This window comes from Marinobacter sp., assembly GCF_035268745.1.
Classification (GTDB): domain Bacteria; phylum Pseudomonadota; class Gammaproteobacteria; order Pseudomonadales; family Oleiphilaceae; genus Marinobacter.
Genome location: NZ_DATFKH010000003.1, coordinates 1 through 52,836, shown reverse-complemented (window position 1 = coordinate 52,836; position 52,836 = coordinate 1). Strand labels below are relative to the sequence as shown.

Here is a 52,836-nt window from a genome sequence, read left to right as displayed (position 1 = left end):
TTTCAACATGTAGGTCAGGCGACCGCAACGCCTCAGAACGCATAATAAATAACGAAAGGTGATAGTCATGGCACTGAAACAGAACTTTTCCGCATTTGCGGTAGCAGCCGCCGTCAGTTTCGGCGCGGCTTCCACCGCAGTCGATGCCCAGGAACAGACATTCGTTACCATCGGCACAGGTGGCGTCACCGGTGTCTATTACCCGGCAGGCGGTGCTATCTGCCGACTGGTCAATATGGATCGCAAAGAGCATGGAATCCGGTGCTCAACAGAAAGCACCGGTGGCTCGGTGTACAATCTCAATGCCATTCGCCAGGGTGAACTTGATCTGGCCGTGGCCCAGTCCGACTGGCAGTACCATGCCTACAACGGCACCAGCCAGTTTGCAGAAGATGGCCCCAACAAGAAGCTGCGGGCGGTGTTCTCCCTGCACCCGGAGCCGTTTACCGTGGTCGCCAGCAAGGGGTCCGGAATCGAGACATTTGAAGACCTTGCGGGCAAGCGGGTGTCGGTAGGCAACCCGGGTTCCGGACAGCGCGCAACCGCCAAAGTGCTGATGGAAGAAATGGGCTGGACCATGGACAAATTTGCACTGCCGGCAGAACTGAAAGCGTCCGAGCAGTCCCAGGCTCTGTGCGACGGCAATATTGACGCCTTCTTTTACACGGTCGGGCATCCATCCGGCGCGATCAAGGAAGCGACAACCTCCTGTGACAGTGTGCTGGTAGAAGTCGATAACAAGGCGACCCGGAAACTGATCAATGACAATCCCTATTACCGCAAAGCAGTCGTTCCCGGCGGCATGTACCGCGGCAGCGATGATGATGTGACAACCTTCGGTGTTGCGGCTACCTTCGTGAGCTCTACGGATGTATCGGAGGAGGTTGTCTATCAGGTAGTGAAAGCGGTGTTTGAAAACTTTGACAGCTTCAAGCGCCTGCATCCGGCCTTTGCCAACCTGCAAAAGGAAGAGATGGTCAGCGACGCACTGAGTGCACCCCTGCACCCGGGCGCTGCCAGATACTATAAGGAAGCTGGCCTGATCGACTGATTCAGTCTCTGACCTGACAGCAGGGCGGGGTGCGGCGTCGGCCCTGCCTTACCCGGTCCGTCATTTTCCGGGATCTGGCCATGACCGGTAGTGAAGGTGATGAAGAGACTGCCATGGACCGAAACAAAGTAAGCGAAGTTCTTCAGACTGAAACCGGGGGCAGGGCAGTGACCGGCCCGGCGGCCGTGGTGCTGTTTGTGGTTCCGTTACTCTGGTCCCTGTTCCAGCTCTGGATAGCCTCGCCGCTGCCCTACATTCTTGAAATCGGGTTGTTCAATTCGACAGAAACCCGTTCAATCCATCTGGCGTTTGCGGTTTTTCTGGCATTTTCGGCGTATCCCATGTTCCGTGGCAAGGATGCAGAACATGTGCCGGTCCATGACTGGGTTCTGGCGCTGGTGGCGGCCTTCACGGCCTCATATCTGTTCTTCTTCTACGACGAGCTGGCGAAAAGACCGGGCGCACCCATCACTCAGGATATCGTGGTTGCGGTCTGCGGCATGGTGTTGCTGCTTGAGGCGACGCGCCGGGCGCTGGGTCTGCCCCTGGCGATTGTGGCGGGCGTGTTCATTACCTATGCGATGGCCGGCCCCTATATGCCGGATATGATTTCCCACGGCGGCGCCAGCATCAACAAGCTGGCCTCGCACATGTGGCTGGGGACTGAAGGTGTCTTCGGTGTAGCCCTTGGCGTGTCGACCAGTTTCGTCTTTCTGTTTGTGCTCTTTGGCGCCCTGCTGGAGCGCGCCGGCGCCGGCAACTACTTTATCCAGGTGGCCTACGCCATGCTTGGCCACATGCGTGGTGGCCCGGCCAAGGCGGCTGTTGTTTCCAGTGGTCTGAGCGGAGTCATTTCCGGGTCGTCCATTGCCAACGTTGTCACCACCGGTACCTTTACCATCCCGCTCATGAAACGGGTGGGCTTTCCCGGGACCAAGGCCGGAGCAGTCGAGGTCGCGGCTTCCACCAACGGCCAGCTGACGCCGCCGGTGATGGGCGCCGCGGCCTTTCTGATGGTGGAATACGTGGGTATTTCCTACCTGGAGGTGATCAAGCACGCCATTCTGCCAGCCATGATTTCCTATGTGGCGTTGATCTATATCGTGCACCTTGAGGCCTGCAAACTGAAGATGAAGGGTATTCAGCGACTGAATCGCCCTACGCTGGCCCAGCGTATGCTTAACTGGGTGGTGATTCTGCTGGGTCTTTGTGTCCTGACCCTTGCGGTTTACTACGGAATCGGCTGGACCAGGGACGTCTTTGGCAGCGCGGCCATGTGGATTCTCGGGCCCTTGCTTGTGCTGGCCTATGTGCTGCTGGTTTATTACGCCACCCGTTTTTCCGACCTTGTGGAAGATGATCCGGAATCCGCAATGGACAAGCTGCCGGAACCGGGCCCCACGGTTAAAACCGGACTCTACTTCCTGCTGCCGGTTGTGGTGCTGATCTGGTGCCTGACCGTGGAGCGGTTTTCCCCCCAGCTCTCCGCCTTCTGGGCGACTGTGTTCATGATCGTTATTGTGCTGACCCAGAGACCGCTTAAAGCGGCTTTCCGTGGCAATGGCGAATTCTCCCGACGGATACCCGAGGGCTTTCATGATCTGGTCCATGCCCTGGTGACCGGCGCCCGGAACATGGTTGGTATCGGTGTGGCAACGGCGACAGCCGGCATTGTGGTGGGCACGGTAACGCTGACCGGTCTCGGTCTGGTGATGACCCAGTTCGTGGAGTTCATCTCCGGCGGTAACCTGCTGCTGATGCTGATCTTTACCGCGTTGATAAGCCTGATCCTGGGCATGGGCCTGCCAACCACCGCAAACTATATTGTGGTCTCGACCCTGATGGCACCGGTGATCGTCACCCTGGGTGCGCAGAACGGGCTGCTGGTGCCATTGATTGCGGTCCACCTGTTCGTGTTCTATTTCGGCATTCTGGCGGATGATACGCCGCCGGTGGGGCTGGCGGCTTATGCCGCCGCCGCCATATCGGGAGCCGATCCGATAAGAACGGGGGTTCAGGGCTTCACCTACGACATCCGCACGGCCATCCTGCCGTTCATGTTTATCTTCAATACCCAGCTGTTGCTGATCGGCCTGAGCGGGTGGTTTGATCTGCTCGTCACCATTGCCAGCGCGGTGACGGCCATGCTGGTGTTTTCTGCCGCCACCCAGGGATACTGGTTTACCAGGAGTTATAAATGGGAAACCGCGCTGCTGCTGCTGATCACATTCACCCTGTTCCGTCCGGGATACTGGTGGGACCGGGTCTATCCCGAAACGGAATTACGCCCCGGCACCGCAATCGAGGAACATGTGAAAGGGGTGCCGGCGGATGGCAATATTGTGATCAAGGCCTCCGGCATGTCGCTGTCCGGCGACGACGTGTCCACCTATCTGCAACTGCCGCTACCCGCAGCCGACTCCCCCCGGCAGCGCCTGGCCCGGGCGGGTCTGGAGCTGTCGGAAAGCGACGGCCGAATGGTGGTGGACTTTGTCGGCTTTGGCAGCCCGGCAGAGGACGCCGGCGTCAGTTTCGGCTGGACCATTGACGCCGTTCAGGTGGAACTGGAACGCCCGCCCAAGGAACTGATGTTCATTCCGGCGCTTATGCTTCTGGGGTTGGTGGCTTTGAGCCAGCTCAGGCGGAGAACGCCGGAAGAAGCCAGCGTAACCTGACACCTTCGGCCTGAGACTAAGCTGAAAGTAAGTAGGCGGACACGTCCATTCAGGACACGCCGTGGATACATCCATGTAGGCTCGGATGCAGCATCCCTGCTGCATACGGTCCTGAATGGACGTGTCCGCCTACTTTCCTGCTCATTGGTATCTGTAAAACCACGCCCGGCATTAACCCGCCGGGCTTTTTTCTGGTAAACTCCCGCGCAACTCGGCCCGTGGTCTGTATCACGGAGAGCCGACGCCATGTGGTCTTTGGTACGGATCACCTCTGAGTTAACAGGAGACAATCATGCCAGTTGTTACTCTGCCTGACGGCAGTCATCGCAGTTTTTCCGAATCAGTCACCGTTCACGATGTTGCCGCCGATATTGGTGCCGGCCTTGCGAAAGCCGCACTGGCGGGTCGCGTGAACGGCACCCTGGTAGACACCAGCTATCCCATTGAAGAAGATGCCGAGCTCGCCATCGTCACCGAGCGGGACGAAGACGGTGTTGATGTTATCCGTCACTCCACCGCCCACCTGATGGCCATGGCGGTGCAGGAGCTGTTTCCCGGTGCCCAGGTGACGATTGGCCCGGTGATCGAAAACGGCTTCTATTACGACTTCAAATTCGACCGTCCGTTTACCAACGAAGACCTGAGCCGGATCGAAAAGCGCATGGAAGAGCTGGCAAAGCAGGACATCCCGGTGTCCCGCTCAGTGCTCTCCCGCGATGAGGCCGTCAGACTGTTCAACGACATGGGCGAAGAGTACAAAGTCCGCATTATCGAGGACATACCCGGTGATGAAGACCTGTCCTTTTATCAGCAGGGGGATTTTATCGACCTCTGTCGCGGTCCTCACGTGCCCAGTACCGGCAAGCTCAAAGCCTTCAAACTGACCAAGGTGGCAGGTGCCTACTGGCGCGGTGATACCAGTAACGAGCAGCTCCAGCGCATTTACGGCACGGCCTGGGGCAGTAAAAAAGACCTGAAGGCCTATCTGAACCGGCTGGAAGAAGCGGAAAAGCGTGACCACCGCAAGATCGGCAAGAAACTGAACCTGTTTCACATGCAGGAAGAAGCGCCGGGCATGGTGTTCTGGCATCCGGATGGCTGGTCCCTGTACCAGGAAATCGAGCAGTACCTGCGCCGGAAACAGCACGATTACGGCTACCGGGAAATCCGGACGCCGCAGGTGGTGTCCCGCACACTCTGGGAAAGGTCCGGGCACTGGGACAAGTTCAAGGACGACATGTTTACCACTGAATCCGAGAAACATGATTTCGCCATCAAGCCAATGAACTGTCCGTGTCATATCCAGGTGTTCAATCAGGGTCTCAAAAGTTACAAGGACCTGCCGTTACGGCTGGCCGAATTCGGCTCCTGTCACCGCAATGAAGCGTCCGGCGCATTGCACGGCCTGATGCGGGTGCGCGGATTTACCCAGGACGACGCCCATATCTTCTGTGAAGAGGATGCGATCCAGAGGGAAGTCTCCGATTTCATCGCCATGCTTCACGAAATCTACGCCGACTTCGGGTTTGACCAGATTCTGTACAAGCTTTCGACACGCCCGGAAAAGCGGGTGGGTTCCGACGAGGTCTGGGACAAATCCGAGGCTGCTCTGGAACAGGCGCTGAATCGTGAAGGTGTGGAATGGGAACTGCTACCGGGCGAAGGTGCCTTTTATGGACCGAAGATCGAGTTTTCCCTGAAGGACTGCATTGGCCGGGTGTGGCAGTGTGGTACCATACAAGTGGATTTTTCGATGCCGGGTCGTCTTGGTGCGCAATATGTCGCGGACAATTCCGAGCGCAAGACGCCGGTTATGCTTCACCGGGCGGTTCTGGGGTCATTTGAGCGATTTATCGGTATCCTGATTGAAGAATACGAGGGTGCGTTTCCGACCTGGCTGGCGCCAACCCAGATTGCGGTGATGAATATTACCGATAATCAGCGGGATTATTGCCAGAATCTGGCAAAAAAGTGGGATTCTCTCGGGTTCAGGGTTAATGCTGACTTGAGAAACGAGAAGATCGGCTTTAAAATCCGCGAGCATACTATTAACAAAGTACCCTTCCTTGTGGTTGTCGGCGACAAAGAAGTCGAATCAAATTCCGTTGCGGTGAGAACCCGCAAAGGTGAAGATATGGGTACTTTATCGCTGGACGCGTTCGAGCAGCTGATGGCTGGTGAAATTGATCGCAAAGGCAGGACCAAAACGGAGATCTGATTATTAAACAGCGAACGAATCGGGGGCGTGCACCAAAAGCGCCGATCAATGAGAATATTGACGCAACTGAAGTCCGTCTTATTGACGCAGAGGGCAACCAGGTCGGCGTAGTGTCGATTGAAGATGCAATCAGGCAGGCAGAAGAAGCGTCTCTTGACCTTGTTCAGGTCACGGATTCCGATCCGATCGTCTGTAAAATAATGGACTACGGCAAGAAAATCTTCGATGAGAAGAAGGCCAAAGCGGCTGCCAAGAAAAAGCAGAAGCAGACGCAGGTCAAAGAGCTCAAGTTCCGACCAGGAACTGAAGAAGGGGATTATCAGGTCAAACTACGCAACCTGGTACGTTTCCTTGAAAACGGGGACCGCGGCAAACTGACAATTCGCTTCCGTGGGCGTGAGATGGCACACCAGGAAATCGGTATGAAGCTCATGAACAAGATTGAAGCGGATATTGAAGATATTGCCCAGGTAGAACAGCGGCCGAAGATGGAAGGCCGGCAGATGACCATGGTAGTGGCTCCCCGCAAGAAGAAGTGAACCTGACATGAAACCGATCCCCCGCGGTCGCGGGGGATTTTTCGTTCAGGGCCACATTTATGTCACTAAAAACAGAATGCGGAGTTTTAAAAAATGTCGAAAATGAAAACCAAAAGCGGAGCCACCAAGCGGTTCAAGAAAACCGCCACCGGCTTCAAGCACAAACAGTCCTTCACCAGTCATATCTTGACCAAGAAGAGCCCCAAGCGTAAGCGTCAGCTCCGCGGCACCAAGCTGATTGCCAAGTCTGACGTGGCTTCCATCAAGCGTATGACAGCGTGCTGATTCAGCCGCTCACCATTCCTGTAAAGGTTAAAAGGTAGAAGGATTAAAGTATGGCTCGTGTAAAACGTGGCGTGGTAGCACGTCGTCGTCACAAAAAGATCATGAATCAGGCCAAGGGTTACTATGGTGCGCGCAGCCGCGTCTATCGTGTGGCCAAACAGGCGGTTATCAAGGCCGGTCAGTATGCGTATCGCGACCGTCGTAACCGCAAGCGCTCATTCCGCGCCCTGTGGATTGCCCGTATCAACGCCGGCGCCCGCGCCAACGGTCTTTCCTACAGCCGGCTGATTGCCGGCCTGAAGAAGGCAAACGTAGAAATCGATCGCAAGGTACTGGCCGATCTGGCCATGAACGAGCAGCAGGCGTTTTCCGCCGTTGTTGATACGGCGAAAGCATCCCTGTGATCGTTTAGCAGCCTCCGCTTGTTACTAAGCTGAAAGGAAGTAGGCGGACACGTCCATCCAGGACACGCCGTGAATACGTCCATCTAGGCTCGGATGCAGCATCCATGCCGCATACGTTCCTGAATGGACGTGTCCGCCTACTTTCCTGCTCATTAGTATGAAGGCGTTTTGTGATAGGGGAAGGGCGCGCTCTTCCCCTATTTTTGTTTGGAGTATTCCATTTCCGGATTGGAGCAGGGTCAATGGAAAACCTGGATCAACTCGTTCAGGACGGTCTGAAAGCGGTTGCAGAAGCCGAGGACCTGAAAACGCTGGACCACGTCCGCGTTGAATACCTTGGCAAAAAAGGCGTGATTACCCAGCAGGCCAAAACCCTGGGCAAGCTTTCCGCGGCGGAGCGCCCGGCCGCTGGCCAGCGAATCAATGAGGCCAAGGGTCAGGTAGAGCAGGGCATCAGTGCCCGCCGCAACGATCTGGAGCGTCTGGCCCTGGAACAGAAGCTGGCCCGTGAGTCCATTGATGTTACCTTGCCCGGTCGGGGTCAGGAACTGGGTGGATTACATCCGGTGACCCGGACCCTGCAGCGGATCGAACAGTTCTTCAGCCGGGCCGGTTATACGGTGGAGCAGGGACCGGAAATCGAAGACGATTACCATAACTTCGAGGCCCTTAATATTCCCGGTCATCACCCCGCCCGTGCCATGCACGATACCTTCTACTTCAACCCCGGTACTCTGCTGCGCACTCACACCTCCCCGGTCCAGATCCGTACCATGGAAGCCGGCAAACCGCCCTTTCGGATGATCTGTCCGGGGCGCGTTTATCGCTGTGATTCCGATATGACCCACACTCCCATGTTCCACCAGGTGGAAGGGCTGCTGGTCGAGAAGGACGTCAGTTTTGCCGATCTCAAAAGCACCGTGGAAGAATTTCTGCGGGTGTTTTTCGAACGCGATCTGGAAGTGCGCTTTCGCCCCTCCTACTTTCCCTTTACCGAGCCATCCGCCGAGGTGGACATCGAGTGGGGCCGCGAAGAGGATGGCAGCATCAAATGGCTGGAAGTCATGGGCTGCGGCATGGTTCACCCCAAAGTATTCGAGCACTGCAACATCGACCCGGAGGAATACCGGGGTTTTGCATTCGGCCTTGGCGTTGAGCGGCTGGCCATGCTTCGTTATGGCGTTAATGATCTGCGCATGTTCTTCGAGAACGACCTGCGTTTCCTGCGTCAGTTCCGATAGATCGGCAGCTTCGTCAAGCCCCTGAGTTGACCAAGAATCAAACCGTTAAAAGCTCCAGCACAAGGCAGATACCATGAAATTCAGTGAGCAGTGGCTCCGTGAGTGGGTCAATCCGGCCAACAGTTCCCAGGCATTGATGGACCAGATCACCATGGCGGGTCTGGAAGTGGACGGTGCCGAGCCTGTGGCCGGCAAGTTCAGTGGCGTTGTCGTGGGTGAGGTGGTCGCTGTTGAGCCCCACCCGGATGCTGACAAACTGAGCGTCTGCCAGGTCAGTGATGGCACCAGTCAGGCTCAGGTCGTCTGTGGCGCCGCCAATGTCCGCGAGGGTCTGAAAGCGCCGTTCGCGGTTGTCGGGGCGGTGCTGCCGGGTGATTTCAGAATCAAGAAGGCCAGGCTGAGGGGGCAGCCCTCTGAAGGCATGCTGTGCTCGGAATCCGAACTCGGTTTGTCCGACGATCATCAGGGTTTGATGGAATTGCCGGCCGATGCGCCCGTGGGCGAAGCACTCGACAGCTTTCTGGGCCTTAATGACGTCAGCATTGACGTGGATCTGACCCCCAACCGCAGCGACTGTCTTTCCATCAAGGGCATTGCCCGCGAAGTGGGCGTTCTCAACGGCCTGGTGGCAGAGGGCCCGGAGATCGAAGCAATTGAAGCGGTGCACTCCGAAGTGCCGGACATCGCGGTAAGGGCACCGGAAGGCTGCCCCCGCTACCTCGGGCGTGTTCTGAAAAATGTGAACCTGGACGCACCGACGCCGCTGTGGATGCAGGAAAAGCTGCGTCGTTGTGGCACTCGTTCCATTGATGCGGCCGTGGACGTCACCAACTACGTCATGCTGGAACTGGGCCAGCCCATGCACGCTTTTGATCGCGACGAGATCGAAGGCGGCATTATTGTGAGAATGGCGGAAACCAACGAGAAACTGGTGCTCCTCGACGGTCAGGAAGTAGAGCTGACTGCCGATACCCTGGTCATCGCCGATCATGCCAAACCCATTGCCATTGCCGGCGTCATGGGCGGCGAACACTCCGGGGTAAGCCCGAAAACCCGGGATCTGGTGCTGGAAGCGGCCTATTTCGACCCGATTACCCTTGCCGGCAAGGCCCGTCAGTACGGCCTGCATACCGATGCCTCACACCGCTTTGAGCGGGGCGTTGACTACACCCTGACGCGTGAGGCAATGGAGCGTGCCACGGCACTGCTGATGGACATTGTTGGCGGCCAGCCGGGTGAAGTAGTGGAAGTGGTCAGCCGGAAGGATCTGCCTGCCGACCGCAGTATCGATCTGCGCGAGCAGCGAGTGGCCGCGGTGCTGGGGGTTGAAATAGACCGAACCACCATCGAGGAGATTCTGACCCGCCTGGGACTGCGCATCGACAAACTGCGCAAAGATGGCTGGCTGGTTCATGTGCCCGGGTTCCGCCCGGATATCAGCATCGAAGAAGATCTGATTGAAGAAATCGGTCGCATTTACGGCTACAACAACCTGCCGGTGACCGAACCCACCGGCGCCCTCGGTTTGCGGCCGCAAAGCGAGGCGGTGCGCCCGGTCTCCGCCATCCAGAAGTATTTTGTTGACTGCGGCTATCAGGAAGCCATTACCTACAGCTTCGTCGACCCGAAGGTGCAGGCCCTGGTGAATCCGGATGAGTCGGGCATTGCCCTGGCAAATCCGATATCTTCAGATCTGTCGGTGATGCGAACCAGCCTGTGGAGCGGCCTGCTGAAAACCGTGGGCTACAACCAGAACCGTCAGCAGTCACGCATCCGCCTGTTCGAGACCGGCCTCAAATTCCGGAGCGACGGCGGCGCCATCGACCAGCAGCCGATGCTTGCCGGTGTGGTGGTGGGCAATCAGCTACCCGAAAACTGGGCGAACGGTCGCAGAACCGCCGACTTTTTTGATGTAAAAGGGGAGTTGGAAGGTCTGTTCCGGATGCTGGGTATCGACATACAGTTTACGCCCGGGCAGCACCCGGCGCTGCATCCGGGGCAGACCGCGGAACTGATCAGGGACGGCCAGCACGTGGGCTGGCTGGGAACACTTCATCCGCAAGTACAGAAAACGCTTGAACTTGTTGGCACCATTCTGATGTTTGAGCTATTCTTGAACTCGATAGTTTCCGGATATGTGCCTAATTTCAAAGCTATTTCGAAATTCCCGGAAGTTCGGCGGGATCTGGCAATCGTAATCGGAAGCGGGCTGGGGTTTGCAGACGTTGAGCGTGTCGCCAAAACGCACGCCGGAGATAACCTGACAGCATTGCGTGCGTTCGATGTCTATGAGGGTGAAAGCCTGGGCGAGGGTAACCGCAGCCTTGCCCTCAGTCTGTTCTGGCAGCATCCTGAACGCACACTTAATGAGGAAGAGGTGCACTCACTCTTCACCGGTGTGATTGACGCACTGCAGAAGGAGTTGGGGGCAAAACTGAGGAGCTGACCAATGACGGCCTTGACGAAAGCGGAAATGGCGGAACGTCTGTACGAGGAACTGGGTCTGAATAAACGTGAGGCCAAGGAGATGGTCGAAGCCTTTTTCGATGAGATCAGGGGCGCTCTGAGCCACAATGAGCAGGTCAAGCTCTCCGGTTTCGGCAACTTCGATCTGCGTGATAAAAAACAGCGGCCCGGCAGGAATCCGAAAACCGGCGAAGAAATTCCAATCAGTGCACGGCGGGTGGTTACGTTTCGTCCGGGTCAGAAACTGAAGCAAAAAGTTGAAGCGTATGCTGGAACCCAGTCATAACAATGAGTTGCCCGCCATACCGGGTAAACGCTACTTTACCATTGGCGAGGTCGCAGACCTTTGCGCGGTGAAAGCGCACGTACTGCGTTACTGGGAACAGGAGTTTCCGCAACTGTCGCCGGTCAAGCGTCGTGGCAATCGCCGCTATTACCAGCGGGCGGATGTACTTACCATTCGCCAGATCCGCAGCCTGCTTTACGATCAGGGCTACACCATTGGCGGGGCCAAGCAGAAGCTGAGCAGTCATGAGGTAAAAGACGATACCTCCCAATACAAGCAGATTATCCGGCAGATGATTACCGAGCTTGAGGAAGTCCTGAATGTGCTTAATACGCCGGTGAAGTGACTTGCCTGCAGTAACAGGCATAGTATTTACCGGCGATGCCGCGAGCGCATTCCCGGCGGAAGATTCTTATTGCGGGAGATCACCACCGCAGGCAATCTCGTGCAATTTATCCAGGTCATAATGTTGGATGTTACGCCGGTTTATGCTCAGGATTCCCAGATCATTAAAACGGGAAAATACACGGCTTACGGTTTCCTCAGCCAGCCCCATGTAGCTGCCGATATCAACCCGCTGCATCTGCAAAGTCAGCTCGCCTTTCCTGAAACCGGCACGTTCCATTCTGGTTGCCAGATTGAAGATAAAGGTAGCGATACGCTGATTGGCATTCATTGTGGCCATTGAGTAAATCAGCTCTGTGTCGCTCAATATGATGCGACTCATGAACTTGAGCATTTTTTGCGTAAGTGCCAGACTGGCCTCGGTGTTCTCCCATAACATTGATACCGGAACCAGACACACCGTTCCGGCAGTCAGCGCTTCGGTGGTATAGATGTGGCTTTCCTGGCCAAGACTTTCGAGGCCCAGGATGTCTCCCGGAATATAGAATCCGGTCACCTTTGAACCACCCCCTTCGGTCACCCAATAGGATTCGAAAAACCCGGTCTTGATGAGGTAGATGCCCTCGAAGGGTTGGCCCATTGTAAAGACGGACTCTCCAGGCTGAAAAGTCTGGGTTTGCTGGACTCGCTCGTCGTAATCGGTTAGTCGGCTGTCGTTCAGATCGCCGGCCAGGCACAGTGAACGCCGGCCGCACGAGAAACAATCCGATGCGTTGCGGGTGGGGAGAACGGCGAAGCCGCCTGACATGAGCGAATTCCTTTTGCGTGACATTTCAGGTGCTCCCTTGCGACGAACACAGACTGTTACATTTCTGTTCTACATTCGCAATCTTTCAAAGCTGTCTAACGCCTACATCCTTAAAATAACACGAGTAATTCACGAGAAGTCTTTCGCTTCCAGTTCCGCGCTGCCCTGCTCTAGTGTCCCGTCTGGTTAATTCGCTGATCTACTGAGCCCCTGAAAGCCTTGAGAGCAAGCGGTCGGTCAACGAATTAACCAGACAGGACAATAGGATATTTGTCGCGCTGTAGCGGGGCGTGTTATTTTTTCTGGGCCGGTTTGCGCGGTCCCCCTGTCGAGTCGACCGGTTGGCGATTGGCTCGGCGGGCTCGATGGCTCTCATGGAGGACATACCAATGGCGAGCAAAAATATATTTGTCATGGCAATGGATGACTTTCACCAGGTCATGCTCGAAAGACTGCGGGGCAGTGAGGAGTTGGCCTTTCATCCGCTGCTGGACATGGAAACGGCGGTGAACACCACCGACATCGATATGAAGGAGCTTCTGGCTCGTGCCCGGCGAACGCTGAAGGATTTTCCCGGGAGCGTGGACGCCGTCGTCGGTTACTGGGACTTTCCAACTTGCAGCCTGTTACCCATCCTGCGCCGGGAATGGGACTTGCCGGGCCCCTCCCTGGAAGCCGCCATGCGCTGCGAACACAAGTACTGGGCACGAGTCGAGGAGGCACAGGTAGCGCCACGGCAAACACCCCGTTTCGCCAGCGTCAATCCATTCGACGAGAACGTCCTGGACCAGCCGCCACTGCCTTACCCTTTCTGGATCAAGCCCGTGCGTGCGCATTCCTCGCAATTGGGTTTTCGTGTCGATAACCGGCAGGATTTTGAACACGCCATTGCGCAGACCCGTCACCGCATCCAGATGTTTGCCAAACCCTTCAACTATATTCTCTCAATGGCCGAGCTTCCTGAAGATATCGGTTCTGTTGATGGCTGGCACTGTATCGCCGAAGAAATCGTTTCCGCCGGTCGGCAATGCACCCTGGAAGGCTATGTGCTCAACGGGGAGACGGAAATCTACGGAGTAGTGGACTCACTGCGCGAGGGCGCGGTTGGCTCGTCTTTTTCCCGCTATCAATACCCTTCGGGTCTTCCGGCTTCGGTTCAGGACATCATGTTTCAGGACTGCCGGCGATTTGTCGAGCGGACAGGTTTTGACAACTCGCCATTCAATATTGAGTTTTTTTATAATGAAGAAGAAGGTTCCATATGGATGCTGGAGGTGAATCCCCGTTGCTCCAAATCCCATAGCCCGCTGTTTGAAATGGTAGAGGGCAGCTCCAATCTGCAGGTGATGGTGGATGTGGCACTGGGGCGCAAGCCAGTGTTCCCGCCGGAAGGCGGCAAGTATCGTTATGCCGCCAAAGTCATGCTGCGTGAACACCGGGACGGCGTGGTCGAACGGGTGCCCAATACAGATGAGATCCGCGCCATAGAAAACGACTATCCCGGTTGCCAGATACAGGTGGAGGCGGAACAGGGCCGCAGGCTCAGCGATATACTCCATCAGGACAGCTACAGCTTCGAGTATGCCGTGCTGTTTGTGGGCGGTGACAGCCAGCAAGAAATAGACAAAAAGACAGATCAGATCAAGGCTCGGCTGGATTTCAAGTTCACTCGTCAAGAAAAGGAGGATGGATGAGCACGCCCCATGTAGCCACCGACCTGCCTTGCAAAGTCCGTGAGATTGAGCATGTGCGCATCCCCATGCCCGACGGGGTGGAGCTTGCCGCCCGGGTCTGGATCCCCGAGGGTGCCGAGGATGCACCGGTCCCGGCGATACTGGAATACATTCCCTATCGGCGCCGCGACATGACCCGTCCGCGAGATGCCGTGATGCACCCCTATTTTGCTGGCCATGGCTATGCCGCCGTGCGCGTGGATATGCGTGGCAGTGGTGATTCTGATGGGGTGCTGGCAGATGAATATATCCAGCTGGAGCTGGATGACGGCTGCGAAATCCTGCGCTGGCTGGCACAGCAACCCTGGTGCAATGGTAACGTCGGCATGATCGGTATTTCCTGGGGCGGGTTCAATGGTCTGCAGATCGCGGCCATGCAACCGCCAGAGTTAAAGGCGGTGATTGCCGTTTGCGCGACGGACGACCGCTATGCCGACGATGTGCACTACATGGGCGGGTGTCTGCTCGGGGATAATCTGTCCTGGGCCGCCACCATGTTTGCCTTCAATTCCCTTCCGCCGGATCCGGCGACGGTAGGCAAACAGTGGCGCGCACTCTGGTTCGAGCGCTTGCGCGCCAACGAACCCTGGGTGATCGAGTGGCTGCGCCAACCCCATCGGACTGACTACTGGAAGCATGGCTCGGTGTGCGAGGACTGGAACGATATCCAGTGTCCGGTCATGGCGGTGAGTGGCTGGGCTGACGGTTATTCCAATGCGGTTTTCCGCCTCATGGAAAACCTGAAGGTACCGCGCCAGGGCCTGCTTGGCCCCTGGAGTCATATGTACCCCCACCAGGGCGTGCCCGGCCCTGCTATCGGCTTCCTGCAGGAGGCAGTGCGCTGGTGGGACCACTGGCTCAAGGACAGGGATAACGGCATGGACCGTGAGCCGGTGCTGCGCGCCTGGCTGCAGGACAGTGTCCCGCCCTCTACCCGCTATCAGGAAAGGCCCGGCCGCTGGCTGGCGGAACCGGAGTGGCCCAGCCGCCACGTGACCATGGAGACCCTGCAGCTGGACCGCAGCGGCCGCCTGTTGCCCGACGCCGAGCCGTCGGACGATGAACCGCTGACTATTCAGTCTCCTCTGAGCGTGGGCCTGTTCGCGGGCAAATGGTGCTCTTACGCAGCCACTCCGGACCTGCCGCACGACCAGCGCGAGGAAGATGGCGGTGCCCTGGTCTTCGAGTCCGCACCACTGGAAAAGCCACTGGAGCTGCTGGGCCCGCCGGTTCTGGAGGTAGAGTTGTGCTCAAACCGCCCGGTAGCCATGCTGGCCGCCCGGCTGTCGAACGTGGCTCCCGATAACAAGGCTACGCGGGTAACCTACGGCGTACTCAACCTTTGCCACCGGGACAGCCACGAACACCCGGAGGAGATGGTGCCGGGCAAGCGCTATCGGGTCCGGCTGACACTCAACGGCTGTGGTCAGCATTTTCCCAAGGGTCACCGACTTCGCCTGTCACTGTCCACCTCCTATTTTCCGCTCGCCTGGGCGCCTCCCGAGCCGGTGAGGCTGACCATTTTTCCGGCGGCCAGCCGCTTCAGTATCCCTGCGCATCAATCCCATGAACAGCCACCCGAACCCGAGTTCGAAAAGCCGGAGGGTGCGATTCCGATCAGTGCACTGGCGCTGGAAACGCCACACAACAACTGGTTCGTCAAGCGTGACCTGGCCAACGACGTATCCACGCTGGAGGTGATCAATGACCCCGGCTGGACCCGGCTGACCGAGGTGGACCTGGACATCAAGCGATGCACCCGTGAGTGGTACACCTACTGTGACGACGACTTCGGATCATTGCGTGGCGAGACCCTTTGCGAATGGGGTTTGCGTCGCGGCGACTGGCACGTGGAAACCGTCACTCGTACGGTGATGACCTGCGATACGGAGCACTTCTACATCCATGCACAGCTGGATGCCTGGGAGGGGGAAACCCGGGTGTTCTCCAGAAACTGGGACGAAACCATTCCACGGAACCTGGTCTGATTCTGCCCACACCGCCAAGTGCACCGGTGGCTTTACGACAGGTCGATGCGGTCCGTACCGCCATTACGCACCGCCAGTATCATCGTAAGATACTCCCGCAGTTGGCGGGTTAGCAGAAAATTTTCCCGTACAAACTGGCGCGCCTTTTCGCCCATTTGCGTCGCCCGGCCGGGACGCTGCAGCAGGTAGCGAATGCGCAGAGCTGCACCTTCGGGGGTATTGACGAGAAAACCGGTGTGGTAGTTGATGACTTGTAGCCGGATGCCGCCGGTGTCACCACCGATAACGGGCCTGCCCTTCCACATGGCTTCGGTAACGGTCAGACCGAAGCCTTCCCGCAAGGATTTCTGCAACACGATATCGGCGCTACGCTGCAGGGCATTGATGGTCCGGTGGGCGTCCGGCGGCAGCAACAGCAAATGGATGTCGGCATCGTGATTGGCAGCGTTTTCCGCCTCGCGATACACGGCCTCGCCTTCCGGGTCGTCGCTTGCGGTCCCTCCTGCCAGCACCAGCTGCAGTCCGGGTGTGAACTCCCTGGCCAGGCGGAAGGCCTGAATGACCCCGAGCGGGTCCTTGAAGCGATCGAAGCGCGATACCTGCAGAATCATCGGTCGCTGCGGGTCGAGACCAAAATGCTTCTGAACCGCTTCTATTTCATCCTGACTCAGTTCCATATTCTTGGCGCTGAGAGGGTCGATGCTGGGCGGGATCAGATACTCCGGGTGGGGGAGTGCCTGGGCGAAGCCGGCCAGAGAAAAGACACTGGCGTCATAGTTGGTAAGGAAATGTCGCAGATAACGCCAGATGTGGCGGTCTGGATGGCTAACGTCGATGTGGCACCGCCAGATCCAGGTGCCCTTTCGGTCGGGGCAGAGATCCAGGAGCGGAGCCGGCTGTGGATCGTGAATAAAAACAACATCAGCTTCCTCCAGCACCGGCCGCAACTGCTCGGCAGTCCGGACGTTGGTTTCTTCATAGGCGCGCAACAGATGTTCGGGGATCGCTATGCGATGGCCCTGAAGACCGTTGTGGAAGGACTTGGTGCATTGATAGAAATCGCTTTCTCCGGTGATTATTTCCCAGCTGGTATCGATACCCAGTTCGCACATCAGGGGCACGAGCTTATCGAGGATTTCCGCGACGCCACCGCCAACCCGCGTGGAATTGACGTGAACGACCTTCATGCCGCGCAGGGGAGTCGCGAGCTGGCGAAGCTGGTCGACGATAGCGTTTCCGGTGACTTCAGCATAGGATTCAAGCAGGTTCGACATCGGTTGACCTCCCGTGGAAACTGGAGAAGAGCGCGGCAAGCTGCTCGCGCAGTTCGCTCAGCGAGTTGAAGTAGGGATCGATTGAACTCAGCCCCTGGCACAATCTGGCGTAGCGCTCCCCCCCTGGCGCGAGCCAGGACCGAAAGTCATCTTCGCCCCGGGGCAAACGTTGGCGGGCATCGATAAAGTGGTAGAACACGCTGCCGGGGGACAGGCCGGGAATAACCTCGGCGAGCTGTTCCGGGTGCCGGACAGTGCGGCCGGTGCCGAAGACCACAATTTGGGAACGGATAAACTGAAAATGCCTGTCCGCCGGTTTCCAGAGTTCCGCACCCGCTTCCTCCAGGCGATGCTCCACCACATCAAGCAATGCCTGGCGCATATGTTCCAGGTCGTCGAAACCTGAAGGGTCGATGATGGCAAGCTTCTCCGCCAGGGCAGCATCGTGAAGGCCATGTTTGGCCCATTCCCCCAGGTCGTTGGCGTACTCCCGCTCTTCAAATCCGGGATACAGATGGCCGCCCCAAAAATGGTAATAGAGGCTGCTCAGGGGTACCACTTCCAGGTGATCCCGCAATTCCTTGAGATTCTGCACCCGCTTTCCAGTGGCCAGCGCAATAAGGGCACAGTCCTTGATGATAAAAGGTGCCATCGTGGTCGTCTGTTCCTGGGTCATGATTTTCTCCCTATGCTGTTGATGATGGATTTACATCAATATCGCCACGGATTCAGCTGGCAGCAAAATGTTTTCGTTCTCTAACGCCACTCCCGTCTGCGAGGCCAGCACCAGTTGCTGCAACTGCAGATGCCGGTGATGGATGCGCTGTTCGGTACCGGCCAGATTACAGACAATAGTGACCGTTGATCGCTGTAACAGCAGCCAGCGGGCAGTTTCGTCAAAGTCAACGCGGATGTTGTCGAGGCAGTCGTCGGTCAGAGCGGGAATAGTCCGACGCAAACGAGCCAGCGCTTTGTGCCAGGCGAGCAGGCGGGTATGGGGCTGGTGCTCCTGTTCTTGCCAGTTCAGGCGGCAGCGCTTGAAGGTGTCTGGATCCTGGGGGTCGGGAACACTTTCGGCACCGGTGCTGGCAGCGCCGAAATCATTACGCCGGCCCTTCCGCACCTTTTCGGCAAGCAGCGGCTCCTGGTGGTCAGTGAAGTACTGAAAAGGCGTGCTCGCCGCCCACTCCTCCCCCTGAAACAGCAGGGGCACGAAAGGCGCGGTCATTACCAGCGCCGCGCCGATGTGAAGCAACCCCTCGGAGAGCAGCTGGGCACTGCGCTCGCCCTGGGGCCGGTTACCGATCTGGTCATGATTTTGCAGGAAGCCGACAAAGCGGCGCCCGGGAAGTCCGGTGGCGGGGCGGCCGTGTCGCTGCTGACGGTATTGGGAATAGCGGCCATCGTAGACCAGCGCGCTGGTAAGCGCCGTGGACACGTCGGCGAGGGCGCCAAAATCCTGGTAGTAGCCGCGTCTCTCACCGGTCAGCAGGGCATGGAGCGCATGGTGGAAATCCTCGTTCCACATGGCGTTCAGGCCAAAGCCGCCGGCTTCGGGAGGGCGAATCAGGCGCGGATCATTCAGATCGTTTTCGGCGATCAGCACCAGATGTCGCCCCAGCTGTGCTTCCAGAGCCTGCACGGCCCGCCGGAGTTGCTCCAGAAAGGGCATGGCCGAGGTGTCGACGATGGCGTGGACGGCGTCAAGTCGCAGGCCGTCAATATGGTAGTCCCGCAGCCACATCAGCGCATTGCCAATCAGGAAATCGCGCACCTGATCGCTGTTAGCCTGGTCCAGATTGACGGCCTCCCCCCAGGGGGTACTGTAGGCGCCGGTAAAGTAGGGGCCAAAGCGGGCCAGGTAATTACCGTCCGGGCCCAGGTGGTTATAAACCACATCCAGCAGTACCGCAAGGCCCTTGCGGTGGCAGGCATTTACCAGCCGCTTTAGGCCCTCGGGGCCGCCGTAGGCGTGGTGGGGGGCATAGAGATCGACGCCGTCATAGCCCCAGCCGCGGTCGCCGGGGAATTCCGCCACCGGCATCAGTTCGAGGTGGGTAATACCCAGATTGACCAGGTGATCCAGGCGCGCGATCGCACCATCGAAAGTGCCCGCGGGTGTAAAGGTGCCGATGTGGATTTCCTCAATGACCGCAGACGCCAGCGGCGGTGCCTGCCAGCCGCAATCGTTCCAGACAAAGCGCTCGTGGTCCACATGGCGGGACGGGCCATGTACGCCTTCAGGCTGCCAGGGGGAGCGGGGATCCGGGAAGGGCCCCTCGCCGTCCAGCAGGAAGGCGTAGTCTGTGCCGTGGTTGACGGTTGTTTCTGATTGCCACCAGCCGCTTTTGGCCGGCTGCAACGCACTGCGGGTGCCCGCGATCTCTGCCTCGACCTGGCGGGCGTTGGGCGCCCATACGTGAAGGCTCATGATTCGGGCTCCTCGCGGCTGAGCAGGGCTACGGGAAATCGGGTCAGCAGCCTGGCAACGGGAAGATTCCCGCCTTCGAGGGTCTCTCCCGTCAGCAGATTGTGCCAGTGACCGCCGGGCACCTGGATGTGCGTATCGTCCCAGTCTTCTCCGAGCCCGATGACCAGACGGGGCACTATTATCAGGGCGCTGTTTCCCCGTAAAAATGCGATGACATGGCTGGCCTTGCTGCCTGCTCCCGCAATAGCCTTGTAGTCGCCATTGGCACCGAATGCCTGTGGATGATTACGCCTTAAATGCAGAGCCTGGCGGATAAGCCAAAGCTTTGGCAGGCCCTGATGGGCGCGGGCCATGATCTGTTCGCAATCGAGATTCGGCAGTTCCGCCAGCAGGCTGGCGCGGGCGTCGAAATCCACGGGCCTTCGGTTATCCGGGTCCGTCAGGCTGTGCTCCCATAACTCGGCGCCCTGGTAGATATCCGGTACGCCCGGTGCGGTGCATTTGAGCAGGGTCTGAGCCAGGCTGTTAATCCGCCCGGCACTCTCCAGCGGTGCTAAAAATTGTTCCAGGTCGGCGCAGAAGTCTTCGTCTCCCAGTATTCCTGCGACGAAGTCCTGCACCGCCGCTTCGTAGTCCGCCTGCGGATGAGTCCAGGATGTATGCTTCTTGGCCTCGCGCACGGCCTTTTCCACATAGTGGCCCATGCGGACGCTATCGATAGGCCAGGCACCCATCAGTGTCTGGTAGATCAGGTATTCGGTGGCCGGGTCGGGAAGACCCTGGCGGCGATGCCGCCGATTGTGGTACGTCCAGCGGTGCACAGCCGCCCCCCAGCGCTCGGGGATCTCCGACAGCAACATCAGGCGGGCGCGGACATCTTCGCCCCGCTTGGCGTCGTGGGTGGCAGTCGCCAGCATGGCTCGGGGACGGCTGGCCAGAGCCTGCCGGCAGAATTGGTGAAACTCGGCCGGGGTCACGCCAAAATGGTTCGGGTCTCCGCCCACCTCGTTGAGGCTCACCAGGCGGAAATGCCGGTAGAAGGCAGTGTCTTCCATGCCCTTGGCCATGGTCGGCCCTGTCAATTGCTGAAAACGCAGGGCCAGTTCGGTTTCCTGGTCGCCGCTGTGTTGCAGCAAAAGCAGATCCTGCAGGAAGTCAAAAAGCTCCGGGTCCATTTCCGGTTGACGATTGCGGGCCTGTGCGACTGCGTCCAGAATGTAGCGTCGGTCTGTATCCGCTACATTCCCGTCCCCGCTCCTTACATAGGTGCGATACACAGGGAAGCAGGTGGCAACTGTCAGCAGCGCCCGATAGAGTTGATCCCGGGTGTAATCCCGGTGGCGGCGGTGCCGCTCACAGATGCCGGTAAAAAGTGACGCAAGCCGGTTCAGTTCGCTTGCCAGCGACTCCCGGAGTATCTGTTCCTTGCAGTCCAGAACCAGTTCAGGGAAGTTGACGGTGTCCTCAGTTACTTCCCCGAACAGTCGGGTCAAATGGTGTTCGCCCCGAGGGTCCACAAACAGACCGCCGACCAGGTTAAGAAAGTCGTACCCGGTGGTGCCAGCGATTGGCCAGTCGGCGGGCAGACTTTCACCTCGTCCGAGAATTTTTTCCGCCACGATCCAGGTATCCGGGCAGCTTTGTCGCAGGCGATGGAAATACGGACCGGGATTTCGCAGCCCGTCGGGATGGTCGATACGAAGGCCCTGCAGCTTACCCTGCTTTACCCAGGTGAGAGGCAGAGCATGTACTGCCTGAAACACTTCTTCATCTTCCATTCGCAGGCCGGCGAGTTCGTTGATATCGAAAAAACGCCGGTAACCCAGGTCGTGCCGGGCCGTGCGCCAGAAAGCCAGTCGGTAATTCTGGCTGTCGATCAGTTGGTCCAGCAGGTCCGGGTGAGTATTGTAGCGGGTTACCTCGGCATCGATATTGGCTGCGACATGCGGATCTTCGATATAGAGACGAGCAAGCAACTGTTTGAGTACCGACTCGTCGCGATAGCGGCGCTCCGCCAGCTTCGGATTGCGGATGTCGGGGCGGGGGAGGCGGCTGCATGATTCGGCGATAAAGCCCAGCAGTTCCGAGCCGGCTTTCGTTCCGGCTGCCCCGAGCAGCGTACCCAGACTCGAGGGGTCCAGAGGAAAAGAATGTTCGTGGTAATGGAGCGTGAATACGCCATTGCGCTGGTCCAGTTGCAGCTCCTGCGCTTCGAGGATCCGCCCGTAATGGTCGCCCAGTATCGGCAGCATGACTTTATTGGGCCAGCGCTGTTCGGACGCCATCCAGTCCACGTCGAAGAACCGGGCAAAGCGGCTGGAGGGGCCATTTTTCAGCACGTCCCACCACCAGGGATTCTGGTCCCCGGCAATGGCCATATGCTCGGGAACGATGTCCAGCACCTGATTCATGTTCCATTTTTCAAGCATGGAACACAGATGCAGGCGACCTGCTTCCCCTCCCAGATCCACGTCTACCCGGGTGGGGTCAGTTACGTCATAGCCGTGCTCGCTGCCCCTGACTGACTGAAGATAGGGCGAGAGATAGACGTGACTTATTCCAAGCCCGGCCAGGTAGGGTATGATCCGGGCGGCCTGCTTCAGTCCAAACTGGGGTCGGAGCTGCAGGCGATAGGTGGCAATAAGTTCGCGTGACATGGTTTTGAGTTACCGTATTATCTGTCGGTAGATATCCTCAACCAGCTCCATATTGTTGAGATGATTGCCCGGTATCTGCACCTTGGCCGCTGCCGCTGCCACGCCGTACTGATAGGCTTCTGGCAGCGATTTCCCCCGGTGCATCTGATAGACGAATCCCGAAACAAAACTGTCCCCGGCCCCGATATGGCTTGCCACCTTCACTCTTGGCGGGCGGACGTGGAGCTTGTCGCCATCGCGGCTGGCCAGCAGCGCGCCCTCTGCATCCAGGGTGACGATGAGCGCTTCGGCGATGCCGTCCGCCACCATGTCAGCCATGGCGGCGAGCATGCTCTGATAGTCATCCAGGCTGCCGGAATAACCGCTCTCGGCAAATTCTTCACCATTGAGTTTGGCCAGATAAACACCGGCTTTTAGTGGCGCAGCCAATGCCCTGCCGGAAGCGTCCAGTATTGTCCTGATGCCTTTTGCCTTCGCATCCGTGGCGATACGGCCATAAAAATCATCGGGTGCGCCCTCCGGCAGGCTGCCGCTGAGCACCAGGTAAGTGGGCGCCGGATCGAGGCTGCTGATGTAATCCAGGCAGTTTTGCCACTCGGTTTCGTCCAGCCGCTGTCCCGGAAATACCAGGTGGTACATTTTGCCCGTGGATGCGTCGGTAAGACCGATGTTCTGGCCGGTGTTGTCTGCGATGTCGAGGCACTGAACAGGCACCCCCTCTTCCTCCAGCAATTCTCGCACTTGCCTGCCGTTTGTGCCGCCGGCCGCGAAAACCGCCAACGCATCCACCCCCATGGCATGGAGATTGCGGGCAACATTGATACCGCCGCCGCCGGGCTCGCGAGCCAGTTCCCGGCACCGACTCTTGCCGTCGTCGACCAGCCGTTCAGTTTCGCAAAACAGGTCGATAGCGGGTTTCAGGCAGAGCGTAACGACAGTGTTGATATCATCGACCCCTTGACCGTCTCGTTGATAATCGGGAACTTGAAAGGGAAGTTCAGACACTTTCAGTTCCGGCTAAAACTTTCCGTAAACCTGTAACGGTAGGCGCCGTGAGTGACCAGATCCTGAAGCAGTTTCAGTACCAGCGCGGTTCCGGATTCGACAGCGCTGTTGTGCTGGCTCAGGTGCTCCCTCAGAGCCTTTTCGGTAGTGTGGCAAATCAGGGTTGGCGGATGCACCGGCTGATTGGCTATAAACAGGTGATTGCGCACGTCGTGCAATTCCTGGATACAATCTGCCGCCTCGGGGATATCGCCCAATACCAGGCGGACGCGGTTCCGGACTTCCTCCACTGAGTTGAATTGCCTGCAGTCGAGCAAAACCTCTAACTGATACATCACCAGCAACGCTGTCCTGGCGCTATACTCGTTGCGCTGCTCTGCTACCTTGAGAAGAGTGAACAGCGTCTTGTCGATACTTTTGATGGCGGTATAGGTCTGGCTGACTTCAGTGCCTTCGAGCCAGCTCCATACCCTCCCGAAAGCCAGCGTCTGGAGTTTTGGCCACTCGTTCTCAATGGAAGTTCTGAGGGCGCCGTAAAACATCTTTGCGTCAAAGTCCTGAGCCTCATAGCGATGGGCGTTTTCGCCCAGAAAGCGCGCATTGAGGATCTGAAAAGACCCCGGATGTGCAATATGAGCGGCTATTACCAGCTGCTGAATAAAGGCGGTTGCTACGTGGTAGCTTTCCTCCTCCGCCAGCTCCCGTTTTTTGCTGGCGATGGTAATGGTCAGCTCGCCCTCAATGGCCTTGCTGGCATCGTCAATATAGGCTTGCTGGTGATCGCTAAAAGAACCTGACTCGGCTTTTGCGTCTTCCAGCGCCGTTAGCAACGGCGCGGCAGCCAGGGTGACATCATAAGCACGGGCTTCGCCTCTGAGGCCGCTGCGGCTGATGAACGGTTTTTCAGGGGAAAAAGCGCTGATTTCCCGCCACAGCGCAATAATATCCCGGGTTTCGTTCTCATTTCCGGGCGGGATAGCGTTCCTTATTTGTAGTCGTATTGATACTGTTGATGTCATTGAGCGCTCCTTTTTTAAAATTCTGACCGGTAATCACGCTGTTTCCAGGGTTTTCAGGGCCTGCTTTACCATTTGGCTGGCATATCCAAATTCATTGTCGTACCAGGCGAAAACCTTGACCAGGTCACCGTCAACAACACGGGTGGAATGGATATCGACAATGGCAGCACGGGGGTCACCGATGGTATCCGATGACACGATGGGGTCTTCAGCGATGCCAAGCACTCCCTGATAGCGAGAGGTCCGTGCTTCCTGCCTGAATATATCGTTGATTTCTTCAGCTGAGGTTTTTCGGCCGGTTACCATTGTGAGATCGGAAATGGATCCGGTGGCGACTGGTACCCGGATGGCAGCACCATCGAAGTTGCCTTTGTGTTCGGGTAACACCTCGCCGGTGGCAGAGGCGGCGCCTGTGGTGGTGAGAATAATATTGAGCCCGGCGGTGCGGCCCCTCTCCATATTCTTGCCAGGCATGTCGACAATACCCTGGCTGGCAGTATAGGCATGAACCGTGGTGAGCATCGCTTTTTGCACGCCAAGATGACGGTGGAGGATTTCCACAACCGGAGCGATACAATTGGTTGTGCAACTGGCGGTCGAGAAACAGGCCGGCTTATCTTCATCAAGTTCATTGACACCATAAACCACCGATGGAATATCGCCGCCCTTACCCGGTGCCGACAGAATCACCCGCCTGGCTCCTGCCTTGATATGTTTTTCCAGATCGTCCCGGGTGCGAAAGGCACCGGTGCACTCGAGAACCAGATCAACCTCCAGGTCCCGCCAGGGCAGGGTTTGCGGATCGCTGTTTGCAAAAGCGCGGATGCGCTGGTCATCCACCTCGAGGTTTCCGTCGCTGGCCCGGACCTCCTTGTTATATCGGCCATAGACTGAATCGTAGCGCAGCAGGTAAACCAGATTGTCCAGCGGCGTCAGGTCGTTTACGGCCACCAGCTCCAGCTCGGGCTCGTCCATGACGATACGGAGCACCATGCGACCGATCCGGCCCAGACCATTGATTGCTATTTTTGTCATCGTTCTCTCCTCGGTGAACAGTTAATTCGGCTTTTCAGTCGGCCTCCAGGCGCCCACTTTGTGCGATTAACGTGCGATAGTCGGCGGCCAGATTCCGGGGCATATCGGCCCACTGGAAGCGCCAGGTCCAATTGCCTTTGCCGGTGCCTGGTATATTCATGCGGGCTTTCGAGTCCAGGCCCAGCAGGTCCTGCATGGGAATGATGGCCAGCCTGGCAGGCGAAGCCAGCGCGGCATCTATCAGGGCGGCCGGCATCGCCTGTGTTGGCTGCTCCAGGCCATTGAGCACGGCGGCCCTGTGCTCTTTGGATAACGACAGCCACCATCCCAATGTTGTGTTGTTGTCGTGGGTTCCGGTGTAAACCACCGTGTCCGGTGTGTGGTGTTCCAGACGATGGGGGTTGTCTGCATCCCCCTCAAACGCGAACTGCAATACCCGCATGCCGGGAAAGCCCAGAACCTCGCGCAGCGCGGTCACTTCCCGGGTGATGCTGCCGAGGTCCTCTGCGACCAGTTGCAGGGGGCCCAGAGCGGAGAGTACGGCATCGAACAACGCTCGGGCGGGCCCTGGCGTCCAGTGTCCATGCTCGGCAGTGGCTGCATCTGCCGGCACCTCCCAGCAGGATTCAAAGCCGCGAAAGTGGTCAATGCGCAGGATGCTGAACAGTATGCTCTGAACGCGAAAGCGTTCGATCCACCAGCTGTAGCCGTCTTTAGCCATCCGATCCCAGCAGTACAGGGGGTTGCCCCAGAGCTGGCCTGTGTCGCTAAAGGCGTCTGGCGGCACCCCGGCCTGGGCCAGTTGGTGGCCATCGTCAGCTATGGTGAAATAGTCGCGCCAGCACCAGACATCGGCGCTATCGGTAGCCACATAGATTGGTAAATCCCCGAACAGCTCAATACCACTGCGTTTGGCATAGGCCGATAATCGTGACCACTGGTCAAAGAACAGAAATTGCCCGAAGTACTCCTGTTGCAGCGCGTCCTCATGGTCCGAACGGGCGGCGTCGAGAGCCCCTTGTTCCCGACGTCGCAGCGCGGTAGGCCAGCGATACCAGGGCCGGCTGCGCTGTTGCCGCCGCAGGACCCGGAACAGGGCATAATCCGGCAGCCAGCCGACGTGATTTTGCAGAAACTGCTCGAATCGGCTTCTGTCGTCCTGGCTGGCGTCACTCTGGAAGGTATGCCAGGCATGTTCCACCAACTTCTGCCGGCTGGTATCTTTATTACACTCGACTTTCGCAGTCGCTGGCAGCAGCCCGTCTTCACGAAGCAACTGCGGGCTGATCAGGCCGGTGTGGCCGGCAAAACTGGACTGGGCATTATAGGGCGACAGATCGTCCTTGGCAGGTCCTACCGGCAAAGTCTGCCAGGTGGAAAAACCGGCATCAGCCAGGAAATCCACAAAGCGGTAGGCATCAGGTCCCAAATCGCCCCGCTCACCGGCTCCCGGAAGCGAGGTTATATGCAGAAGAACGCCGGCGCGTCTGTCCTTTAGCCAGCTTTGCTGCGCGCTCATTCCGCCCCCCGGCGCATAGTGCCTCCGGCTTCGGGCTGTCCAGAGCCGTGGCTGATTGCGTTATTCAGGTTGTCTGGCGGTGTTTGTTCCAGCAATTCGTAGAGCGCAATGAGTTGGCGGCGATAGAGGGCGTCGAATTCCGTCACAGCCTCGGAGGGGTTGTAATCCCCGAACCACCAGAACCAGTCGGAACCTTCGCACACCGCCAGTTGCCGTTCGATAGCCGTGCGCCGTTCTTCGTCATCTATTTCGGGAAGCGTTTTGTCGGTGGCAGACTTGGCCTGGCAGAGCAGGTCCCAGGCCCGGTTTTTATCGGGGTCGCCGACCCAGGTATCGAAGTTGCCATGGACCCAGCTGCCGGCCACCATTTGGGGCAGCTCATCGACCTGTCCTTCAAGCTCTTTCACGCAGTCGCGAAAATGCATGAGGCGTAAGTCGGGGCAGTTTACAAGGTCTTTGTACAGCTGCCGGAGAAAGTGAAATCCGTTCTGGGCGTAGTGTTCCCAGGGATTTTCACCATCGAGAATGATGCTGATCACCCGCCCCGGGCGAGCCTCCTTGTTGCCGGCAATCGTGCGCAGGTGATGAATCAGGTCTGCAACCGCATCTCCGGCGTGCCAGTTCTGGTAGCTGAAGCCGATCAGGTCGGACAGACCATCATCCCGAAAAAAACACAGTGGCCCGCCAGCCGGGAGTCGCCGCGGACGATGCAGGTCATCGCCAGTGGGCTCTGGCTTCTTAAGGCTGTGGTGGAGCACTCCCTGACCGGTGGCTGTCCAGTGAAAGCCGGCCTCTCCAATCAGTGCCACCGTGCGCTCCGACAGCCCCCCCTCCGAGGGCCAGCAGCCGTCAGGCTCGCGACCAAAAAAATCCCTGGAGGCCGCGCGCGCCCGCCCGAGTTGCCAAATGGCCCGCTCCTCGCCGCCGGGATAGCAAGACGAATCCGGCAACTCGGCTCCGGGCTGGGCTTCCCGGGCGGATTTCAGGTCCAACAGCAACGGCAACATCGGGTGAGTATAGGGGCTTGCGCTCAGCTCGATGGTGCCCTGTTCCGCCAACAGCCGATAGCGCTCTATCAGAGTACCCACCAGCTTGCTGATCAGCGCCAGCAATGCATGTCGATCCTCCAGTGAATAGTTACCCTCCTGCTCCATCAGTTCGGCCACCAGGGGCTCGTCGCGCCTTACTGTCTCGCCGGTCCAGGCCAGGTGATACCACACCAGCAAATCCGCCAGTTGGGTGTCGGACAGATAGCTGGGGCCAGGTTCGGTTTCCAGGGCAGCGCGGGTCATGGTGACCAGACTGTTGAACGCGGGCAGGGGTTCGATCATGTGCGCCTGGTTAGCATGCAGACATCGGGTGAGCAGGTCGCGGCGCTGCTGCAAGTCCTGCGGCAGTTGCTCTGCAGTCAGGGCATCCAGCAGTGGGTCGCCGATGGCGTTGCCGTTATCCAGGAAGGCCTGCAGCCGATCGGCGTAGTCCTGGATCTGCTCCAGCAGTACCGGAGGGAAATTGATCACGACCCGTGTGCCCTCTGGCGCTTCTTCCAGGTGAGCAGCCATGTCGGTATAGTCTTTTATGGTGTGCAGATAGACCCAGGGTGAAAGGTATTCGCCACTGCCGGGGTCGCAGTAGTTCGGCTGGTGCATGTGCCAGCACAATACCACCCGAAACGGTTGATCAGACATTGCCGCGCTCTCTTTCACGTCCGCCACCCCTGTTCACCGATCAACGGCACAAACCTGACACCGGCGAGTTCCTCGATCATCAGCGCCACGATGTAAGGCTGGGAGATTGTCTGCCCCTCAGCTATGGGCAGGGGGGAGTCCTGGTAGGCGACGTCAGCCATGCCAGGGCCGACAAAGGCATCCCTCGGGACAGCCGTCATGGCATCGAGTACCCGTCTGTCCTGAATGCCACGTTGTTTCAACAGATTCAGCAATGCTCGCTTATGGTGGCTTAGGTCGGTATCCACAATCGGCCTCCCCCTTGCATTTTTTGAGCGCAGATCTAACAACTGAGATCAAGTGTGGCAGCAATCTTTAAAGTGAAGTTGATGGTAATCAACTCGCCAATGAACGGTTGCGCATAAGGTTGGGTTGTGATGAAGGTTAATACAGTCCGGCAACCTAAATGATGATCACGGGGAGGAGAAAAATGTTCAGCAGGATACTTTGTCCACTAGATGGTTCTGATCATTCCCAGCGGGCACTGGAGGTTGCGATCAGCCTGGCAAAGAGCTATGGCTCGTCGCTGGTTCTTGTGCACGCGCTCCTTCGCAGCGCTGATTCGAAGATGCTGCAGCGGTTCGCTGAAATCGAGGGGTTGTCAAAGCACGTCGAAGCAGAGGTGATATCAAAGCAGATTGGCGAGGAACGTCTCGGCCTCAACCTTGGCCCCGCTTATAAAGATACCGCGGTGTCGTCACGGCCCCTCATCGAAATTGGTCAGCATATCCTTGATGGTGCGAAGCAGGATGCTACGCAACAGGGCGTAAAGAATGTCGAAACAACGGTGGTCGACGGGGATGCTGCGGATCTCATCCTGCGCTGCATTGACGAGCAGGATATCGACTGTGTAGTCATGGGTTCTCGGGGACTGAGCGTCGTCAAAGGTGTGTTTATGGGAAGCGTATCGCATAAGGTCATGAATCGGGCGCCGTGCACCTGCATAGCAGTTAAGTAGCAGTCCGGGCGCTGGATAAGGCAGCCGTTTCCGTCAGCTGCCGAGCTTGTTATTGCTTGCCGGCTCTGGACGGATGTTCAATCAGGTTCCGAAACTCGTCGCCGTCAATGCGCCTTACCTCCTTCTCCCTGGCCTCGTCCAGTTTGCTCCCGGGATTCTCGCCGACCACGACGAAATCAGTCTCACCGCTGACGCTGGAGGTGGCCCGCCCTCCGAGGGTTTCGACCCGCTCCTCGGCCTCGTCGCGGGTGAAGCCTTGCAGCGAGCCGGTGAAGACAAACGTCTTGCCTTTCAGAGGTTGTCCGTGCCTGTCAGGCATCGGCTGCACCTGAACCCCCGCGTCGCGCAGGCGTTTGAGTACATCGCGATTCCGGCGATCGGCGAAGAAATCCGCCGTTGACTCCGCAGTCTCTTTACCGATATCCGGAATTTTCTCGATGCGCTGCCGGTCCGCGGCGGCCAGTTTGTCCAGGGAACGGAACTCGTCGGCCAACTGGCCAGCCACACGGCGCCCCACCCGTCGTATACCGAGCGCATAGAGAAACCGGTCCAGACGCGGCTTCTTTGTGCCCTGGATGGCGTCGCGAAGCTGCTTCGCCGAGTGCTGCGCAAAGCCGTCCAGCACTTCAATGTCGCTGACGGTCAGGTCATAAAGATCGGCGAGATCATGCACCAGGCCATGCTCCACCAGCCGGGCCGCGGTCTGCTCGCCGAGGTAGTCAATATCCATTGCGTCGCGCGATGCATAATGTTGTAGGCGGGTCGACAACTGAGCGGGGCAGGAAAGGCCGGCGGTACACAGGTAGTAAGCTCCCTCCCGTCGGACCTTCGAGCTGCAGACCGGGCAGTGAGCCGGCATGGCAAAGGGGTCCGAACGCTTTCTGCCCTGTTGTTTGATGCGGCTTTCGATTTCCGGGATGACGTCGCCCGCGCGGATGACACGGACGCGGTCGCCGACCCGGATATCCTTGCGGTGCACCTCGCCAGCATTGTGCAGGGTGGCGCGGCTGACCGTGACTCCGCCAACGTCCACCGGTTGCAGCAGCGCCACGGGTGTCAGAATACCTGTACGCCCGACCTGAACGACAATATCCGCGACTCTGGTGGTTTCCTCGGACGGCTGGAACTTCCACGCGATTGCCCAGCGTGGGCTGCGGTGCCGGCTACCCAGTTGGTCGCGTAGATCGTGATTATCGATCTTGATAACGATGCCGTCGATCTCGTAGTCCAGCTCGTCGCGGCGTTCGGCAAGATCCTGGTGGTAAGCCCGAATGTCATCCAATGAGCTGGCTGAATCGTTCAGAGGGCTGGTCTTGAGCCCCCAACGGGACAGCTGTTTCAGGACCTCACGGTGCGTGGATGGCAACTGGCCGTCAATTGCCAGTATCTCGTAGAAGAAAATATCGAGGGGCTTGTCGGCGACCTTGCGTGATTCCAGCTGCCGGACCATCCCGGCCGCGGCGTTCCGGGGATTGGCAAACGGGTCCTGGCCCCGCTCCACCCGCTGCCTGTTCAAGGCGACGAATCCCTCCCTGGGCATATAAACTTCGGCGCGCACCGTCACCTTGTCCGGCACCCCGTCAGTATCCTGCAGGGAAAGCGGTAATGTGCGTATGGTCTTGAGATTGTGGGAAATGTCCTCGCCGATCTCACCATCACCGCGGGTGGCACCGAGTTGGAAGTTTCCGTTCTGGTAAATAATCTCGACCGACAGTCCGTCAAACTTCGGCTCCAGGCAGCAGTGGACAGATTTTGTTGCCGACTTGCCGCGCGCGGCTGCCAGAAAGGACTCGACGTCCCCGGGCTCGAGCGTTGCCTGAAGGCTCTGCAGTGGCGCGGTGTGCCGAACCTTTCGCAATTTGCTGACGGGTGGTGCGCCGACACGGACTGTCGGTGAATCATCTGATTTCAGGCCGGGAAAGGCTGACTCCAGATCTTCCAGGCGCTTGAACAATTTGTCATAGACGGCATCTGAGACTTCCGGCGCGTTTTCAATGTAGTAAAGGTAATCGTGGTAATTGATATCTTTACGCAGGGCGCGCACCTCTTCTTCGGCCTCTTTCCTTGAGAGATCGTCAATATTCCGGCCAGTGTTCATGATCAACTCCTGCCTGCCTTTTTGGTAGCCCATGGAAACCAGGTACATTCAATCTAGCACAGGGCTGAGAGCGGACTTGACGAAAAACAACCGGGCCTTGATCGCGCAGCCCGCTGAACTGCTTATCTCCATCTGATCCGAACCAGTAGTAATGCGCGTCGGCAATAGTTGATCGTTTAGTTGATCACGGTCAACATGCATGAATGTTAACCGGGCAAAATTCACCAGAGGCATTGTGGCTAGTGTCCGATCTGGTTAATTCGTTGACCTACTGCTTGCCGCTCGGGTCTCTGGCCGAGGCGCCAGCGCGCAGGTGTGGTGGTTCCACATCAGGGGCTCAGTAGATCAGCGAATTAACCAGATGGGACACTAGTGAGAGCAGCAATTGCAGAGGAGAGTATGCCTAAACCTTTGGTTCTGATCGTGCGGGATGGCTGGGGATATAACCCGAATCCGGAACATAGTCGGTTCAACGCAGTGCTCCGGGCAAGGACACCTCGCCAGGATGCGTTGCTGGATGCCTATCCCTGGACTCTGATAAAAGCATCCGGAGAGGCTGTCGGATTACCTGATGGCACCATCGGCAATAGCGAAGTTGGCCACCAGAACCTCGGCGCGGGTCGGGTGGTGCTCCAGGATTCCGTGCGGATAAGCCGTGCCATCGCTAGCGGGGACTTCTTTAATAATGAAGCGCTGTGCCGGGCGATCGACAATGCCAGCACATCCGACCGCTACCTGCACGTGATGGGAATTGCTTCCGATGCCGGAGTACATGGACTGCTGGAGCATTTATACAGCGTTCTGGAGCTGGCAGCGCAGGCCGGTAACAAAAAGGTTGCCCTGCATCTTTTTACGGATGGTCGGGATACCGGGCCTTTCACCGGCCGGGAGTTTTTGCGTCAGATCGAGGCGCGATGCCGCGACATCGGTATTGGCCGCATAGCGACCGTTTGCGGACGCTTTTATGCCCTTGATCGCGATAACCGGTGGGAACGGGTGCAACGGGCCTACGACGCACTGACCGGCCGCGGTGATCGCCCGCGTGAGCTGACGCGGGCCTTTATGCAGCCCGATTTTGGTGTGTCCTCCTCTACCTCTGCAGACAATGAGTTTGATCGGGGAAAGAAACTCGACCTGACTTTTGTGTGCATGACGGCTTACGACGAAAGCTTCAGTAACTTTCCGGGGCTTTATGTTGCGTTCCCCAAACCCGAAAGCAATACCGATATAGCCGGGCAATATCTTTCGCGCCTCGGCAAGACCCAGCTCCGTGCCGCGGAATCGGAGAAGTTCGCCCATGTAACTTTTTTCTTTAACGATTACAGAGATGAGCCTTTTGAGGGTGAGCACCGCTGGATAACCCAGTCGCCCGCTGTGGATACCTATGACCAGCAACCCGGCATGAAGGCGTCAGAGGTTCGGGATCAGGTGTTGTCCCGGCTGCAGGATGATGATTGTGAAGACTTTATCCTGGTTAATTTTGCCAATCCGGACATGGTGGGCCATACCGGAAACTTGGAGGCAACGGTTGCGGCAGTAGAGGCCGTCGATGAATGTGTCGGCACCATAGTAGACGCGACCCTCGGGTGTGGCGGCAAACTTGTCATAACGGCCGATCACGGTAATGCCGAGCAGATGTGGGATCCCGAAACTGAAAGCCCGCATACAGCCCACACTCTCTATGACGTGGAGTGCATCATTGTCGACGATGAACTGGCCCGCGGCTCGACAACCCTGCGAGATAAGGCCGGCTTTCCGATGTATTTCCCACCTGCCTGCAGTTGATGGGCCTGGAGCAGCCCGAGTCGATGACCAGCAAAAGCCTGCTCCAATGATCGTCCCACGGAAACCACCTAATTAAGGAGATGGATAGCTGATGAATAAAGAAGGCCGCTCTGAGTCAAGCGAGGAGTCCGGAACAGAAAAGTGGTTTTCCGAGACTACCACAGCGGTGCTTGATGCATTCCAAAGCGACCCCGACAGCGGTTTGAATCAGGAGGAGGTCGACCGCAAGCGGGAGAAGTACGGAGAAAACCGCTTGCCACCGCCTTCGCGCCGTTCGCCGCTCAAGCGTTTTTTCACCCAGTTCAACAATCTCTTCATTTACCTGCTTCTGATCGCCGGAGTTGCTACCGCCTTTTTGGGGAAGTGGCTGGACAGCGGGGTTATTTTCGGGGTGGTCGTGATCATCGCCGTTATCGGATTCATCCAGGAGGGTAAGGCAGAGCGTGCGCTGGAGAGTGTCCGTGGCATGCTGTCGCGGAAAGCGGTCGTCCGCCGCGCCGGCCAGCGCCGGGAGATTGCCGCCGAAGAGCTGGTGCCCGGGGATATTGTTATTCTCGACGCCGGTGATCGTGTGCCAGCCGATCTGCGATTACTCAGAAGCAGGAGTCTGGAAATTCAGGAGGCCGCGCTGACCGGAGAATCGACAGCGGTGGGGAAACAGAGTGACCCGGTCGAGGAGGGTGCCGAGCTGGGTGATCGCCTGAGTATGGCTTACTCGAGCACCGTGGTGACTTCGGGGCAGGGGACAGGCATCGTTGTGGCAACCGGCGATGCCACCGAGATAGGCCGTATCAGCGGCATGCTTTCAGAGGTAGAGCAACTCAAGACGCCGCTGACGGTGCGGCTTGACCTCTTCGCCAAGCAACTGAGCGTGGTGATCGTTGTCATTGCACTGCTCACTTTCAGCGTGGGAACCATTGGCTGGGGGCGGGAGTGGAGCGAAATGTTCTTCGCCGCCGTCTCCATTGCCGTTGCTGCTATCCCTTCGGGTCTGCCGGCAGTGATGACGGTAACCCTTGCAATTGGTGTGGAAAGAATGGCCCGGCGCAATGCCATTATCCGGCGTTTGCCGGCGGTGGAAACCCTGGGGGGCGTGACAACCATCTGTGCCGACAAGACCGGCACACTGACCCGCAACGAGATGACTGCGAAGACCGTGCGCACGGTCGACAAGGACATCCAGGTCGAAGGGGTGGGCTACGAACCGAAGGGGCGTTTCCTGGATGATGGTGCAACCATCGATGTCGGAGAACTGGACGATGTATCCGGGATGCTGCGCGCCGGGCTGCTATGCAACGACGCCAGTGTCAGGCAGCAGGAGCAGGAATGGAAAACTGAGGGTGACCCGACAGAAGTCGCGTTGATTGTTCTGGCCCGTAAAGCCGGCTTTGATCCGGACCGGGAAAACAGCGACTGGCGACGGATAGATGCCATACCCTTTTCATCCGAAAGACGTTATATGGCAACCCTGAATCGCGATAGCGATGGCAATCACCATATCTATGTGAAGGGTGCGCCTGAACACGTTTTCGAGATGTGTACGGGGGAATGGAAGGACGGAGGCATTGCCGAGTTCGATATCGACGCATGGGACCAGCGCGCCGAAGACATCGCCGCCCGCGGCCAGCGCTTGCTGGCGGTTGCCCGCAAGGAAACCGGTGCAAAGGGCGAACTGGAGGAAAAGGAGGCAGAGCAGGATCTGGTTCTGCTTGGCCTGTTCGGCATGGTTGATCCCCCCCGTGAAGAAGCGATTCGCTCGGTCGAAATCTGTCACCGCGCCGGCATCGGGGTCAAGATGATAACCGGCGATCATGTCACCACCGCAGGGGCGGTGGCACGAGAACTGCACCTGAACAACGTTGAAAACGCTCTCAGGGGCCGCGACATTGAAGAATTCAGTGACGACGAGTTGGAGCGACAGGTAAGGAAGGTGGACGTGTTTGCGCGGGCCAGTCCCGAGCACAAATTACGGCTCGTTAAGGCCCTCCAGAAACATCACGAAGTAGTAGCGATGACGGGAGACGGCGTTAATGACGCTCCTGCCCTGAAACGTTCGAACGTGGGCATTGCCATGGGCCAGAAAGGCACAGAAGCCTCGCGTGAGGCCTCGGATATGGTATTGGCTGATGACAACTTTGCCTCCATCGAGCGTGCGATCGAGGAAGGCCGCAAGGTTTACGATAATCTTCGCAAAGCGATCCTGTTCCTGCTCCCCACCAATGCCGGCGAGGCACTCATTATCGTTACCGCGGTAATGCTTGGCATGCTGACACCGATATCGCCCGTGCAGATTCTCTGGATCAACATGGTGACGGCGGTTTCGCTCGGTATCGCGTTTGCCTGGGAGAAGGCCGAAGGCAACCTGATGCAGCGTCCGCCCCGTAATACCGAGGAACCCCTTCTCACAGGATTCACTATCTGGCGGATTGCTTTTGTGGGAAGTCTGCTGCTGCTGGGGGCGGGTGGCCTGTTTCTGCAGGAACAGGCCCGTGGTGTATCCACCGTTGATTTCGCCCGCACGATGGCGGTCAATGCCCTGGTGATGGGAGAGATCTTCTATCTCCTTAATTCCCGTTTTTTCACGCGCTCGTCCATTTCCTGGCAGGGTCTGGTGGGCAACAGGGCAGTGCTGCTGGCCATTGTCGCCTGTATTGGACTGCAGATTTTCTTCACCCACGTCCCTTTCATGAACCTGCTGTTTGAATCCGCGCCGTTGGATGCCGGCGCCTGGGCCCGTTGCGTCGCCGTGGGTCTGGCAGTGTTTTTCCTGGTCGAAATCGAAAAATTCCTGTTTCGCAGATGGTCAACGCCGGGGGGCCGTGAAAGCAACAAACCCTGAGTTTCGGGACAGTCGGGCTAGAGAGGATGGTGGAGTGATCAAATTACATGAAAACAGCAGCTCTGCTGAGCACCCACAGGTTCTGCTGGACCTGGCGAACACCGGTGCCGTGATATTCGACCTCGATGGCGTGATTACTGACACCCGTTGCGCCCACGAGGCCGCGTGGAAGCGACTTTTTGATGAATACCTTGAAGAGCATGGGGCGCAACCGCAGTCCGGTTTTGCGCCATTCAGCCATGAGGATTACAGCAAATATCTCGACGGCAAGCCAAGATATGACGGTGTCCATGATTTTCTTGCCTCCAGGGACATCCAGCTGCCCTGGGGTGATCCCGGCGACAGCCCGAAGCAGGAAACGGTTTGCGGTCTTGGTAATCGCAAGAACCGGTTTTTCAGCGAATGGCTTGAAACCAATCGTGTCGACACCTTTCCCGATGCCCTGGATCTGTTAGCAAGACTGAACCGGGCGAATATCGGGACCGCGGTTATTTCCGCGAGCAGGAACTGCAAAGCCGTACTCGCCAATGCCGGGATCTCAGACCTGTTCCAGGTAAAAGTGGATGGCGTCGACATGGCCGAGCTGGGGCTGCCGGGCAAACCTGATCCCGCAATTTTTCTGCAGGCCACCGAGCGGCTGGGCCTTCGCCCAGAACGCGCGGCCGTCATTGAAGATGCCCTGGCTGGAGTGGAGGCTGCGGCTCGTGGCGGTTTTGCGCTGGTTGTCGGCGTAAACCGGGAGGGATCCGACCACGGCGACGGGTTGCGAAAAAGCGGGGCGAATGTTGTAACCGACACACTGGATCTGCTGCTGGAGGATGGGGAACGAAGCGTGCCTGCTGCGGCCATGGCGGAAATACCCTCGGTGTGGAAATCCTGCGAAGAAATAAAACAGCGCTTGAAGGGCAAGCGCATAGCTCTGTTCCTGGATTATGACGGAACCCTGACCCCGATCGTCGAAGACTATCGCAAGGCCGAACTGAGCGGCCAGATGCGGGACATCATCGGAAAACTTGCCCGCACCTGCACCGTGGCCGTTATCAGCGGTCGCGATCTTGAAAATGTCCGCAAGCTGGTAGGGCTTGACCAGATCTTCTATGCCGGCAGTCATGGTTTCGACATTGCCGGCCCCCACGGCTGGCATGAGGAACTTCAGCAGGGAAAAAAATTCCTGGCCGACCTGGATTCCGCTGAAGCTGGCTTGACCGAAGGCCTCCGGAATATTGACGGTGCCGCCGTCGAGCGCAAGAAATTCTCCATCGCGGTCCATTTCCGGCAGGTTCCAGATGAGGAACTGCCGGAAATGGAAAAAATTGTGGCCAGGGTGCTTGCTGACCATTCCCGGTTGCAGAGATCCTCCGGCAAAAAAGTTTTTGATGTGAAGCCTCGTGCCGACTGGCACAAAGGAAAGGCCCTGCTCTGGTTACTGGAAAAATTCGACCCGGGAGAAGGTGCCGGAATGGTGCCGATCTATATAGGCGACGACACCACGGACGAAGATGCATTCCGGGTCCTCAGGCATGGAAAAGCAGGCGATGGCGGCATTGGAATAGTCGTGCGGGATGACAGCAAGCGGGAAACGATGGCTCATTATGCGCTGGAAGGCACTGATGATGTGGCGGATTTCCTGAGCTGGCTGGACACAATCACTGCGCCAGGAGATAAAGCATGAGCGATGACGGGTGGCTGCTTGAGTACCAGGGATACGAGCCTGAGCATGAGGGGCTTCGCGAGACATTGTGCGCGCTTGGTAATGGTTATTTCTGCACCCGGGGCGCGGCGCCCGATGTGACAGCGGATAAAATTCATTATCCGGGGACCTATCTTGCTGGTGGCTACAACCGGCTCACCACCTCAATTGAAGGCCGCGAAATCGAGAATGAGGATCTGGTCAACATCCCCAACTGGCTTGTCCTGATGATTCGTGTCGACAACGGACCCTGGCTGAATCCGGCCCGGATGGCTTTTCTGGATTATCGCCAAGTGCTTGATCTTCGAAGGGGAGTGTTGACCCGCATACGGCGTTTCCGCGACGACCAGGGCCGCACCACAAAGATCGAGGAGCGGCGTTTTGTCAGCATGGCGGAGCAACACCTGGCGGGACTTGAGGTAAAAGTCACAGCGGAAGACTGGTCGGGCTGTCTGACGCTGCGTTCGGCCCTGGATGGGACGGTCACAAATGCGGGGGTGGCCCGTTATCAACGCCTGGAAGGGCAGCATCTGGAATCCCTGGACACGGGCGTGCTGGGGGATGAGATCATCTGGCTGAGAAGTCGAACCGTGCAATCCCGGATCGAGATAGCGCAGGCCGCGAGAACCTGCCTTTATCATAACGGTAAGGCCGTTAATCCGGACCGTTCCGCGGACGTTCACGAGGGTCTGACGGCGCACGAGGCTTCCATCGATGTCGAAGCGGGAGATACCGTCAGAGTAGAGAAAATTGCGGCGATCTTTTCCTCCCGGGACAAGGGCATCTCCGAACCGCTGCTTGCGGCCCACAATGAACTCCACCTGGCTGCTGACTTCAACGCGCTTCTCGCCGCTCATGAAGAAGCCTGGAAGCACCTGTGGGAGCTGTTCGAGCTGGAGATCGATAGCGATGGCGGCGTCAGCCTCTCGATGAAACTGCGGCTCCACATGTTTCACCTGTTGCAGACCGTAACGCGCCATACCGATGACCTGGATGTCGGTGTGCCTCCCCGGGGCTGGAACGGTGAGGCCTACCGTGCCCATATCATGTGGGATGAATTGTTCATTTTCCCCCTTCTTATCACGCATGCCCCCGGCCGATGCCGCGCGCTTCTGCAGTATCGCTATCGCCGATTGCCGGCCGCCAGAAGTCTGGCCCGGGAAGCCGGGTTTGGTGGCGCGATGTTCCCCTGGCAGAGCGGCAGTAACGGACAGGAAGAAAGCCAGGTTCTGCACCTCAATCCCAAATCGGGGCGATGGATTCCGGATAACAGCAACCGCCAGCGGCATGTCAACTCCGCCATTGCCTACAATCTCTGGCACTACTACGAGGTGAGTGGCGATTGTGAATTCATGGAGGAATACGGCGCCGAAATGCTGATCGAGATCGCTCGCTTCTGGGCCAGCATCGCCTCCTGGAACGCAGAGCGGGGACGCTATGATATCTGCGACATCATGGGGCCGGATGAGTACCACACGGCCTATCCGGGCGCCGACCCTTCGACAGAGGGAGGGCTGGATAATAATACTTACACCAATGTGATGGCGGCGTGGGTCCTCACTCGCGCCTGTCAGGTGCTGGATATTCTGGCTCCGGGTCGTGCGCGCCAGCTTCGCGAAGAACTGGGGATCACCGACGGCGAGATTGAACGGTGGCAGGATGTCAGCCGCAATCTGTTCATTTCTTTCAACGAAGGGGGAATCGTCAATCAGTTCGAAGGCTACGAAGACCTGGAGGAGTATGACTGGAGCGGCGCCCGGGACAAATACGGTGATATCCACCGGCTCGACCGTATCCTTGAGTCCGAAGGCGACGACACCAATCGCTATAAGGCTTCGAAACAGGCCGATGTCCTGATGCTGTTCTACCTGTTCACGGCGGACGAGCTGCAGCACATTTTTGCCCAGCTTGGCTATCCGTTTGACCCCCATACCATACCGAAAAATGTGGATTATTATCTCCACAGAACCTCCCACGGTTCGACCCTGAGCTGGGTTGTGCACTCATGGGTGCTCGCGCGATCGGACCGGCAGCATTCGTGGCAATTGTTCCAGAATGCGCTGAATAGTGACATCAGCGATATACAGGGAGGCACGACGCCGGAGGGCATCCACCTGGGGGCGATGTCCGGTACCGTTGATCTGATTCAGCGCTGCTATCTGGGCCTTGAAGTTCAGGGCAATGTACTTTTTTTGAACCCCATCTTGCCGGAGGAAATCCACCGGCTGAAAACAGGCTTGTGGTACAGGCGCCAGAACCTGGATATCGAAGTGACCAAAGACGTATTGCGGGTCAGCAGTCGGCAACTTACAGCAGCCCCCATCACCATCGCCTACCGGGGCGTTTTTCATGCCGTCAGCCCCGGCTCATGTCTGCAGTTCCGGCTTATCAGAGCCAGGACGTGACCAGTGCGACAATCGTAACGGGATGACTCAACAGGCCATGAAGGAATCAACGCCATGACAGCCAAACAAACTCTCACTTTCTGGTTCGCAGACCTTGGGCGCAGCGATGGCGATAAGGTGGGTGGAAAGAATGCCTCACTGGGAGAAATGGTCAGCCGGTTGCAGGAATCCGGGGTCAATGTGCCCTCGGGATTTGCAACGTCAGCAGCAGCCTACTGGTTATTTATTGACCACAACGGGTTGCGCGAGAAATTGACTGAGGCAATGGCAGGACTGAAGAAAGACCACAGCAATCTCGAAGAGGTGGGTGATTCTGTGCGTAAAATGATTCTCAAGGGCAAGTTCCCGGGGCCCCTGGAAGAGACTCTGTGCGAATGCTATCGCGACCTCTCGGCTCGCCTGGAAAGAGACGATCTCGACGTGGCAGTTCGCAGTTCCGCCACCGCCGAGGACCTGCCGGAGGCGAGCTTTGCCGGACAGTTGGAGACCTTTCTCAATATCCGCGGTGAGAGGGCACTGCTTGATGCCATAAAGCGCTGCTTTGCCTCACTTTTTACCAATCGCGCCATTGCCTACCGCGAAAACCATGGCTTCGATCACATGCAGGTAGCCCTGTCGGCAGGGGTTCAGCAGATGGTCCGGTCCGACCTTTCTGCTTCGGGGGTTATGTTTTCCATCGATACGGAAACCGGATTCCCGGACATTACCCTGATCACCGGTGCCTGGGGTCTGGGAGAAACCGTCGTGCAGGGGACGGTTGAGCCGGACGAATTTCATGTATTCAAGCCCCTGCTAGACCGTACCGGTAAGCGTCCTGTCGTCGAAAAGATGCTGGGAGGAAAAGACCGCAAAATGACCTACGCCACGGGCAAGTCTACGACAAAGCTGGTGGCTACCAGCAAGCAGGAGCGTACCACCTTTGTGCTCGATGAGGACGAAGTCCTGCAACTGGCGCGCTGGTCTGTCGCCATCGAGGAACACTACGGCCAGCCCATGGATATGGAGTGGGCGAAGGATGGCGAGACCGGCGAACTGTATATCGTGCAGGCCCGGCCCGAGACAGTACAGTCCCGCAAAGAGGCGGCTACACTCAAGTCCTTCCACCTGATGGAAGCGGGCAAACGCCTGGTGACCGGACTGGCCATTGGTGACGCCATTGCCACGGGTAAGGTGCTGCGGCTCGAAAGCCCGGAGGAGATAGACCGCTTCGAGGAAGGCGCGGTGCTGGTCACCGCAATGACGGATCCTGACTGGATGCCCATCATGAAACGCGCCTCTGCTATTGTTACCGATCACGGTGGCCGCACCAGTCATGCCGCCATCGTCAGTCGGGAACTGGGTCTCACGGCACTGGTAGGCACCGGCAATGCCATGCAGAAGCTCAGGGATGGGCAGGTGGTCACGGTTTCCTGTGCCGAGGGTGATGAGGGCCAGGTTTATGAGGGTGAACTGGGCTTTGAGGAGCGCGACCTTGATCTCGGCGACATTCCCGAAACCCGCACACGGGTAATGATCAATCTGGCTAACCCATCCTCTGCCTATCGCTGGTGGCGTCTGCCCACGGATGGGGTGGGGCTGGCGCGCATGGAGTTCATTATCGGCAACATGATCAGGATCCATCCGGTGGCACTGGTGCGCTACAACACGCTGGAGGACAAGCAGGCCCGGCATCAGATCGACGAGTTGACGGTGGGCTACGACGACAAATCCGAGTATTTTGTCGACAAGTTGGCACGGGGTATGGCCCGGATCGCTGCGGCGCATTATCCGGAACCGGTCATTGTCCGCATGAGCGATTTCAAGACCAATGAATATGCCCGATTGATTGGCGGTGCGGCTTTCGAGCCGAAGGAGGAAAACCCGATGCTCGGATGGCGCGGGGCGTCACGTTATTACGACGAAGGATATTGCGAGGGTTTTGCGCTGGAGTGCCGCGCGGTGCGGCGTGCCCGTGAAGAGATCGGGATGGAGAACATCGTCATGATGATTCCGTTCTGTCGGTCCCCCGAGGAGGCGGACAAAGTGCTTGCCGTTCTGGCCGGGGAAGGCCTTGTGCGCGGGCTGCACGGCCTCGCCATTTATGTGATGGCTGAGCTTCCGGCAAACGTGTTTCTTGCCGAAGCATTTGCCGAACGTTTTGATGGTTTTTCCATCGGGTCGAATGACCTTACCCAGCTGGTTCTGGGCATTGATCGTGACAGCGACCGGCTCAAGACTCTGTTTGACGAGCAGAGCGAGGCGGTGAAGATCGCAATTGCCGCTCTTCTGGAAAAGGCGCAGCGGTCAGGAACGCCCGTTGGGTTCTGTGGTCAGGCCCCCAGCGATCATCCGGCTTTCGCCAGTTTCCTGGTAGCCCATGGAATCAGCTCGATTTCGGTGACACCCGACAGTTTTCTGGCGGTGAAACAGCAGATCGCCGAAGCAGAAAAACAGGCTCGTTGATCCGTTCTCCATGGAGGACACGTGCGCTTTCACATTTTGCTAATGCGACGTTATTTCAGCCATCAACGAGGGTAATTATTGCGATGAGTCTTTCTTCGATAAAGCAACTGGAACTGGCGAGCGATGACCTGCTCCACTTGCGAGAAGCACGCCATTGCGCGCCTCATAAAATTCTGGGGCCCCACCCTCAGGGTAAGGGAAGGGCAGTGGTAAGGGTGTTCCTGCCGCAGGCCGTAAAGGCGTGGTTAGAGGAAAGCGGCGCCGGCATGGAAAGTGATGGTAGCGGTCTGTTCACCTGGACCGGTGCTGCGAATGAATTGCCGACGCCCTATTCAGTGCGCTACCGGGATGAACAGGGAACAGAGCATCTCCAGCAGGATCCCTATGCCTTTGGGCCTGATATCGATAACGCGGCTCTGCAGAATTTCAGTGAGGGCCGGCACCACCGGGCGTGGCAGATGCTGGGCTCACATCCCTATGCCAGGGAAGGGGTTGAAGGTACCCGTTTTGCCGTATGGGCACCCAATGCCGGGCGGGTAAGTGTTGTCGGCGATTTCAATGCCTGGGATGGCCGCCGCCACCCTATGAGTTGCCGTGGCAGCAGTGGTGTCTGGGAGCTCTTTGTTCCCGGTGTCGGCCCCGGCGCCCTGTACAAGTACGAAATCCGTCACGGCGAGAGCGGCACGGTTTTTCTCCGCGCTGATCCCTTTGCCCGGCAATTCGAATCCCCCCCGCAGCCTGCCTCCGTGGTGGCGTCGCCTTCTGGCTACCGCTGGGGCGATGGCGATTGGCCGGACCGCCGCCCCGACTGGCAGCAGGCGCCCATTGCCATTTACGAAGTCCATTTGGGCTCGTGGCAGCGGGGCGAGGCCGGCGAGCTACTGGATTACCGTCAACTGGCGCAGCGGCTGGTGGACTACCTTCACCGCACCGGCTTCACCCATGTGCAGCTAATGCCGGTGACCGAATACCCATTTGACGGATCCTGGGGCTATCAGTGCACGGGGTATTTTGCCGCCACTGTTCGGCACGGGAACGAGGAAGACCTTCGCTATCTGGTGGACTGTCTGCACCAGCACGGCATCGGTGTATATATGGACTGGGTGCCGGGTCATTTCCCCAAAGACGATCAGGCACTGGCGCTTTTTGATGGCACGCCGCTTTACGAGCATCAGGATGCCCGGATGGGAGAGCACAAGGAATGGGGCACCCTGGTATTCAATTTCGGGCGTAATGAAGTGCGGTCCTTTCTGGTATCCAGTGCGCTTTACTGGCTCGAGCAGTTTCATTTCGACGGCCTGCGGGTGGATGCGGTGGCCTCCATGCTATATCTGGATTATGGTCGGGAAGATGACTGGGTGCCCAACCGCCATGGCGGGAACGAAAATCTGGAGGCGATTCAGTTTCTCCAGGAACTGAACACCGTCACCCACCGGGAGTGCCCCGGCACCGTTACCATTGCCGAGGAGTCCACCGCCTGGCCCCAGGTAACCCGGCCGGTCTGGGTTGGGGGATTGGGCTTCAGCATGAAGTGGAACATGGGCTGGATGAATGACACGCTTGCCTACCTGGAGAAAGAGCCGGTCCACCGCCACTACCACCATGACGCCATTACCTTTGCTATCTATTATGCCTTTGATGAAAATTTTATCCTGCCGCTGTCTCACGACGAGGTGGTCCACGGCAAGCGCTCGCTGCTGAGCAAGATGCCGGGTGACCGCTGGCAGCAGTTTGCAAATTTGCGTCTGCTCTATACCTGCATGTACACCTTTCCCGGGAAAAAGCTGCTGTTTATGGGCGACGAGTTCGGCGCCAATCAGGAGTGGGATCACGACGCAAATCTTGACTGGGACCTGCTGGGTTACCCGGAACACGCCGGGCTGCTGAAGGCAGTAGCGGATCTCAACCGGCTCTACCTTCACTGCTCCGAACTGCACCGCTATGATTTCCAGCGTCAGGGATTTGAATGGATCGATTGCCATGACGCCGCCCAGTCGCTGCTCTGTTTCCGTCGCTGCGACGGCGAAAATTCTCTGATCGTGGTGCTCAACTTTACCCCGGTGCCGCGTCACGGCTACCGGGTTGGCGTACCTGAGCCGGGTCTCTATCTTGAGATGTTCAATTCCGATTCGCGATTTTACGGGGGCAGCGATCTGGGAAATGGCCAGGGCCTGCAGGCGGAACAACAACCCTGGATGAACCAGCCCTGTTCACTGGCCCTGGACGTGCCGCCTTTGGGGGGCGTGATACTGGCACGGAATTCCCGGGCCAAACTCCTCGGGAAAGACTGAGGAGTTTGCCCGGGGTCGCTGGTAATCGCCTATATGGACCCGGCGGATGAGTAACCTTTAAACTTTTCGATAGGGGACGGTGTCTGACAGTGGCTGCAACTAACGTTGTCACCACCCGCCAACCCTTTTTTCGATATCATGGATAATTCATGGCAGTTCGGGCATTGCACAACCATTAGATTCGAGGGATTTTCCTTAGTCATTTGTGATAGCGTGGACTCGGGCATTGGGTTTGCCTCCGCAATTTGATTGATTTTCAGGGACTTTTCTCCAGTCCCTGATATCCACGATCAATGCTTACTGGGCGATGATCGCTTCCTCCCTTTCGCCGAGGGGAAATCGCACCTTGACCAACCGACTGCATTCAGGTCCGGATTCATTGTACCGACTACCCCCACCCCCCTAATTTATCGAACATCTCTGGCCGTTCGTTGACGACGGTCAATATTGCCGCTTAAAGAAATTTTTTATGCCTGAGTGGCTGTCACGCGGTTCAGGCCCACACCATGGCGCCCAGCTCCAGTGGATGTGTCAGGGCCGTGTGGTATGGATACATGCGCAGCGTGAAAGTCTGGAGGCCGGGATAGGGAGGCTGTAACTGTGTCGAAAATACCGTCTTGCCGTTGTCTTCTCTTTCCTTTTCCAGGAAAAAGCTGCCGGGTCCTGAGGAACTGCTCCGGGTTCCGGTACACTCCGGTTTGAGGAGACACTCCACGCGCACGTCACTGGCGTTCAGGCCATTGAGGTGGGCTTCGACCCGTACCTCGACGCTGCCTTCATGGTGACATTGATCATCCACGCAACCGACAACCCGCAGCTCCACGCCCGGCCAGGCTGCCCGCACCCGGTCCTTCCATCGTGACAGTTCACCGGCAAGCTTGCCGTTATCGGCCATGAGCATGGCGCCCTGGGTGGATGCAGGCTGGTAATAGTTGGTGACATAGTCCATAACCATACGCTCGGCATTGAACCGTGGCGTAATGGTCTTCATTGAGGCTTTGGACCGGCTAACCCAACCACTGGGAAAACCCTGGAGGGTTGGATCGTAGTATAGAGGGATTACCTCAAACTCCAGCAGATCCAGCAGATCTCTGGCTTCTTCTTCGTTCCGGAATTCAGCATCGAGAGCCGGGTCACGCGGTGTTATGGCCCAGCCATTACTGGTGTTGTAACCCTCGCCCCACCAGCCGTCCAGAATGCTCAGATTCAGGGCGCCATTCAGAGCGGCTTTTTCGCCCGAGGTTCCACTGGCCTCTTTGGGATATTCCGGCGTGTTAAGCCATACATCCACGCCACTCAGAAGCCGTCTTGCCATGGCCTGATCGTAATCCTCCAGCAAAATCACATGCCCCATCAACGAAGGTTGCATGGACAGATCGTGGATAACCCTGATCAGTTGTTGGCCGGGTTTGTCCCGGGGATGGGCCTTACCCGCGAAAACCACTACCACCGGACGGTCCGGATTGGTGAGCAGCCGCTCCAACCGGTCAAGATCGGAGAACAAGAGGGTAGCGCGCTTATAGGTAGCAAAGCGCCTTGCAAAGCCAATGACCAGTGGGTCTTTTTCCCCGCATACCAGCTGTCGGGTCATCCGGTTTGTCACCGAGTGGCCGGTACCGTTGCGCCTGTGCTGACGTCCAAGCCGACGAACAATGTACTCGCCCATCTGCTGTTTCAGGATTTTGTGAACGCTCCAGTAGTGATAATCAGGAATCTGCTCGACAAATTCCCAGAACGAAGGGTTTCTGAGTTCACTCTTCCAGGTGGGCGCCTGGATATCGAACAGATTGGACCATTCCGGAGCCAGAAAAGTGGGCACGTGTACCCCATTGGTTATGTAACCAATGGGGTTTTCCTCTGCCGGCACATCGGGCCAGATATCCCTCTCCATTCGGGCTGCCACACTGCCGTGAATGCGGCTTACACCATTATGAAACCGCGAGCCCCGCAGCCCCAGGCTGGTCATGTTGAAGGTATCATCAGGGTTCTTGCCACCCAGCGCACAGATTTTTTCGAGGTCCAGACCGGATACCGCCAGGTATCGACCGAGCGCGTGATCAACCAGCTTTCTGGGGAAAATATCATGGCCTGCGGGGACCGGGGTGTGGGTGGTAAAGAGGGTAGCTGCGGCGACGGCCTCCAGCGCAGCCTCGAAATCCAGCCCGGCGACTGCCATGGTCCGCCGACAGCGTTCAAGGATCTGGAATGCCGCATGGCCCTCATTGATGTGCCAGACAGTCGGTGCCAGATTCAGCGCCTCAAGAACACGAACCCCCCCGATTCCGAGCAGCATCTCCTGGCTGATCCGGGTGGATTCATCGCCGCCGTAGAGCTGCAGTGTCAGTTGCTGGTCTTCCGGTGTGTTTTCATCAGTGTGGCTATCCAGCAGATAGAGGCGGATGTTGCCAACCCGGGCTTCCCAGACACGCACGAAGACGTCCCGGTCCGGGAAGGGTACCGAAATCTTCAGCAGCTCACCGTTCTTCTGTAATGGTCTGATCGGCAGCTCATTACTGAAATGGGACTCATAGCGTGCGACCTGCTGGCCCTGGGCGTTGATACTCTGGATGAAATAGCCCTGCTGATAAAGCAGGCCAACGGCGACGAAGGGCAGGGCAAGATCACTGGCTGCCTTGCAGTGGTCACCCGCCAGAATGCCAAGCCCGCCGGAATAGATCGGAAAGCTTTCATGAAACCCGAACTCTGCACAGAAGTAGGCGACCAGCTCCCTGTCCGGATTTAGCCGGGCGGTCACGTCGGGTCCCGGGCCTGAACCGAGATAGGCCTCATAGGTGCTCAGTACTCGCTGGTATTCGGCGAGAAACGCGCGGTCTTCGGCGGCTTCATCAAGCCGGTCCTGTGCCACCCGGCGGAGGAACAGCTTGGGGTTGTGTTCCACCTTCTGCCAGAGTTGCAAATCAATCCGTGCATACAGCCTGCGAACCCCGTGGTCCCAGCTGTAGAACAGATCATTGGCCAGTTCCTCCAGACGCGCCAGCGCCCCGGGGAGATCAGGCTGGGCCTCAAGACGGAATTCTGTCGGTTTCTGCATGTCTGTTGCCTCCGCGCCGGCAAGTGTGGGCTATCCTGGCCATTGATGGGCCCTGAGCATGCTCTGATAGAGATCAAAGTAGCTCCGGGCGCTTTGCTTCCAGGAGTAATCTGCGGACATTCCGTTATCCTGCAGCCGGCGCCAGCAGGGCGGGTTGCCGAAACAGTCCAGGGCGCGGTTTAAAGCTGCCAGCAAGGCCTGATCATCAGCTTTGCTGAAGCGGAAACCGTTGGCCCTGTCGATGCCGGACTGATCCGGGTCCGACACCGTGTCAGCCAGTCCGCCAACCGCGTGCACCACGGGCACTGTGCCATAACGCAGACTGTACATCTGGTTCAGGCCACAGGGTTCAAATCGGGAGGGCATCAGGAAGATGTCGGCGCCGGCGGTAATACGATGGGCGAGGCCTTCGTCGAAACCCAGTGTCAGCGACATCTGGCCGGGCCAATGGAGTGACATTTGCCTCAGGGGCTCTTCATAGCGCGACTCTCCGGAACCGAGCAGGGCAAACTGGCAGCCTCTTTCCAACAATCCGGGCATTACTGATGTCAGCCAGTCCAGGCCCTTTTGCTCTGCCAGGCGGCCAACAAAACCCAACAGGGGACCGTTATTAACCGCGAGGCCGAGTTCTTCCTGAAGACTGGCCTTGCAGCGGGCCTTATTCCATTTTTGATCACGACGGTAGTTGAAGGCCAGCTCAGGATCGTGTTCAGGATTCCATACATCGGCATCAATGCCATTGAGAATACCTGTTAACCGTTCACGCCGGTGCCTGAGTACGCCATCAAGGCCATTACCAAATTCCAGAGTCTGAATCTCCCGGGCATATCCGGGGCTGACGGTTGTAATACGATCACTGAAAACCAGACCACCTTTCATGAAACAAAGGTTGCCGTGAAATTCAAGCCGGTCCCACCGCCAGAGCGACTCCGACAAACCCAGCGAGCGAAACGTTTGCTGTGAGAAAAGGCCCTGATACGCGAGATTGTGAATGGTGAATAGCGTGCGCGGGCGATGTGAACAGGAGTCGAGGAAAACCGGGAGAAGCCCGGTTTGCCAGTCGTTGCAGTGAACCAGGTCTGGCTGCCAGTCCAGCCCGGCATCGCCAGCGGCCATCAACGCACCGACCCTGCAAAAGAGCGCGAAGCGCTGGGCGTTATCTTCCCAGTCCAGACCTTTCTCATTTTTATAGGGGTTACCGGGCCGGTCAAATAATGAGGGACAGTCAACCAGCCACAATCGGACCTCGGTGCCGGTAAGCCGGGTTTGCCAAAGTTTGACCTCGTATTCCCCGATGCGAAGGGATTTTCTATACGAACCTGCGGCGGCAGCCGTTTCCAGCGCCGCAGGGTAGCCCGGCATGAGAATCTGAACATCACATCCGAGATCGCAGAGCGCCTGGGGCAGGCTGGCTGAAACATCCGCAAGTCCACCGGTTTTTACCAGTGGATAGACTTCACTGGTGGCGAATAGTACCCGGGTCATTAGGCTGTCCCCGGGGTAATGCCAATCAGCGGATGCCAGCCGCCGGCCGTGGAGCAAGAACAGGCATGGCTACCGGGAACGTGACAGGTATACCAGTGCTGGCCTTTGGCAAAGGGCTCAAAGTCAAATTCGCTGAGCATGGGACAGTCCATGACGGTGCCTCTCCTGAGCTGCTGGTGTTTTCCATTAGACGCTACAGGACCTGCTTTTGAAATGACCCTCGACAATTGTGCGCCAGAAACCGGTGGTAACGTTTGGGAACAGCTAAAGACCTCAAGTCAGCGTCATATTTTAATCGATAATTGATCGGTTAAACAGGCAGATTCCTCAGGGGACATCTATGCACAACCCAAAGCGTTATGTCAGTCGACTCACCCGCCATACCCTTGCACTGGTGCTCGCGGGAGGACGTGGCTCACGCCTTCATGACCTGACCAAATGGCGCGCCAAACCTGTGGTTCCCTTTGGTGGCAAGTTCAGGGTCATCGATTTTCCTCTCTCGAACTGCATCAACTCCGGCATTGGCCGCGTGGGGGTGATTACCCAATACAAATCCCATTCGCTGATCCGCCATATTCAGCGGGGCTGGGGGTTTCTGCGCAGCGAGCTTGATGAGTTTGTGGAGCTGTTGCCAGCCCAGCAACGTATCGAAACTTCCTGGTATGAAGGGACGGCGGACGCAATCCTTCAGAACCTGGACATTATTCGTAGCCATGCACCGGAATACGTACTGATCCTGGCCGGCGACCATGTTTACAAAATGGACTATGGCACCATGCTGGCTGCCCATGTGGAGAGTGATGCGGAAATAACCCTGGGCTGTATCGAAGTGCCGGTTGATTCGGCCTCCGCGTTCGGCATCATGTCTGTGGACGACGATCTCCGCATCACCGACTTTGAGGAGAAACCGGAAAACCCCACGACAATGCCCGGGAGTACTGACAAAGTGTTGGCGTCTATGGGCATTTACGTTTTCTCCACGCAGGTCCTTTTTGATGAACTGCTGAGGGACCAGGCGCGTGGCGAAAAGTCTTCCCATGACTTCGGCAAGGATGTTATCCCTTCCCTGATCGGCCGCCGGCGGATAATAGCCTTTCCTTTCCGTGACCCCCTCAGCGGGGGGGCTGCGTACTGGCGGGATGTAGGCACTATTGATTCGCTGTGGCAGGCCAACATGGAGTTGATTGGCCTCAGTCCGGAACTGAACCTCTATGATGCAGAATGGCCCATCTGGACCCATCAGGAACAACTGCCGCCGGCCAAGTTCATTCTGGATGACGACGATCGCAGAGGTATGGCGGTTGATTCGATGGTAGCTAGTGGCTGTGTCGTCTCTGGCGCGGTGGTCCGGCATTCATTGTTATTTTCAAAAGTCATGGTCCATTCGTTCAGCAAAGTACAGGATTCGGTGCTGTTTCCGGACGTTGACGTCGGTCGCCATTGCCAGATTCGCAATGCTGTGATTGATAGGGGATGCCGAATTCCCGAAGGTTTCTGCATTGGGATTGATGAGGCGGAGGATCGGAAGAATTTCTATGTCTCTCCCGGGGGGATTGTCCTGGTGACTCCCGAGATGCTCGGACAGGATTATCCCAACGGTCTCTAAGGAGCCTCTGAACAACTCCTGAATTGCTCTGCAAACCCCGACAAGGTGTTGGTGCTTGGTAAATTCTGGAACGACTTGATGAACCCTGATCAGTTTCTGACCGCAGTCAACTGGCGAAAGCATGCATGTGTAATTCTGACCAGGCCGATCCAGAGAATATCAGCGGAGGACAAAGATGGAACACAGACTCAGCGAACGTGTACAGGGCAAATTGGGCCTGCTGATCTACAAAAGGGGCATGCCGGTTGCTATCGGACAGATCCGGGACGCATCCAGACGTGGTGTTTTCATTGCAACCGACTGCAGTGAAGTCCAACTGAACCAGGCCATTGAATTTGAATTCCGTCTACCCGACAGGCAGCAAAATCCGATCCGCAAACTGAAGGCCCATGTGGTTCGCAAGACCAACTATGGCCTGGGTGTGGACTTCGACGGGATTGAGAACGACGAACTTACCATCGCATCCCTGGTTGAGTGGCTGGACCGGCATTACCTGTCCAGACAGCATTTTTCCGTATACCACAACGTTCCCGGCGTCTGAGAAACGGTGACGAGAAAGGCTGTTTTCCAGAAACAACAAAGCCCGGCTCTTTCGAGACCGGGCCAAGTGTTTGATAAATCTGGTCGGGACGGTAGGATTTGAACCTACGACCCCTTGCACCCCATAAAGGTACACAGCCTTCCAATAGGGTCTAACCCAATCTAACCTAAAATCCTTTCCCATTGAATTTATTGATTTTTCCATTTTGTGTTTTCCAACGGAATCCAATACCATCCAGTTTAAGCGATCGACAAACGGTGACCAAACGGTGACGAGAATCCGGCTTAAACTGAGTGGGTGGTAATGGGAACGATTACAGACAAGCAAATGAACTCAAAGCCAGGCAAGTCGGTCTGGTTGACTGAGGATGCTCCGAGAGGCTGTGGGCGTTTTATGGCTCGCATTCTGAAAAGCGGAGACAGGCTATTTTACTTCCGATATACCAATTCGCAGGGTGAACGGGTTTTCCTTCCTGTCGGCAATTACGACCAGTCCGGCAAAGATGGCTTAACTCTGCGAGAGGCGAGAGCGAAGGCCGGTGAGCTTTCCCGCTTATATCAGGCTGGCATTCGGGATTTGAGGGAATATCAGGAAGCGGAGGAAGACGCACGTAAGGCCACACATGAGGCAGAGATGGCCAGGCTGCGGGCTGAGCGAGAGGCTGCAGAAGCAGAAAAAGCACCCCAGGCCGCCCGTAAGACGGTAAAAGAGCTTTTTGAGCATTGGGCGGACATCGATCTTAAAAACCGGAAAGATGGCGGAGCAGAGGTTCGTAGGCTCTTCGAAAAGGATGTGCTTCCTAAAATTGGTCAGCTTGCGGTTGAAGATGTCAAAAAGGGCCATGTTACAGAGGTTGTTGACGCGCAGCTTAATCGCGGTGTGACACGTATGGCGAAGCTGACGCTGAGCCTAATCCGGCAAATGTTTCGCTTTGCAGT

At 57.5% G+C, this 52,836-nt stretch carries 36 protein-coding genes and 1 pseudogene; 22 read left to right on the top strand and 15 right to left on the bottom strand.

The window, feature by feature from the left end; genetic code table 11:
• Positions 1-67 precede the first annotated feature (67 nt).
• The 10 genes from VJ956_RS00215 (at position 68) to VJ956_RS00170 (ending at position 11,511) form a co-directional block, all read left to right on the top strand.
• Positions 68-1,051, top strand: a complete 984-nt coding sequence (locus tag VJ956_RS00215) for a TAXI family TRAP transporter solute-binding subunit (RefSeq protein WP_324080411.1) — start codon at positions 68-70, stop codon at positions 1,049-1,051.
• Between the two features lie 80 nt (positions 1,052-1,131).
• Entirely contained in the window at positions 1,132-3,726 is a 2,595-nt protein-coding gene (locus VJ956_RS00210) for a TRAP transporter permease (protein WP_324080410.1), read from the top strand.
• Between the two features lie 292 nt (positions 3,727-4,018).
• Positions 4,019-5,944, top strand: coding sequence for a threonine--tRNA ligase (gene thrS / locus VJ956_RS00205; RefSeq protein WP_324080409.1), 1,926 nt, complete (start codon positions 4,019-4,021; stop codon positions 5,942-5,944).
• Positions 5,941-6,483 carry a translation initiation factor IF-3 gene (infC, locus tag VJ956_RS00200; protein WP_324080413.1) on the top strand — a complete coding sequence of 181 codons (543 nt, stop codon included), beginning with the start codon at positions 5,941-5,943 and terminating at the stop codon, positions 6,481-6,483. The genes thrS and infC overlap by 4 nt, the downstream gene beginning before the upstream one ends.
• Positions 6,484-6,576: 93 nt before the next feature.
• Positions 6,577-6,768: a 50S ribosomal protein L35 gene (rpmI, locus tag VJ956_RS00195; RefSeq protein WP_250090481.1), complete on the top strand. Its 192-nt coding sequence runs from the start codon at positions 6,577-6,579 to the stop codon at positions 6,766-6,768.
• A 50-nt stretch (positions 6,769-6,818) separates the two neighbouring features.
• Positions 6,819-7,172: a 50S ribosomal protein L20 gene (gene rplT, locus VJ956_RS00190; RefSeq protein WP_324080406.1), complete on the top strand. Its 354-nt coding sequence runs from the start codon at positions 6,819-6,821 to the stop codon at positions 7,170-7,172.
• A 242-nt stretch (positions 7,173-7,414) separates the two neighbouring features.
• On the top strand, positions 7,415-8,413 hold the full coding sequence (pheS, locus tag VJ956_RS00185; RefSeq protein WP_324080405.1) for a phenylalanine--tRNA ligase subunit alpha: 999 nt from the start codon (positions 7,415-7,417) through the stop codon (positions 8,411-8,413).
• A gap of 73 nt (positions 8,414-8,486) precedes the next feature.
• A complete protein-coding gene (pheT, locus tag VJ956_RS00180; protein WP_324080403.1) occupies positions 8,487-10,859 on the top strand; it encodes a phenylalanine--tRNA ligase subunit beta in 2,373 nt (790 codons plus the stop codon).
• A 3-nt stretch (positions 10,860-10,862) separates the two neighbouring features.
• Positions 10,863-11,165 (top strand): integration host factor subunit alpha, encoded by a 303-nt coding sequence (gene ihfA, locus VJ956_RS00175; RefSeq protein ID WP_099619018.1) that lies wholly within the window; start codon positions 10,863-10,865, stop codon positions 11,163-11,165.
• Positions 11,146-11,511: a MerR family transcriptional regulator gene (locus tag VJ956_RS00170; protein WP_324080401.1), complete on the top strand. Its 366-nt coding sequence runs from the start codon at positions 11,146-11,148 to the stop codon at positions 11,509-11,511. Before ihfA ends, VJ956_RS00170 begins: the two co-directional genes overlap by 20 nt.
• A gap of 66 nt (positions 11,512-11,577) precedes the next feature.
• Here the strand turns inward: VJ956_RS00170 and VJ956_RS00165 are convergent, their stop codons facing one another.
• The gene (locus VJ956_RS00165; protein ID WP_324080399.1) at positions 11,578-12,318 is read right to left on the bottom strand and encodes a helix-turn-helix domain-containing protein; all 741 of its coding nucleotides are present in this window, start codon (positions 12,316-12,318) and stop codon (positions 11,578-11,580) included.
• Positions 12,319-12,707: 389 nt separating this feature from the next.
• Here VJ956_RS00165 and VJ956_RS00160 point away from each other — a divergent pair, with 389 nt between their 5' ends.
• A complete protein-coding gene (locus VJ956_RS00160) occupies positions 12,708-14,012 on the top strand; it encodes an ATP-grasp domain-containing protein (protein ID WP_324080397.1) in 1,305 nt (434 codons plus the stop codon).
• The gene (locus VJ956_RS00155) at positions 14,009-16,039 is read left to right on the top strand and encodes a CocE/NonD family hydrolase (protein WP_324080396.1); all 2,031 of its coding nucleotides are present in this window, start codon (positions 14,009-14,011) and stop codon (positions 16,037-16,039) included. The genes VJ956_RS00160 and VJ956_RS00155 overlap by 4 nt, the downstream gene beginning before the upstream one ends.
• Before the next feature lie 32 nt (positions 16,040-16,071).
• On the opposite strand, the gene VJ956_RS00150 is transcribed toward VJ956_RS00155, so the two are convergent.
• From VJ956_RS00150 to VJ956_RS00105, 10 genes are read right to left on the bottom strand one after another with little or no spacing between them, the layout of a single operon-like run.
• Positions 16,072-17,313, bottom strand: coding sequence for a glycosyltransferase (locus tag VJ956_RS00150; RefSeq protein WP_324080394.1), 1,242 nt, complete (start codon positions 17,311-17,313; stop codon positions 16,072-16,074).
• Positions 17,297-17,989: a DUF5752 family protein gene (locus VJ956_RS00145; protein ID WP_324080392.1), complete on the bottom strand. Its 693-nt coding sequence runs from the start codon at positions 17,987-17,989 to the stop codon at positions 17,297-17,299. The genes VJ956_RS00150 and VJ956_RS00145 overlap by 17 nt, the downstream gene beginning before the upstream one ends.
• Before the next feature lie 30 nt (positions 17,990-18,019).
• On the bottom strand, positions 18,020-19,744 hold the full coding sequence (treZ, locus tag VJ956_RS00140; protein WP_324080390.1) for a malto-oligosyltrehalose trehalohydrolase: 1,725 nt from the start codon (positions 19,742-19,744) through the stop codon (positions 18,020-18,022).
• Positions 19,741-22,401, bottom strand: coding sequence for a malto-oligosyltrehalose synthase (treY, locus tag VJ956_RS00135; RefSeq protein ID WP_324080389.1), 2,661 nt, complete (start codon positions 22,399-22,401; stop codon positions 19,741-19,743). The genes treZ and treY overlap by 4 nt, the downstream gene beginning before the upstream one ends.
• Positions 22,402-22,410: 9 nt before the next feature.
• On the bottom strand, positions 22,411-23,406 hold the full coding sequence (locus VJ956_RS00130) for a 1-phosphofructokinase family hexose kinase (RefSeq protein ID WP_324080388.1): 996 nt from the start codon (positions 23,404-23,406) through the stop codon (positions 22,411-22,413).
• Positions 23,407-23,408: 2 nt separating this feature from the next.
• Positions 23,409-24,425, bottom strand: coding sequence for a hypothetical protein (locus tag VJ956_RS00125; protein ID WP_324080386.1), 1,017 nt, complete (start codon positions 24,423-24,425; stop codon positions 23,409-23,411).
• Positions 24,426-24,458: 33 nt separating this feature from the next.
• Positions 24,459-25,460 carry a type I glyceraldehyde-3-phosphate dehydrogenase gene (gene gap, locus VJ956_RS00120; RefSeq protein ID WP_324080385.1) on the bottom strand — a complete coding sequence of 334 codons (1,002 nt, stop codon included), beginning with the start codon at positions 25,458-25,460 and terminating at the stop codon, positions 24,459-24,461.
• Positions 25,461-25,494: 34 nt separating this feature from the next.
• Positions 25,495-26,979: a 4-alpha-glucanotransferase gene (gene malQ / locus VJ956_RS00115; protein WP_324080383.1), complete on the bottom strand. Its 1,485-nt coding sequence runs from the start codon at positions 26,977-26,979 to the stop codon at positions 25,495-25,497.
• Complete coding sequence (locus VJ956_RS00110; RefSeq protein ID WP_324080382.1) at positions 26,976-28,667, bottom strand: glycoside hydrolase family 57 protein; 1,692 nt, start codon at positions 28,665-28,667, stop codon at positions 26,976-26,978. The genes malQ and VJ956_RS00110 overlap by 4 nt, the downstream gene beginning before the upstream one ends.
• Before the next feature lie 14 nt (positions 28,668-28,681).
• Positions 28,682-28,954, bottom strand: coding sequence for a hypothetical protein (locus tag VJ956_RS00105; RefSeq protein WP_324080380.1), 273 nt, complete (start codon positions 28,952-28,954; stop codon positions 28,682-28,684).
• Positions 28,955-29,112: 158 nt separating this feature from the next.
• On the opposite strand from VJ956_RS00105, the gene VJ956_RS00100 reads away from it, so the two are divergent.
• Positions 29,113-29,664, top strand: coding sequence for a universal stress protein (locus VJ956_RS00100; RefSeq protein WP_324080379.1), 552 nt, complete (start codon positions 29,113-29,115; stop codon positions 29,662-29,664).
• A gap of 49 nt (positions 29,665-29,713) precedes the next feature.
• Here the strand turns inward: VJ956_RS00100 and ligA are convergent, their stop codons facing one another.
• A complete protein-coding gene (gene ligA / locus VJ956_RS00095) occupies positions 29,714-31,762 on the bottom strand; it encodes an NAD-dependent DNA ligase LigA (protein WP_324080377.1) in 2,049 nt (682 codons plus the stop codon).
• Between the two features lie 399 nt (positions 31,763-32,161).
• On the opposite strand from ligA, the pseudogene VJ956_RS00090 reads away from it, so the two are divergent.
• The 6 genes and pseudogenes from VJ956_RS00090 (at position 32,162) to glgB (ending at position 45,214) form a co-directional block, all read left to right on the top strand.
• A pseudogene (locus VJ956_RS00090) lies at positions 32,162-33,597 on the top strand (2,3-bisphosphoglycerate-independent phosphoglycerate mutase).
• 41 nt (positions 33,598-33,638) lie between these two features.
• A complete protein-coding gene (locus tag VJ956_RS00085; RefSeq protein ID WP_324080375.1) occupies positions 33,639-36,386 on the top strand; it encodes a cation-transporting P-type ATPase in 2,748 nt (915 codons plus the stop codon).
• Between the two features lie 34 nt (positions 36,387-36,420).
• On the top strand, positions 36,421-38,058 hold the full coding sequence (gene otsB, locus VJ956_RS00080; protein ID WP_324080373.1) for a trehalose-phosphatase: 1,638 nt from the start codon (positions 36,421-36,423) through the stop codon (positions 38,056-38,058).
• Positions 38,055-40,481, top strand: a complete 2,427-nt coding sequence (locus VJ956_RS00075) for a glycoside hydrolase family 65 protein (protein ID WP_324080372.1) — start codon at positions 38,055-38,057, stop codon at positions 40,479-40,481. Before otsB ends, VJ956_RS00075 begins: the two co-directional genes overlap by 4 nt.
• A gap of 54 nt (positions 40,482-40,535) precedes the next feature.
• Complete coding sequence (ppsA, locus tag VJ956_RS00070) at positions 40,536-42,923, top strand: phosphoenolpyruvate synthase (protein ID WP_324080371.1); 2,388 nt, start codon at positions 40,536-40,538, stop codon at positions 42,921-42,923.
• Between the two features lie 83 nt (positions 42,924-43,006).
• Complete coding sequence (gene glgB / locus VJ956_RS00065; protein WP_324080370.1) at positions 43,007-45,214, top strand: 1,4-alpha-glucan branching protein GlgB; 2,208 nt, start codon at positions 43,007-43,009, stop codon at positions 45,212-45,214.
• A gap of 493 nt (positions 45,215-45,707) precedes the next feature.
• Here glgB and glgP read toward each other — a convergent pair whose 3' ends face one another.
• The 3 genes from glgP to VJ956_RS00050 are packed head-to-tail and all read right to left on the bottom strand — an operon-like array spanning position 45,708 to position 49,903.
• Complete coding sequence (glgP, locus tag VJ956_RS00060; protein WP_324080369.1) at positions 45,708-48,266, bottom strand: alpha-glucan family phosphorylase; 2,559 nt, start codon at positions 48,264-48,266, stop codon at positions 45,708-45,710.
• Between the two features lie 30 nt (positions 48,267-48,296).
• Positions 48,297-49,751 carry a glycogen synthase GlgA gene (gene glgA, locus VJ956_RS00055; protein ID WP_324080367.1) on the bottom strand — a complete coding sequence of 485 codons (1,455 nt, stop codon included), beginning with the start codon at positions 49,749-49,751 and terminating at the stop codon, positions 48,297-48,299.
• A complete protein-coding gene (locus VJ956_RS00050) occupies positions 49,751-49,903 on the bottom strand; it encodes a hypothetical protein (RefSeq protein WP_324080366.1) in 153 nt (50 codons plus the stop codon). Before VJ956_RS00050 ends, glgA begins: the two co-directional genes overlap by 1 nt.
• Before the next feature lie 188 nt (positions 49,904-50,091).
• Here VJ956_RS00050 and glgC point away from each other — a divergent pair, with 188 nt between their 5' ends.
• The 3 genes from glgC to VJ956_RS00035 all read left to right on the top strand — a co-directional run.
• The gene (glgC, locus tag VJ956_RS00045) at positions 50,092-51,357 is read left to right on the top strand and encodes a glucose-1-phosphate adenylyltransferase (RefSeq protein ID WP_324080364.1); all 1,266 of its coding nucleotides are present in this window, start codon (positions 50,092-50,094) and stop codon (positions 51,355-51,357) included.
• A 175-nt stretch (positions 51,358-51,532) separates the two neighbouring features.
• Positions 51,533-51,898, top strand: coding sequence for a PilZ domain-containing protein (locus VJ956_RS00040; RefSeq protein WP_324080363.1), 366 nt, complete (start codon positions 51,533-51,535; stop codon positions 51,896-51,898).
• A gap of 303 nt (positions 51,899-52,201) precedes the next feature.
• On the top strand, positions 52,202-52,836 hold a 635-nt coding region (locus VJ956_RS00035; protein ID WP_324080362.1), incomplete at its 3' end, for an Arm DNA-binding domain-containing protein.

What these genes read in the sequence shown, in the direction of transcription:
- VJ956_RS00215 (WP_324080411.1), top strand. Translation starts at nt 68, where the DNA reads ATGGCACTGAAACAGAACTTTTCCGCATTTGCGGTAGCAGCCGCCGTC.
- VJ956_RS00210 (WP_324080410.1), top strand. Translation starts at nt 1,132, where the DNA reads ATGACCGGTAGTGAAGGTGATGAAGAGACTGCCATGGACCGAAACAAA.
- thrS (WP_324080409.1), top strand. Translation starts at nt 4,019, where the DNA reads ATGCCAGTTGTTACTCTGCCTGACGGCAGTCATCGCAGTTTTTCCGAA.
- rpmI (WP_250090481.1), top strand. Translation starts at nt 6,577, where the DNA reads ATGTCGAAAATGAAAACCAAAAGCGGAGCCACCAAGCGGTTCAAGAAA.
- rplT (WP_324080406.1), top strand. Translation starts at nt 6,819, where the DNA reads ATGGCTCGTGTAAAACGTGGCGTGGTAGCACGTCGTCGTCACAAAAAG.
- pheS (WP_324080405.1), top strand. Translation starts at nt 7,415, where the DNA reads ATGGAAAACCTGGATCAACTCGTTCAGGACGGTCTGAAAGCGGTTGCA.
- pheT (WP_324080403.1), top strand. Translation starts at nt 8,487, where the DNA reads ATGAAATTCAGTGAGCAGTGGCTCCGTGAGTGGGTCAATCCGGCCAAC.
- ihfA (WP_099619018.1), top strand. Translation starts at nt 10,863, where the DNA reads ATGACGGCCTTGACGAAAGCGGAAATGGCGGAACGTCTGTACGAGGAA.
- VJ956_RS00170 (WP_324080401.1), top strand. Translation starts at nt 11,146, where the DNA reads ATGCTGGAACCCAGTCATAACAATGAGTTGCCCGCCATACCGGGTAAA.
- VJ956_RS00165 (WP_324080399.1), bottom strand. Translation starts at nt 12,318, where the DNA reads ATGTCAGGCGGCTTCGCCGTTCTCCCCACCCGCAACGCATCGGATTGT.
- VJ956_RS00160 (WP_324080397.1), top strand. Translation starts at nt 12,708, where the DNA reads ATGGCGAGCAAAAATATATTTGTCATGGCAATGGATGACTTTCACCAG.
- VJ956_RS00155 (WP_324080396.1), top strand. Translation starts at nt 14,009, where the DNA reads ATGAGCACGCCCCATGTAGCCACCGACCTGCCTTGCAAAGTCCGTGAG.
- VJ956_RS00150 (WP_324080394.1), bottom strand. Translation starts at nt 17,313, where the DNA reads ATGTCGAACCTGCTTGAATCCTATGCTGAAGTCACCGGAAACGCTATC.
- VJ956_RS00145 (WP_324080392.1), bottom strand. Translation starts at nt 17,989, where the DNA reads ATGACCCAGGAACAGACGACCACGATGGCACCTTTTATCATCAAGGAC.
- treZ (WP_324080390.1), bottom strand. Translation starts at nt 19,744, where the DNA reads ATGAGCCTTCACGTATGGGCGCCCAACGCCCGCCAGGTCGAGGCAGAG.
- treY (WP_324080389.1), bottom strand. Translation starts at nt 22,401, where the DNA reads ATGTCACGCGAACTTATTGCCACCTATCGCCTGCAGCTCCGACCCCAG.
- VJ956_RS00125 (WP_324080386.1), bottom strand. Translation starts at nt 24,425, where the DNA reads ATGACATCAACAGTATCAATACGACTACAAATAAGGAACGCTATCCCG.
- gap (WP_324080385.1), bottom strand. Translation starts at nt 25,460, where the DNA reads ATGACAAAAATAGCAATCAATGGTCTGGGCCGGATCGGTCGCATGGTG.
- malQ (WP_324080383.1), bottom strand. Translation starts at nt 26,979, where the DNA reads ATGAGCGCGCAGCAAAGCTGGCTAAAGGACAGACGCGCCGGCGTTCTT.
- VJ956_RS00110 (WP_324080382.1), bottom strand. Translation starts at nt 28,667, where the DNA reads ATGTCTGATCAACCGTTTCGGGTGGTATTGTGCTGGCACATGCACCAG.
- VJ956_RS00100 (WP_324080379.1), top strand. Translation starts at nt 29,113, where the DNA reads ATGATGATCACGGGGAGGAGAAAAATGTTCAGCAGGATACTTTGTCCA.
- ligA (WP_324080377.1), bottom strand. Translation starts at nt 31,762, where the DNA reads ATGAACACTGGCCGGAATATTGACGATCTCTCAAGGAAAGAGGCCGAA.
- VJ956_RS00085 (WP_324080375.1), top strand. Translation starts at nt 33,639, where the DNA reads ATGAATAAAGAAGGCCGCTCTGAGTCAAGCGAGGAGTCCGGAACAGAA.
- VJ956_RS00075 (WP_324080372.1), top strand. Translation starts at nt 38,055, where the DNA reads ATGAGCGATGACGGGTGGCTGCTTGAGTACCAGGGATACGAGCCTGAG.
- ppsA (WP_324080371.1), top strand. Translation starts at nt 40,536, where the DNA reads ATGACAGCCAAACAAACTCTCACTTTCTGGTTCGCAGACCTTGGGCGC.
- glgB (WP_324080370.1), top strand. Translation starts at nt 43,007, where the DNA reads ATGAGTCTTTCTTCGATAAAGCAACTGGAACTGGCGAGCGATGACCTG.
- glgP (WP_324080369.1), bottom strand. Translation starts at nt 48,266, where the DNA reads ATGCAGAAACCGACAGAATTCCGTCTTGAGGCCCAGCCTGATCTCCCC.
- glgA (WP_324080367.1), bottom strand. Translation starts at nt 49,751, where the DNA reads ATGACCCGGGTACTATTCGCCACCAGTGAAGTCTATCCACTGGTAAAA.
- VJ956_RS00050 (WP_324080366.1), bottom strand. Translation starts at nt 49,903, where the DNA reads ATGGACTGTCCCATGCTCAGCGAATTTGACTTTGAGCCCTTTGCCAAA.
- glgC (WP_324080364.1), top strand. Translation starts at nt 50,092, where the DNA reads ATGCACAACCCAAAGCGTTATGTCAGTCGACTCACCCGCCATACCCTT.
- VJ956_RS00040 (WP_324080363.1), top strand. Translation starts at nt 51,533, where the DNA reads ATGGAACACAGACTCAGCGAACGTGTACAGGGCAAATTGGGCCTGCTG.